This window comes from Geobacillus sp. FJAT-46040, assembly GCF_002335725.1.
GTDB lineage: Bacteria > Bacillota > Bacilli > Bacillales > Anoxybacillaceae > Geobacillus > Geobacillus thermoleovorans.
On record NZ_NISS01000001.1, the window covers coordinates 506,374 to 562,265 of the forward strand.

Genomic DNA, 55,892 nt, shown 5'->3' on the forward strand with positions numbered 1-55,892 from the left:
AACTAATTAATGCTGATGTCAATGGCGCATTAAACATCTTAAAGAAAAGTAAAGCTGTAGACCTGAGTGTCTTATGCTCTAGCGGCGAAGTGGACACGCCTCAAAGAATAAGGATTGCTTGAAGCAGTCAAACTTCTTTGGAAGCCCCCACTTCAAATTTTCGCTAGAAAATTAAGTGGGGGTAGTTCACACATGAACCATCTTTTGGCTAAATTTTTATGAAAAATGAGGGACGAACGTGAAACGTTGGATTATCATTGCGTTGCTATTCGCTGTGGGGCTATGGCTTGTGCCATACAGCGTGCCTCTTCTTTTCGCACTTGCGACCGCGCTTTTGCTCGAGCCGTCCATCCGCCGATTGCAAGAAAACTATAAGCTGAAGCGCGCGCACGCCGTCACGGTGATTTTTTCATTGTTCATCATCATTCTTGGGCTTTCCCTTTACTTTCTAGTCGTGATTTTTGTGCAACAAGTGATGGCGCTCTCGCAAAAACTGCCTTATGTGCTAAACGAAGCGACGAAAGTGCTCGACCGCCTCATTCAAACGTGGCAGTCGTATTCCAGCTCCATTCCGCAGGAAATCATCGATTCGCTTGAACGCGGCGTCAATACCGTCGAGCAAATGCTTTTGTCGTTTGCGACCAACTTGACGCAGTCGCTCGTCCATTATATTGCCGCCATTCCGGCGTTTTTGATTCATTTTTTAGTGTATTTGATCGCACTGTTTCTCATTTGCCTCGATTTGCCGCAGCTGAAGCAAGGCATGCGCCGCTATTTGTCCGAACGGACCGAACAGCGGCTTGGGATGGTCGTCGCCCAGCTGAGCAAAGCGGGGATCGGCTTTTTAAAAGCGCAGTTTTTGCTTAGTTTAATTACGTTTTTCCTCGCGCTGGCTGGCCTTTTCGTGTTGGGGGTCGACTATGCGGCGTTGATAGCGCTGGTCATCGTCGTCGTTGATATTTTGCCGATTTTAGGAACGGGTTCCGTGCTTGTTCCGTGGGGGCTCATCAGCATGGCGAACGGCAACAATACGCTTGGCATCGGGCTCATCGTGCTGTTTGTCGTCATCACCGTCGTGCGCTGGATCATTGAGCCGAAAGTGTTTTCCACCAATTTGGGCATTTCCCCGCTCGCCGCGCTCGTCAGCGTCTATCTGGGGTTTCAGCTGCTTGGCTTTATCGGGTTGTTCGTCGGGCCGGTCGTTGTCATTTTGGTTGAGGCGCTTGCCAAAGCCGGAGTCATTAAATGGACGATCAAGCTTTGATTTTTTCGAATAAAGGTCTTTGCGGACGAAGGAGGAAAAACCGGCGAACCGCCGGTTTTTCTGTTTGGACATGGAAAAGAGAGTTTTGGCAAAGCGACGGCTAAAGAAAACCGCCCGCTGAAGGCGCGGCGGTCACTGAGTGGATGTGGACGAATCATTGACGTTGGTGCGCGGCAAAATTAAAATTTCGACACGCCGGTTTTTCATCCGCCCGGCAGCGGTGGCGTTGGAGGCGATGGGCTTGTATTCGCCATACCCTTTGGCGCTGAAATAGCGCGGATCGAGTTGCTTGTTTTCAAGCAGCACTTTCATGAAATTGACGGCGCGCATGACGCTCAGCTCCCAGTTGGAAGCAAATTTCTCATTATGGATCGGCACGTTGTCCGTATGGCCGCTGATGATGATATTGCGCGGCGGGTTCATGACGAGCAAAGCGGAGATTTTCGCCGCAAGACGCCGGTCTTTCATGCGCACTTCGGCGCTGCCGGAGTCGAATAAAATATCATCCAAAATGGTAATCGCGAGCCCTTCGTCCGTCAAGGAAGTCTGCAGTTTTCCCGTCAGCTTGTTGTCGTGGATGTAGCTGTCGATTTTCGCTTTGATTTGCCCTAATTCTTCTTTTTCCTTTCCGTTTACGGCTGGGGAAGGCTGCTTTGCTTGATGCCGTCCTTCTTCGTCTTGGGCCGGTGGAGTGATCGGCTCGATCGGGCTTTGAAAGTCAAGAACACCCGTTCCGCCGGCAAAGGCGGTGCTAAAGGCGCGCGCAATTTCTTGAAACTTCTTTTGGTCGATTTGGCTGCTCGCAAACAAGACGATGAATAGGGCGAGCAATAGCGTCAATAAATCCGCGTACGGAATCAGCCATGCCTCGCTCACATGGTCGTCATGCTTGTTCTTTTTTTTCTTAGCCATTGGCCGTTTCCCCTTGCACCAGCGCTTGGCGCCGCTCGTTTTCCGGCAAGTATGAGGCGAGTTTTTGTTCGATCATGCGCGGGGCTTGCCCTTCCAAAATGGACAGCACCCCTTCAATCATGATGTAGCGCACGCGCGCCTCTTCCTTCGATTTCCGCCGCAGTTTGTTGGCAAACGGATGCCAAAGCACATAGCCGGTGAAAATGCCGAGCATCGTGGCGACAAAAGCGGCGCTGATCGCCTTGCCGAGCTCGGCGATGTTTTCCATATTGCCAAGGGCGGCAATCAGGCCGACGACGGCCCCAAGCACCCCGAGCGTCGGCGCGTACGTGCCTGCTTGGGAAAAAATCGCGGCATTCGCTTCGTGGCGCTCTTCCATGGCGACGATTTCCTCTGTCATGACATCCCGGATGAACTCTTGCGTTTGCCCATCGATTGCCATGCTGAGTCCGTTGCGCAAAAACGGGTCGTCAATGTCGTCCAATTTCGCCTCGAGCGCCAGCAGCCCTTCGCGGCGGGCGATATTCGCCCAATCGACGAACAGCGGAATCAGTTGTTCGACCGTCGGCGTCGTTGATTCCGTGAAAATGACTTTGAAAAGCTTTGGCACTTTTTTAATTTCGTGCGTCGGAAAGGCGATGACGACCGCTGCCGCCGTCCCGACGAGAATGATGAGGATGGCGGCCGGATTGATCAATACAGCAGGCGAAACGCCCTTTAAGTACATGCCCAGCCCGACGGCAATGACACCAAGGATGATGCCGATGACCGATGTTTTGTCCAAATGAATCCCCCCGCTTTTTCCATACGAACGATCTACGCCATTGGGCGTTTTTATGAAGAAACCATATTTATCATATACTGAATATAGGAGGTTGAAAAGGGAAAAAGGTGTGACATGAGACGCAAAAAGCCGCCCGCTCCATTAGGATGACGGAAAGGGCAGCTCCGATGATCATCATATTTTTTTCAGTTTAAACGTGCCGACCATTAAAAACGATAAAATGAGCGCCAAAAACATAAACGATTGCGGCGGGAAGTACGGGATGGCTAAATAGCCGAGCGTCATCAGCACCCCGGCGGCGGTGATCGGCAGCCCCGCAAAGTAGCCGTTGTTTTCTGTGATGTTGAAGCGAGCGAGGCGGAAGGCGCCGCAAGCGATGTACAAAACGGTGAATACCGCGCCGGGCGCGCCGAACTCATGGAACAAGCCTTGGTACATCAGCAAGGCGGGAGCGATGCCGAAGGAGACGATGTCGCTCATCGAATCGAGCTGCTTGCCAAGTTCGGATTCAATGTTCATCTTGCGCGCCACAGCGCCGTCAAAGCGATCGACAAACGCTGCTAAAAAAACGAGCAGCACGCTCATATGAAGCTGCCCTTTCAGCGTAGCCAGGACGGAAAAGCCGCCAAGCGACAGGTTTGTCATCGTCAAAATATTTGCCACGTTTGCTTTCAGCTTTTTTAACGTATAATCTAAATAGTCCGATAAGAACAAGTTTCTCCACTCCTTTTCCAACAGAAAACGCCAAAAGAAAATTCTACTACCATTATACTCATTTTGGCGGTAATATGGAAGGTAGTAACGAATGGCGATGTTGCGCTACTGGAGGGAACGTGCTTGCGAAAATGGCTTTATCGTTTGTTCATCGAGCTGACCAATCACTCGCTTTCTTCAAAGCTGCTCGCTTCGTTTGCCAAATCGCGACTCAGCGGGCTATTGATATCATCGTATGCAAAAATTTATCACATTAACCAAGACGAAATGGAAAAAAGCTTAAAAAATTATAAGACGTTGCAGCAACTGTTCGTCCGCCGGCTGAAGGCTGGGGTGAGGCCGGTCGACGCTGATGAGCATACGGTCGTCAGCCCGGTCGACGCCGTCATTGAAGACATGGGCACGATTCGAGAAAACTGCGAAATGATCGTCAAGGGAAAGCCGTATTCCATTGCAGAAATGCTCGGCAGCGTTGAAGCGGCACAACCGTATGTGAACGGGTTCTTTTTTATTCTGTATTTAAGCCCGAGTCATTATCACCGCATCCACAGCCCAATATCTGGAGTGATCGAAAAGCAGTGGGCGCTCGGCCGCAAGTCGTATCCGGTCAACCGTCTTGGCTTAAAATATGGGCGTCGGCCGCTCGAGAAAAATTACCGCCTCATCACCGAGGTCACAGCCGGCGGCAAGCGCTTGGCGATCGTGAAAATCGGCGCCATGTTCGTCAACAGCATTGAATTGACCCATGAGGGTGAGCAGCTTGTAAAAGGAGAGGAAATGGCGTATTTTTCGTTCGGTTCAACGGTCGTCTTGCTGTTTGAACGCGGAAGTTTCGCCCCTGACCCGCGCATTGTTGCACCCATGCCGATCAAAGTCGGCGAGCGGCTCGGCTATTGGTGCGAGGCGCATGAGCGCTAAGGCTTTCCGAAACAAAAAAAGCCCGAAGGCCTTCGCTTATGAGGACAGCTTAATTTTGTGGGTCAATGAACGGCGCTGGATTTCTTTTTCAATCAACTCGATGAATTCCGGGCTGAGGTTGAGTTCTTTCGCCTTGAAGTACGACTCGATCAACAGCTCGTCGGACAAATGTTTCATCGGGGGCGTCCTCCTTTTTTGGATGGAATATGCCAAACATGTCATACATATAATGGTAGGTTACTTACAATGTACCATGACTTGTGAAAGAGAACAACCGTTCTGTTATCCACAGGAAGCGGTGGATAACATGTGGAAAACATGTTTATAAAGAGTAGGAAGTGTGATGGCCAGCTTGTGTATAATGTGGGCAACAGTTATCCACAAGATGGAGAGATGCAAAATTTGTCGAAATTTTTTTCTGTTTATCATTGGCAAACTTTGTTTTGAAACAAACGATCAAATTCGCTATGATGGGAAAAGCAAATGGAAAGGCGGGTGTCCGGCATGCTTCACTACTTTTTGCCAAGCCAGTTTGCCAAGCGTGTGATCGACATTACTCCGGATGAGCTGAAACAAAAAGGGGTCAAAGGGATCATCACCGATCTGGACAATACGCTCGTTGAATGGGATCGGCCGAGCGCCACCCCGGAGCTGGCCGCATGGTTTGATGCGATGAAGCAGGCGGGCATTAAGGTCGTCATCGTATCGAATAATAATAAACAACGCGTGCAGTCGTTTGCTGAGCCGCTTGGCATCCCGTTCATCTTTGAAGCGCGCAAACCGCTGACACGCGCGTTTTTGCAGGCATTAAAGATGATGGAGCTTAAGAAAGAGGAAGTCGTCGTCATCGGCGATCAGTTGCTGACTGATGTGCTTGGGGGCAACCGGCTCGGACTGAACACGATTTTAGTCGTCCCGGTCGCCCAGACGGACGGATTATGGACGCGTTTCAATCGAAAAATGGAGCGGAGAATTTTAAAGGTGATGCGCAAAAAAGGGATGATTTACTGGGAGGAATGATCGTGGAGCCACAACTGCGTTGCATCGGCTGCGGAGCGGCCATTCAGTTTGACGATCCGAAAAAGGCGGGCTATGCGCCGAAAAGCGTGCTCGAAAAAGACGAGGAAGAAATCATTTGCCAGCGCTGCTTCCGCTTGAAACATTACAACGAAGTGCAAGACGTGCCGCTTGATGACAGCGATTTTTTAAACATGCTGCACCGCATCGGGGAATCGAAGGCGCTTGTCGTCAACATCGTCGACATTTTCGATTTCAACGGCAGCTGGATTCCTGGCTTGCCGCGGTTTGCGGCCGAGAATCCGATTTTGCTTGTCGGCAACAAGGCGGATTTATTGCCGAGGTCGGTCAAATACCCGAAGCTGCTGCGCTGGATGCGCCGCATGGCGGAAGAGCTCGGGCTGCGTCCGGTTGACGTCTGCCTTGTCAGCGCAGCGAAAGGAATTGGCATGGCGAAGGTGATGGAAGCGATCAACCGCTACCGTGAGGGCGGCGATGTCTACGTCGTCGGCTGCACGAATGTCGGCAAGTCGACGTTCATCAATCGGATCATTGAAGAGGCGACCGGCAAAGGGAATGTGATTACCACGTCATATTTCCCGGGGACGACACTCGATATGATCGAAATTCCGCTTGAGGGTGGAGCGACGCTGTATGATACGCCGGGGATCATCAACCATCACCAAATGGCGCACTTTGTTGATGCGCGCGATTTGAAGATCATTACGCCGAAGCGGGAAATCCATCCGCGCGTTTATCAGCTCAACGAAGGGCAGACGCTCTTTTTCGGAGGCTTGGCCCGCCTCGATTACATCAAAGGCGGGCGCCGCTCGTTCGTCTGCTACATGGCCAATGAGTTGACGGTTCATCGGACGAAGTTGGAAAAAGCCGACTCCCTTTATGCCAATCAGCTTGGCGATTTGCTGTCGCCGCCAAACAAACGCTATGCCGCTGAATTTCCGCCGCTTGTGCCGCGCTCGCTGTCTGTCAAAGAGCGGAAGACGGACATCGTTTTTTCCGGACTCGGCTGGGTGACGTGCAACGACCCGGGTGCCCAGCTCGTCGTCCATGCTCCAAAAGGGGTCGACGTATTTATCCGTCAATCGTTGATTTAATGGAAAGCGGGAGGGGAGAAACGTGGAAAAGGTATACGGGTTGATTGGGTTTCCCGTCGAGCACTCGCTGTCGCCGTTCATGCATAATGATGCATTCGCCCGTTTGGGCATTCCGGCGCGCTATCATTTGTTTTCCGTCGAGCCGGGGCAAGTCGGGGCGGCGCTTGCTGGTGTTCGTGCGCTCGGCATTGCCGGGGTGAACGTCACCATTCCGCATAAGATGGCGGTTATTCCGTTTTTGGATGACATCGACGACCATGCGCGCCGCATCGGGGCGGTAAATACAATCGTCAATGACAACGGCCGGCTCGTCGGCTATAATACGGACGGACCTGGCTACGTCAAGGCGCTCGAGGAGGAAATGGACGTCAGTCTCGACGGCAAGCGGATTTTGGTGATCGGCGCTGGCGGCGGGGCGCGCGGCATTTACTTTTCGTTGCTGTCGACGGCAGCCAAGCGCATCGATATGACCAACCGGACGGTGGAAAAGGCGGAGCAGCTCGTGCGCGAAGGGGAGGATGGCCGCTCGGCGTATTTTTCACTCGCCGAGGCGGAAACGCGGCTGGCCGAATACGATATTATCATCAATACCACTTCTGTCGGCATGCATCCGCGTGTCGAGGTGCAGCCGCTTTCTCTTGAACGGCTGCGGCCAGGGGTGATCGTTTCCGATATTATTTACAATCCACTGGAAACAAAATGGCTGAAAGAAGCGAAAGCCCGCGGCGCCCGTGTGCAAAACGGCGTCGGCATGCTCGTATACCAAGGGGCGCTAGCGTTCGAAAAGTGGACCGGCCAATGGCCGGATGTCAACCGGATGAAACAGCTTGTCATCGAAGCGTTAAGGAGGTAACATATGCTAACGGGAAAGCAAAAACGGTTTTTGCGCGCTCAAGCCCATCATTTGAAACCGATTTTCCAAGTCGGCAAAGGCGGCGTGACGGAAGCGATGACCGAACAAATTGCGGCGGCGCTCGAAGCGCGCGAGCTGTTGAAAGTGAGCGTTTTGCAAAACTGTGAAGAAGACCGCTGCACCGTCGCCGAGCAGCTCGCGGCTGGAACGGGGGCGGAAGTCGTGCAAGTGATCGGCAATACGATCGTCTTATACAAAGAATCGAAGGAGCATAAACAAATCGTTCTGCCTGATTGACAATGGGAGCAGCCACGGCAGGCGGCGGGAGGAAAGAAGATGGGAAAAATCGGGATTTTCGGCGGCACGTTTGATCCGCCTCATTACGGTCATTTGCTCATGGCGAATGAAGTGCTTGACGCCCTTCAGTTGTCAGAAATTTGGTTTCTGCCCAACCGCCTTCCTCCCCATAAGCAGCACGAACAAGTGACCAAAAGCGAAGACCGGCTGCGCATGCTCGAGTTGGCAGTGGCTGGCCATCCGCGCTTTCATATTGAGACGATCGAACTCGAGCGGGAAGGGCCTTCGTATACGTACGATACGATCCGGCAGCTTGTCGCGATGCATCCCAATGACGAGTTTTATTTCATCATCGGCGCCGATATGGTCGAATATTTGCCCCATTGGCACCGCATCGATGAGCTCATCGAGTTGGTGACGTTTGTTGGCGTCAAGCGGCCGGGGTTTTCCATGGAAACGCCGTATCCGGTCATCGAAGTTGAGGCGCCGCAGTTTGCCGTTTCTTCCTCGCTCATCCGCGAGCGGGTGCGGAACGGGCAGACGATTCGCTATCTTGTGCCGGAAGGCGTTAGACTTTATATTGAGGAGAAGGGGCTATATGGAGCGAGAACAGGCGTTACTGATCGTGAAACAACAGCTGACAGAGCAGCGCTACGAGCATACGCTTGGCGTTGTCGAGACCGCTGTTAAGCTCGCCAGGCAATACGGCGCCGACGCGAAAAAGGCGGAACTGGCGGCGATTTTCCACGACTATGCCAAATTCCGTCCGGTCGAGGAAATGAAACAAATCATTTTGGCGCAAAATATGCCCAACGATTTGCTTGCTTACAACAGTGAGCTATGGCATGCGCCCGTTGGCGCCTATTTGGTGCAGACAGAAGTCGGCATCGACGATCCGGAGGTGCTGGATGCCATTCGCTACCATACGTCCGGGAGGGCGGGAATGACGGTGCTTGAAAAAATTATTTATTTGGCCGACTATATTGAACCAGGGCGCCGCTTCCCCGGCGTCGACGACGTACGGCGCTTGGCGGAAGAAGACCTCAACCGGGCGCTTTTGCAGGCGGTGAAAAATACGATCGCGTTTTTGCTTGAGAAGCGCCAGCTCATTTATCCAGATACGATTCATGCGTACAATTCACTCATGCGTGAAGTGAAGGGGGAAGCAAAACGGTGACGGAACAAGAGGCGTTGCAGCTTGTCGTCCGCGCGGCGGATGATAAAAAGGCGGAACAAATTGTCGTCTTGAACATGAAAGGCATTTCGCTTGTCGCCGATTATTTTGTCATTTGCCATGGCAATTCGGACAAACAAGTGCAGGCCATCGCCCGCGAAATTCAAGACCAAGCGGAAGAACACGGCCTAGTGGTGAAGCGGGTTGAAGGATTCCATGAGGCGAAATGGGTGCTTGTCGACTTGGGCGACATCGTTGTGCATGTTTTTGCCAAAGAGGAGCGCGAGTATTACAACCTCGAACGGCTCTGGGGGGACGCCCCGACGGAAGACGTCGCGGCTGTGTTGCAGCCATGACGTACGGCCGCTTCGCCGACTGGTATGATGCGCTCATGGCTGAGGCGCCGTATGACGCATGGCAATCGTTTGTTGAACGGGCATTCGCCCAATACACCAAACGGCCGGGGAGACGGGTCATTGACATCGGCTGCGGGACGGGAGAGCTTGCCATCCGCCTTGCCAAGGCCGGATGGCAAGTATCCGGCGTTGATCTCTCTGAACATATGCTCGCCGTCGCCCAGGCGAAAGCTGAAGCGGCGGGAGTGGAGGTGCCGTTTTTCGAGCAAAACATGGCGGAGCTCGACGGGTTTTCTGATCTGGATGGCGCCTTCCTGTTTTGCGATGCTCTCAACTATTTAACGGATGAAGAGGATGTGAAGCGGACGTTCGCCGCCGTCTCCCGCGCCCTTGGCGGCGGCGGGCTGCTTTTGTTTGATGTCCATTCGGTCTACAAAATGGACGTCCTGTTCCGCGACGCCGTGTTTGCGGACCAGGATGACGACCTCAGCTACATATGGATGTGCCATCCGCTTGATTGGCCGCACAGCGTCGGGCATGAATTAACCTTTTTCGTCCGCCGCGGCGATCTATACGAACGTTTCGACGAATGGCACGAACAGCGTACGTTCGAGCGCGCCGTCTATGAGCGATGGCTCGAATCCGCTGGCTTCGAGGTGCTTGAAGTGACCGCCGATTTCACCGATGCGCCCCCGACCGAGACGGCGGAGCGGTTGTTTTTCGTCGCGCGAAAGCGGTGAGGGGCGTGTGGTGAGGGACCTTAGCAGCCAAAAAAGATGCTGTTGCAAGAGGTTGATGGAACATCACTGAAAGTGGGGAAAGAAAAAAGAGCCGGAGGGGCTCTTTTTTTATGCGCATGTGGAAAAGAAGGGGGGAATGTATGGCCAAACGTTGCGATCGACGCGATTGACGGCTGGGAAATTGAAAAAGATGTGTGACTGTAGATGAGCATTTTTCATTACAATAATTTCCATGGTTAGAGAGACAAACAGGGTACCCCTTACGCGATACGGAGCTGTTTTTTGATCACATCAATGGGAATATCTTGCTTTGCAGCGTCATAAATGAACTCGACGACGCTGTGGTCTTTCCGCGACCGAAGAAGCTCCAGCCCGGTGGAGAGGTTTTGTCGGGATTCGGCGATGCTGTACACGCAGGCCAACAGCACCACCGCCCAATACCGTTTCACCGCCCGAATGTGGCGAACGCGGTATCCATCCAGCTTCAGTTGATCTTTCGCCTGCCGGAAAAAGCACTCGATCGTCCAGCGCTGGGCGTAGTAACGCAAGATGTCTTCGTCCCCGAGTTCCCGGTCGGTGCTCAAGATGCAATGAAGATGTTCCGGCGCCATCGGCTGATCCGCCTTCCAAGCCAGCAGCACCACCGCGTCATCGAGGCCATGGATGGCCCCCTCATAGCGATACACGCGATAACGCTCCTGCCCCACCGTGACGAGGCGGGTGTCTTTGGACTCGATATAGCGGGCAAACTGCTTGGCTTGGATGGCGATGCCTTTCGGGTAGAGAATCCGGTTCGTCTTGAGCATCGCGATGACATGGAATCCCTGTTTCAGACAGGCTTCGATGAGCTTTTTGGACGGATACCACGAATCCATGAGCACATACACCGGCTGAGCCCGCTTCACCTTGAGCGAGGAAAGCATCTCGATCGCCAGGTCGATCTTGCTTTTTCCCGCTTTCTTGTCATACAGGCGGAACGCAAATGGGAACGCCTGCGTGAAGGTGTGCACCATCAGCCAAACGAGCGAATGCCCCCAGACCGATTGATGATCTTTATGCGAGTAGTGCCAGTCGCACCCTTGAATGGCGTGCACAGCCCGTGACGAAGGCTTTGTTTTTTGGCAAATCGTATCATCAATCGAAACAAAAAGGGGTTGATTCTTCCGTTTGGCCAGTCGTTCGACCTGGGAAAGGATCCACTCTTGAAGCTTCCCAAGCAGCCTTTCCTCGTTCCAAGGGCTTTTCGTGAAAAAGTGACTGAGCGTCGTTCGATGATTCGGATGAAAGCTCCAGTAATGAATATCAGTCAATGTTCCCGAGAATCCCTTGGTGGTCAAGGCATCGACAATATGAATGAGATGCTTGATGACCGGTTTGGAAAGCTGCAGCGTCAACCCCAGCGTGAAGAAAAACTTGTGGATTCCTTGGTGATGTGCTAATCTATTCATGAGACATGAACCTCCTTGTGTGAATGGGTTTTGAACACATCTATTTTACCCAAGGAGTCCGGTTCATGTCTCCTTTTTTGTTTAGTTGTCAATTTATGTCAGTGAATTTGCTCATCTACAGATGTGTGAGTTAGAAGGATTATGAAGATATTGGTCGAAATAAATAAATATAAGGCAAATGTCCTAAGAGAAAATGTCTGATGGGGGTCGAATTGAAAATGAATGATGTTTATGCTCATACGCCACGGGAATTTTGAAATAGAAGACATGCCAAGCCCAAAGAGGATCGTATCGAACAGCAATGGAAACAGCACGGTTCTTATTGGCTCAACGCCATCCCAATGATTTACATAATCCGAATATATTTCAGGAATATTTCCTCTATCTTGCCGCACATATCATCGGCATTTTGTATTGCACCCATCCAAAAGGGATGGGTGAGGATTGAAACATCAATATCTCCTCGCAAATGCCGGGCTAATAATCGATTGCACCCAGCCAAAAGGCTGGGTGAGGATTGCAACATTATCTCCTAGCTGAAGGTTCAAGGGATATCTTTTTTGCAAAACAAAGCAGGAATTTCCCTTTCTGCGTCGAATGAAACCTATGAAAATTGTTGCTTCACCTTCTCCACATCTTCTTTAAACTTCTCATGTGTTTTCGCCAGCACTTCTTCAAAGACGCCGTTCATTCGTTGTTCCAACACAGCGATTCCTTCCCCGGTAATGCCGCCTTTGACGCACACTTTTTCCTGCAGCGTCGGGAGCGTGTACAAGTTTTGCTTCAACAATTCCGCGAAGCCGATGATCATGTCGGTCGCCAGCATCGTCGCCTGTTCTTTCGTGATGGCGGTTTTGGCCGCTGCGGCGTCGATGAAGCGTTGCAGCAAGTAGCTGAAAAACGCCGGACCGCAGCTGGAGATGTCGGAAGCGACGCGGGTGATGGCCTCATCGATATACACCGGCGAGGCGATGCGCCGGAGAAGATCATCGATCGTTTGCCGGCAGTCGGCCGAACAGCGTGATCCGATTGTGATGAGTATGCTGCCGGAGAGCGCGCGGTTTGTGATGCTCGGAATGGCGCGCACGACTTGGCAAGGGACGGCTGCTTCAAGCTGTTCGACGCTGATCGGGCTTGTGATCGATACGAGGTAGTGTTCGTTTGTCCAGTGCGGGGCCAGTTGCTGCAATAATGGGTGGATGTCGAGCGGTTTGACGCATAAAAAGACGAGGCTGGATTGTTTGATGACTTCAGCCGCATCGGCAACCACTGCAATGCCGGGATGCGCGCGTTGTATCGCGAACGCTTTCGCAAGCGTACGGTTCGTTATGACGAGCTGATCCGCTTTCACGGCGCCGGAGTTGAGGAACGCTTCGATTAAGATGGTGCCCATATTCCCCGTGCCGATGAAGCCGATGTTCATGTGTTGTCCCCCCTCCCGGTTTTGGTTCACCGGAACTCTCTTTTTTGATATGTATGAGAAAAAGGCTCGGTTTATGACTTGAGATGGAAAGGATGGGATCGTATGTGGGAGCATGTGCAGGAGCTTGGCAAACGGTATGGAAAAGTCGGGATGTTCTTGTTGTTTGCCGCGGCGGCGGGGTTATGGGTGTTTCATCATCCAACGGATGAAAAGGGGCAAGTCGTCTTGCCGGCGGCAGCTGAAACGGATGCCGCCCGGACGGAAGAAAAAAAGAACGAGGCGTCAAAAACCGCTGTGGTGGATGTGAAAGGGGCGGTCGCGAACCCCGGAGTGTATGAGGTGGCGGCGGACGCTCGCGTTCGCGATGTCATCGTCCTAGCCGGCGGATTAGCGGATGAGGCGGATGAAACGAAAGTCAATTTGGCAGCAAAAGTGCATGATGAAATGATGATTTACGTGCCGAAAAAAGGCGAGGCTGCACCGGCGTCAAATGCCGTCGGCAAGTCTCCAAGCGATGGGGATCGAAACGGGATGCAAGTGGCCATCAATACGGCGACGGAAGAGGAGTTGATGCAGCTTCCCGGCATCGGACCGGCGAAGGCAAACGCGATCATCGCCTATCGTGAAGAACACGGGCCGTTTCGGCGGGTGGAGGATTTGTTGAATGTGACTGGAATTGGTGAAAAAACGCTGGAGAAATTGAAGCCGTATTTGCTTGTTCCGTAAGCGAGGCGGGGGAGGGCAATGCTTCTTATATTTATGGCGGATCAAGGCTGCTGTGGACGTTTTTCGGCGTTGACGGGGGCAAGAGGCAGTGGGTAGACTAAAAGCATGGACACGAGCGGAGGGATGGAAAATGGAACGCATCACATGGGATCAATACTTTATGGCGCAAAGCCATTTGCTTGCGCTGCGCAGCACGTGCACGAGGCTCGCCGTCGGAGCGACGATCGTGCGCGATAAGCGCATCATCGCCGGCGGGTACAACGGGTCGATCGCCGGGGGCGCCCATTGCATTGATGAGGGGTGTTACGTCATTGACGGTCATTGTGTGCGGACGATTCACGCCGAAATGAACGCGATTTTGCAATGCGCCAAGTTCGGCGTCCCGACCGAGGGGGCGGAGATGTATGTCACCCATTTTCCGTGCTTGCATTGCTGCAAGGCGATCATTCAAAGCGGCATCCGCGCTGTCTATTACGCCCAAGACTACAAAAACCACCCGTACGCCTTGGAGCTGTTTGCTCAAGCTGGCGTCCGGCTTGTGCAAGTGCCGCTGAAAACGGATGTGTTCGCCTTGCTTTCCGGCGGCGGAGGGGGAGCATGAAAGGACAAGCCGTCTATCCCGCCGCGGCGGCGCTCTTTGCCGTGGCGGCGGCCTCGCCGTCCAAAACCACATGTCTTCTCCTTATCATTTATCTCCTTCTTCTTTTCATCCGCCGGCCGCACTGTTTCCTTCCTGCTCTCGTTGCAGCTCTCTTCTTTTTTGTCTATTTTCTCATCGTTGACCATCATAACAAAACTTCCCTTTCCGGCGGCCGTCATTCGCTTTCCGTTCGTTTTTCCGCCGCGCCGGCGATCGACGGCGATCGATTGCAGGCGGCGGTGCAAGCTGGTAAGGAGCGGGTGCAGCTTCGTTACATCATTCGGACGGCTGCGGAAAAAGAAGCGCTGCGTGCGCGTCTTATGCCCGGGGTCGTGTGCCGGCTGAGCGGAATGCTCGAGCGCCCTATGCCAGCCAGCAATCCGTATGCATTTGATTACCGCCGTTATTTGCGCCGCCATCGTATCCATTGGCTCTTTCTCCCTGAGGCGATCGATCTTTCCGCTTGCGTGCGCGTCCGTCCCACCATCATCGAACGGCTTGAGGCGATTCGTGAGGCTGGCGTCCGCCGCATTGAAGCCCAGTTTCCGCCGGAAGCGGCCGGCATCGCCGCTGCGCTCATTTATGGCGAACGCCGCTCGTTGGACGAGGAAGTGATTAGCGGTTACCAGCAGCTCGGGATCATCCATTTGTTGGCCATTTCCGGCGGCCATGTCACCCTGCTTGTCGGCGCTGCGTTGGCCGTTGCCATTCGGTTTGTGACGCGCGAAGCGGCCGTGCTTGCTTTGCTCGTTTTCTTGCCTATGTATGCGGTGCTCGCCGGCGCTTCGCCGTCGGTGCTGCGCGCCTGTGCGACCGGGATGATTGTATTGGCCGTCCAGTGGAAAAAAGGAATGATCCATCCGCTGGATGCGTTGAGTTGGACAGCGCTTGCCCTGCTCGTCTTTGACCCATATATGGTTTGGGATGTCGGTTTTCAACTATCATTTCTTGTCACGTTTGCCCTTCTCGCCCATGTGTCGGTGCTCGCCTCTGCTCGTTCGATGCTCCAAAACTTGTTTCAGACCGCGCTCGCCGCTCAGCTTGCCGCGCTGCCGATTTTGCTTTACCATTTTTATGAAATTTCTGTTTGGAGCATAGGGCTGAATGTCTTCTTCGTCCCTTGGTATTCATTTGTCATTTTGCCCATTGCTTTTCTATCCGCAGTTTTTTCCTTTTCTCCGCTCATTTGGCTGTTTAGCCGCCTCATTGAGCTGACGGACGCGGTTGTCCGTTTTTTCTCGGTCGATTACTCGTTTATGCTTGTGCTCGGGCGTCCGGAGCCGTGGTGCTTAGCTGGCTATCTGACGGCCATCGCGGCGGCGTTTTTGGATTGGGAACGCGGCCGCCTGCTCCGCGGATTGACAGCGGTGGCGGCGGCGACGGCGCTTCAGCTGGCCGCCCCGTATGTGGATCCGAAAGGGGAAGTGACGGTATTGGATGTTGGGCAAGGGGACTGTATTTATATTGAGCTCCCTTATCGAAAAGCAGTCTATCTCATTGATACCAGCGGGACGCCGGAATGGGTGCGCGAACCGTGGCGCAAGCGGTCGCGGCCGTTTGCCGTCGGCCGCGACGTTGTCGTGCCGTTTTTAAAAGCCCAAGGGGTGAGGACGCTTGATCAACTGATTTTGACGCACGATGACGCCGACCATATCGGGGCTGCTCCCGAGGTGATGGGAGCCGTGCGCGTCAAGAAGATTGTCACAAGCCCAGGAGCGCTGCCGGCCGTCAAGGCGATGGCGCGCCCGTTTTCCGTGCCGGTGGCCGCCAGCGTGCGGGGGGATCGGTGGAAGGTGGGGGATGCCGCGTTTTCCGTATTGCACCCGGAGGCGGGAAACAATGAGGATAATAACGGCTCGCTTGTATTGCTTGCCCGCCTCGGCCGCTTGACATGGCTGTTTGCTGCGGATATCGAGGAAGAGGCGGAACAGGCGCTCATCCGCGCTTATCCAGAGCTGCGCGCCGATGTATTGAAAGTCGCCCACCACGGCAGCAAAACGTCGACAACAGAGCTGTTTTTGCGGACGGTCAAGCCGCGAGCGGCCATCATTTCCGTCGGCCGCTACAATCGCTACGGGCATCCGTCCCCCGAGGTGCTTATGCGGCTTCGGCAACAACGGGCGATCATTTGGCGGACGGATGAAAACGGGGCCATTCGCTATGTGTATGACGAAAACGGTGGAACCTTTCAGGTGATGAAACCATAAGATGTAGTGCACAAAAAAGCGGAACGTTTCAGCAGAAACAAAAAAATAAGGATTGCTTATGTAAGCAATCCTTATCGACCGAAAAATTCGATCAACGTTGCGATGATGAACATGGTAGCGAAAAAGCCGAACGACACGATGAATCCGACGGCGGAATCGACGGCGTCATTTCGTTGGCTTTGCACTTCCTTTTCAAATACGTTCATCGTTTTCCCCCTCCTCGTTCAATCATTTTTAGTATAGACGAAAACGCGTGAAAAATCTACCGCCGCTCGCTTCTTTTCCTTCCTTGACAACAGTTGACACAAATACTTTCAAACGGCCGGGAAAACATAAAAATAACCCGCTGGCCAATAAGGTCCTAGGACTTATAGGCTGGCGTTTATATAAAGGGGAACCGGTTTTTTCGGCAGCCGGTTCCCTTGTAAAATGACGAAAAACGGTGTATCTTTTCTAGCAGAGACGTTTGCTAGGGAATGGAGACGGGAACATGCTGGAACGCGTATGGGGAAACATTGAAAAACGGCGTTTTTCTCCCCTTTATTTATTATACGGCAATGAGCCGTTTTTATTAACGGAAACGTATGAGCGATTGGTGAACGCAGCGCTTGGCCCCGAGGAGCGCGAGTGGAACTTGGCTGTGTACGACTGCGAGGAAACGCCGGTCGAGGCGGCGCTTGAGGAGGCCGAGACGGTGCCGTTTTTCGGCGAGCGGCGTGTCATCCTCATCAAGCATCCATATTTTTTCACGTCTGAAAAAGAGAAGGAGATCGAACATGATTTGGCGAAGCTGGAGGCGTACTTGAAGGCGCCGTCGCCGTTTTCGATCGTCGTCTTTTTCGCGCCGTACGAGAAGCTTGATGAGCGAAAAAAAATTACGAAGCTCGCCAAAGAGCAAAGCGAAGTCGTCATCGCCGCCCCGCTCGCCGAAGCGGAGCTGCGCGCCTGGGTGCGGCGCCGCATCGAGAGCCAAGGGGCGCAAGCAAGCGACGAGGCGATTGATGTCCTGTTGCGGCGGGCCGGGACGCAGCTTTCCGCCTTGGCGAATGAAATCGATAAATTGGCCCTGTTTGCCGGATCGGGCGGAACCATCGAGGCGGCGGCGGTTGAACGGCTTGTCGCCCGCACGCCGGAAGAAAACGTATTTGTGCTTGTCGAGCAAGTGGCGAAGCGCGACATTCCAGCGGCGTTGCAGACGTTTTATGATCTGCTTGAAAACAATGAAGAGCCGATCAAAATTTTGGCGCTGCTCGCCGCCCATTTCCGCTTGCTTTCGCAAGTGAAATGGCTTGCCTCCTTAGGCTACGGGCAGGCGCAAATTGCTGCGGCGCTCAAGGTGCACCCGTTCCGCGTCAAGCTCGCTCTTGCTCAAGCGGCCCGCTTCGCTGACGGAGAGCTTGCTGAGGCGATCAACGAGATCGCTGACGCCGATTACGAGGTGAAAAGCGGAGCGGTCGATCGCCGGTTGGCCGTTGAGCTGCTTCTGATGCGGTGGGGCACCCGCCCGGCGCAAGCGGGGCGTCACGGCCGGCGGTGAAGCGATCGCCCGGCCGTTTGCCGTGAACATAAAGAAAAACAAAAAAACGACCTGGCGCCAGGTCGTTTTTGATTAGGAAGCTTGGATGCTGTTCAATTTTTTCGCTAAGCGCGATTTTTGCCGGCTGGCGGCGTTTTTATGGATAAGGCCTTTGCTTGCAGCTTTGTCTAATTTTTTCGACGCAATAATGAATGCCTCGCGCGCTTTTTCCACGTCTTTCAATTCAACAAGCGCTTCAAATTTTTTGATCGCCGTACGCATGGCCGATTTCATCGAGGCGTTGTGAGCCCGGCGCTTTTCGCTCGTTTTCGCGCGTTTGATCGCTGATTTGATGTTAGCCACGTTCGTTCACCTCCGTTACCATTCCTACTTTCTGTTGTGAACAACAGGAAGAACAAGTGTTATTCTATCAAACGTGTTTGGATTATGCAAGAGTGTTCAAGCGAAAATCCTTTACGAAACATGAATGACCGGGCCTGAATGCGGCGACAATAAAAGAAAACGGCAGAAATGGGAGGAACGACATGGAACAGCAGCTCGATTTACGCCAGTACTCGGTGCGAACGGATTTAGCGATCGAAGCGCATGAGATCGCACTCGAGGAGCGCTTGCAGCAAAAACAAGAAAGCGCCGCGCCGATTGAGGGGGTCATCATTCATGACGAGGAGATCAACGGCGTCAAGCTGTCGCATGTGCATGTCACGGAACAAGGAGCGGCCTCGATCGGCAAAAAGCCAGGCCACTACGTGACGATTGAAGCGCAAGGCATCCGCGAACAAAACACCGAGCTGCAGCAAAACGTGCAGCGCATTTTTTCCGAGCAGCTCAGCGCCTTTTTCAAGCGGCTCCGCATTCCCGATCAAGCGAGCTGCTTGATCGTCGGGCTCGGCAACCAAAACGTCACCCCGGACGCGCTCGGGCCGCTCACGGTGGAAAACGTGCTTGTCACCCGTCATTTGTTCCAGCTGCAGCCGGAAAGCGTCGAGGAAGGCTTCCGGCCGGTGAGCGCCCTTGCTCCGGGGGTGATGGGGACGACCGGGATTGAAACGAGCGACATTATCGACGGCGTCGTCCGGAAAACAAAGCCGGATTTTGTCATTGTGATTGACGCCTTGGCTGCCCGCTCGATCGAACGAGTCAACGCGACGATTCAGATTTCTGACACCGGCATCCATCCTGGCTCCGGGGTCGGCAACAAGCGGAAAGAGTTAAGCTATGAAACGCTTGGCATTCCGGTCATTTCGATCGGCGTTCCGACGGTTGTCGATGCGGTCTCCATCACGAGCGACACGATCGATTTCATTTTGAAGCACTTCGGCCGCGAAATGCGCGAAGGGAAACGGCCGTCAAGCGCGCTCGCTCCGGCGGGCTGGACGTTTGGGCGCAAACGAAAATTGACGGAACAAGACATGCCGTCGCCGCAAGAACGGTCGACGTTTCTTGGCATGGTCGGCACGCTTGGCGATGAAGAAAAGCGGCGCCTCATCTATGAAGTGCTCGCGCCGCTTGGGCATAATTTGATGGTGACCCCAAAAGAGATCGATTCGTTTATCGGCGATATGGCCAACTTATTAGCCGGCGGCTTGAATGCGGCGCTGCATCGGCAAGTCGACCAAGGCAATGTCGGCTCCTACACCCATTAGACAAAAAACAGTTCTATCTTTTCCCGCTTGGCCATACGTTAAAATGAAGAGACAAGCCGGGAAAGGGTGGGAATATGAAACGATGGCGCTCCCCAAACGTCATGATCGCGATTCCAGGAGCCAGCATAAAGAAACTGTTGATGCTCATCATCCTTGGCTGCATGATGATGTTTATGCTTGTCGGAGCGCTCACATCGCTGCGGCCGGAATACCGTCCGTCGTCATCATCGCTGAACGATATGGCGGCCCATTTTCCGGAAGAGACGTTCATTCGTCTGTTCGCCTTGGAAAATCGATATTTTGCGCAGCTGCTGCCGAAAGATCGGCGGCAGACGAATTACTCATCGCTATTGTTCCGCCTGGCGACGAGCATCAATCCCGATGACCCGCGCAGCCTGCTTGGCAGCGAGCTGCCGGGCTTTGCCCTTTATGACAGCAAAATTCTCATCGCTGGTGAAGGAACGGATTATACGAACATGCCATACGAATCAGCGCCGCCGCTTGAGGCGATGCTTGCGGAACGGCAAGCCTCGGTCGATGAACTCGAACAAGCAAACAAGAACGAAGATGAAAAACCGGTTCCCCCGCCATCGCAGACGACCGGAGGGAAAAAAGTGGTCTACATTTACAATACCCATACGCATGAGTCGTTTTTGCCGGCGCTCAAAGGGGTCACTGACCCGGATTTGGCGTTTCACCCGACGGTCAACATCACAAAAGTAGGGGAAAAGTTAGCGGAAGAACTGGAAAAGCGCGGCATCGGGGCTGAAGTGAGCAAAATCGACATTGTCAGCGAATTGTTAAAGAAAGGGATGAAATACTCCCAATCGTATGATATGTCCCGCCAAACAGTGGTCGCAGCAATGAAGCAAAATCGTGACTTGCACTACTTCATCGATATCCATCGCGATTCGCAGCGGCGGAAATATACGACGGCTACGATCAACGGCGTTGATTATGCGCGTGTCGTATTCATTATTGGCGGAGAAAGCGCGACATACGAGAAAAACTTGCAGCTGGCTACCGCGTTGCATCAGTTGCTGCAAAAGAAATATCCAGGGTTGAGCCGCGGGGTGATCGAGAAAAAAGGAGCCGGGACGAACGGCAAGTTTAATCAAGATTTATCGGAAAACGCGATTTTAATTGAAGTCGGCGGTGTTGACAATACGTTTACTGAGTTGTTTCGTTCCGTGTCGGCGTTGGCCGATGTGTTCAGCGACTATTATTGGCAGGCGGAAAAAGTCGAAGCGCCGGCTCCGGCGGAGAAAAAGTAAAGGAGCGTCACTATGGCACGATGGTTCATCCGCTTTACTCTAGCGATCTTTCTTCTTTTTTTCGGCGTGTTGTTTGGCATGCAAGAGGCGCATCGCGGCATGGAACGGATGCGCGGTTATGCCGATCCGTCGTTTCCATCCGTCATCGATATGAAAAAAAGGGAAAATGGTGAGGTGGAAGCGGCGGTGTTTGGCCGGCCGGTCGTTGCTGGAGATTTAGGAGAAAAGCAAGAAACGATTCGCGAGCTGAAAACGTTCAACTTGTTCTCTAGGCTCGGCCAACTTTTTGCCGATGCCGTCACCGCGCTCATGGAAATGCTGTTTTCGCTCGTCGGCCGGGTGTTGGACTAGCCCGTTCATGTGCGGACGAAACAGGAACGTGCCGTCAAAATGGCGGCTTTTTCTTTTGGACGCCGTCCGCCGGCTGGAGCACAAAGTGCTGCGCTTTCCATATTGTCGATTGTTTTCTTGGCGCGGCTCTGGCCGTTTCGCGTCTTTCCGGAAAGCCCGAACGGCGGCTTGGCTTTTCGTTCATCATTGAATCTTCTTCGCGCTGTTGCTATAATCAAAGCTAGTGTAGTTTTGCGAAGAAGCAGGAGTGAGAGACGATGAACCGGGAAGAACGGTTGAAACGGCAGGAACGGATCCGCAATTTTTCGATTATTGCTCACATTGACCACGGAAAATCGACGCTGGCGGACCGCATTTTGGAAAAGACGGGGGCGCTGTCGGAGCGTGAATTGCGCGAGCAGACGCTCGATACGATGGAGCTTGAGCGCGAGCGCGGCATCACGATTAAATTGAATGCGGTTCAGTTGACATATAAAGCGGAAAATGGCGAAGAGTATATTTTCCATTTGATCGACACGCCGGGCCACGTCGACTTTACGTACGAAGTGTCGCGCAGCTTGGCCGCTTGCGAAGGGGCGATTTTGGTCGTCGATGCGGCGCAAGGCATTGAAGCGCAGACGCTCGCCAACGTGTATTTGGCGATCGACAACAATTTAGAAATTTTGCCGGTCATTAACAAAATCGATTTGCCAAGCGCTGAACCGGAGCGGGTGCGTCAAGAAATTGAGGATGTCATCGGTTTGGACGCCTCTGACGCGGTGCTTGCTTCGGCCAAAGTCGGCATCGGCATCGAAGAAATTTTGGAAAAAATCGTCGAAAAAATTCCGGCTCCCTCGGGTGATCCGGATGCGCCGCTGAAGGCGCTCATTTTTGATTCCCTTTATGACCCGTACCGGGGCGTCGTCGCCTATGTCCGCGTCGTCGACGGAACGGTGAAGCCAGGGCAGCGCATTAAAATGATGTCGACCGGCAAGGAGTTTGAAGTGACGGAAGTCGGCGTGTTCACGCCGAAGCAAAAAGTCGTCGACGAATTGACGGTCGGTGATGTCGGCTATTTGACCGCCTCGATTAAAAACGTGAAAGATACGCGCGTCGGCGATACGATCACCGATGCCGAACGGCCGGCAGCTGAACCGCTCCCGGGCTATCGGAAGCTCAATCCGATGGTGTTTTGCGGGATGTATCCGATCGATACGGCGCGCTACAACGATTTGCGCGAGGCGCTCGAGAAGCTGCAATTGAACGATGCGGCGCTCCACTTTGAGCCGGAAACGTCGCAGGCGCTTGGGTTCGGCTTCCGCTGTGGATTTCTCGGCTTGCTTCATATGGAAATCATCCAAGAGCGGCTCGAGCGCGAATTTCATATCGATTTGATCACGACCGCGCCGAGCGTCGTTTACAAGGTGCATTTGACCGACGGAACGGAAGTTGACGTCGACAACCCGACGAACATGCCCGACCCGCAAAAAATCGACCGCATTGAAGAGCCGTATGTGAAGGCGACGATCATGGTGCCAAACGACTATGTCGGTCCGGTGATGGAGCTGTGTCAAGGAAAGCGCGGCACGTTTGTCGATATGCAATATTTGGATGAAAAGCGCGTCATGCTCATTTACGATATTCCGCTCTCCGAGATCGTCTACGACTTTTTCGACGCTTTAAAGTCGAACACAAAAGGGTACGCGTCATTCGACTACGAATTGATCGGCTACCGGCCGTCCAATCTCGTCAAGATGGATATTTTGCTAAACGGCGAAAAAATCGATGCCTTATCGTTTATCGTCCATCGCGACTCTGCGTACGAGCGCGGCAAAGCGATCGTTGAAAAGCTGAAAGATTTGATTCCACGCCAGCAATTTGAAGTGCCGGTGCAGGCGGCGATCGGCAACAAGGTCATCGCCCGTTCGACAATCAAAGCGTTGCGCAAAAACGTGCTCGCAAAATGTTACGGCGGCGACGTGTCGCGGAAGCGGAAGCTGCTTGAGAAGCAAAAAGAAGGAAAGAAGCGGATGAAACAAATCGGGTCGGTCGAAGTGCCGCAAGAAGCGTTTATGGCCGTCTTGAAAATCGACGACCAGAAAAAATAACGAGCAAGGCTGTCTCCGTTGGGGATAGCCTTGTTTGTTTCCTGCGGCGCCGCCGGCTGAAAGGAGGAGGACCGATGGCCGTTTCAGCGTATTTTCATATTCCATTTTGCGCCCATATTTGCCATTATTGCGATTTTAACAAAGTATTCGCCGCCGGCCAGCCGATTGACGACTATTTGCGGGCGATGGACAAAGAAATGGCGTGGACGGCGGCGGAATTTGGCAGCCAACTCAAGACGCTGTTTATCGGCGGCGGCACGCCGACGGTGCTTGAGCCGGAGCAGCTCGGCTGTTTGCTTGCGAGCATCCACCGCCATTTTCAGTTTGACCCGCAAACGGCCGAATTTACCGTCGAAGCCAACCCGGACGGCTTGACGAAAGAAAAGCTCGCTATTTTGCGCGATGCCGGAGTGAATCGGCTGAGCCTGGGGGTGCAGACATTTGACGATCAGCTTCTGCAAACGATCGGCCGCACGCACCGGCGAGGCGACGTCATACGGGCTGTAGCGTTGGCCAGAGAAGTCGGGTTTCAGAACATCAGCATTGATGTAATGTACGGTTTGCCGGGGCAGACACTTGAGCAGTTTACGGCCGATTTAGAAGCGGCGTTTTCGCTTCATGTGCCGCATCTTTCTGCTTATTCCCTCATTTTGGAGCCAAGGACGATTTTTTATAACGAATGGCGGAAAGGGCGGCTCCGTCTACCGGGCGAAGAGATGGAAGCCGAGATGTACGAAGCAGCGATGGAGCAGATGGCTGCCGCTGGCTATCGGCAATACGAAATCAGCAACTATGCTTTGCCGGGATTTGAAAGCCGGCACAACTTGACGTACTGGAACAATGAGGAGTACTACGGCATCGGCGCTGGGGCGCACAGCTATATCGACGGGGTGCGGCGGGCGAATATCGGTCCCATCCGGCATTACATCAGCGCGATCGAACGCGGCCAATGGCCGCACCGCGACGTGCGCCGCTTGACCACTCGCGAGCAGATGGAAGAGGAAATGTTTTTAGGGCTGCGCAAAACGGAAGGGGTGTCCAAAGCCTGCTTTCGGCAAAAGTTCGGCCGCGACCTCCACGACATATTTGGCGCGGCGATCCGCCGGGAAATCGAAAACGGGCGCCTCGAGGAAACGGAGACTCACATCCGCTTGACCAAACGGGGCAAGCTGCTCGGCAATGAAGTGTTTGCCGCGTTCCTCGGCGAAATGTAAACATTGACATTTGCCGGGCGATTTGCTACTCTAGTAGTAGATTTAGCACTCGAATTGTTCGAGTGCTAACAGAGGTGAGACACGTGCTAACGGACCGCCAACTGCTGATTTTGCAGGTGATTATTGACGATTTCATTCGTTCTGGGCAGCCGGTCGGTTCGCGGACGTTATCGAAAAAGCATCAAATCGCGTTCAGCTCGGCGACGATCCGCAATGAGATGGCGGATTTGGAGGAGCTCGGCTATATTGAAAAAACGCACATTTCTTCCGGCCGTGTGCCGTCGGAAAAAGGGTACCGCTACTACGTCGACCATTTGCTGCCGCCGCAGCGGCTGACAAGGGCGGACATTCAAAAAATCCGCTCCGTGTTTGCCGAGCGCATCTATGAGCTGGAAAAACTGATGCAAAAGTCGGCGCAAATTTTATCCGAGCTGACGAACTATACATCCATCGCGCTCGGGCCGACGTTTAAAGAAAGCAAACTGAAGCGGATGCAAATCGTTCCGCTCAACGAACAGACAGCCGTCGCCATCGTCGTGACGGACACCGGCCATGTTGAAAACCGGGTCGTGACGATTCCGTCATCGATGGACGCAGGCGACCTCGAAAAAATGGTCAACATTTTCAACGAGCGGTTGAACGGCATTCCGCTCATTGATTTGAAAGAAAAAATGGAGACGGAAGTGGCCGACGTATTGCGCCGGCACATCCGCAACTACGACAGCGTGCTCAATACGCTCATTGAGACGCTCGATGCCCCTGAAGAAGAAAAAGTGTTTTTCGCCGGCAAGGCGAATATGCTCAACCAGCCGGAGTTCAGCGACATCCAAAAAGTGCGCCCGCTCCTGAACATCATTGAGCAGGAAAAAGACATTTATCGCCTGCTCCGCAAGCAAACCCAAAAAGGAGTGCGGGTTTCGATCGGGCATGAAAACGAACTGCGCGGCATGGAAAACTGCAGCTTGATTACAGCGACGTATTCGGTCGGCGATGAGCCGCTCGGGGCGATCGCGATTCTTGGTCCAACGCGCATGGAATACTCGCGCGTCATCACTGTCTTAAACCGTGTCGCTTCCGATTTGTCGGCCGCGCTCGCGAAATGGTATCAAAGTCAATAAGAATGGCCATATTGGATAACGGATGGATCGCGCATCCATCCTTTCCTTGTGGCCATTGATACATAAAAGGGAAGAGCCCCGGCAGGGAGGTGAAAGCGATGGAGCAAGGAGAAAAACAAGTGATGGAACAAGCTACATACGATGAGCCGGAGCGGGAGCAACCGATCGAGGAAGAAGCCGCCCCGCAGCCCGAGGGGGAATCAGGCGGCGTTCCGCTTGAAGAGGCCGGTGGGGAGGAAGCGGCGGAGCCGGCGGAAAAAGCGCCAACGGCCGAGGAGTTGGCGGCGGCCAAGGCGCAGATCGCCGAATTGGAAGCGAAGCTTTCAGAGATGGAACACCGGTATCTCCGCCTGTACGCCGATTTTGAAAACTTCCGCCGCCGGACGCGCCAGGAGATGGAAGCGGCTGAAAAATACCGCGCCCAAAGCTTGGCGAGCGATTTGCTTCCAGTGCTTGACAACTTTGAACGCGCGTTGAAAATAGAGACGGACAACGAACAGGCGAAATCGATTTTGCAAGGGATGGAAATGGTGTACCGGTCGCTTGTTGACGCCTTGAAGAAAGAAGGCGTCGAGGCGATCGAGGCGGTCGGAAAGCCGTTTGACCCTTATTTGCACCAAGCCGTCATGCAGGCGGAAGCGGAAGGCTATGAGCCGAACACGGTTGTTGAGGAGCTGCAAAAAGGTTATAAGCTGAAAGACCGCGTGCTGCGGCCCGCCATGGTCAAAGTAAGCCAATAAACGGAAACGGAGGGTGATCAGTGATGAGCAAAATTATCGGCATCGACTTAGGAACGACGAACTCTTGCGTCGCCGTGTTAGAAGGCGGCGAAGTGAAAGTCATTCCGAATCCGGAAGGAAACCGCACGACCCCGTCGGTCGTCGCGTTTAAAAACGGCGAACGCCTAGTCGGCGAAGTCGCCAAACGGCAAGCGATCACGAACCCGAACACGATCATCTCGATCAAGCGCCATATGGGGACGGATTACAAAGTCGAAATCGAAGGGAAGCAATATACGCCGCAAGAAATTTCGGCGATCATTTTGCAATACTTGAAGTCGTACGCCGAAGACTATTTGGGCGAGCCGGTGACGCGTGCGGTCATCACGGTGCCGGCGTATTTCAACGACGCCCAGCGCCAAGCGACGAAAGATGCCGGCCGCATCGCCGGCCTCGAAGTCGAGCGCATCATCAACGAGCCGACGGCCGCGGCGCTTGCTTACGGCCTTGATAAAGAAGAAGACCAAACGATTCTCGTCTATGACTTAGGCGGCGGGACGTTTGACGTCTCGATTTTGGAGCTTGGCGACGGCGTGTTTGAAGTGAAGGCGACGGCCGGCGACAACCATTTGGGAGGCGACGACTTCGACCAAGTGATCATCGATTATTTGGTCAATCAGTTCAAGCAAGAGCACGGCATCGATTTGTCGAAAGACAAAATGGCGCTCCAACGCTTGAAAGATGCCGCGGAAAAAGCGAAAAAAGAGCTGTCCGGCGTCACGCAGACACAAATTTCGCTTCCGTTTATCAGCGCCAATGAAAACGGTCCGCTCCATTTGGAAATGACGTTGACAAGAGCGAAATTTGAAGAGTTGTCCGCCCACCTCGTCGAGCGGACGATGGGGCCGGTCCGCCAGGCGCTTCAAGACGCCGGCTTGACGCCAGCCGATATTGATAAAGTCATTTTGGTCGGCGGTTCGACGCGCATTCCAGCTGTCCAAGAAGCGATCAAGCGCGAGCTTGGCAAAGAGCCGCACAAAGGCGTCAACCCGGACGAAGTCGTTGCCATCGGTGCGGCGATCCAGGGCGGGGTGATCGCTGGCGAAGTGAAAGATGTCGTCCTGCTTGACGTGACCCCGCTTTCGCTTGGCATTGAAACGATGGGCGGCGTATTTACGAAACTGATCGAACGGAACACGACGATCCCGACAAGCAAATCGCAAGTGTTCACAACGGCGGCTGACAATCAAACGACGGTCGACATTCACGTTTTGCAAGGAGAGCGCCCGATGGCGGCGGACAACAAATCGCTCGGCCGCTTTCAGCTGACCGGCATTCCGCCGGCGCCGCGCGGCGTGCCGCAAATTGAAGTGACGTTTGATATTGACGCCAACGGCATCGTTCACGTGCGCGCCAAAGATTTAGGAACGAACAAAGAGCAGTCGATTACGATCAAATCGTCGTCCGGCCTGTCGGAAGAAGAAATTCAGCGCATGATTAAAGAAGCGGAAGAAAACGCCGAAGCCGACCGGAAGCGGAAAGAAGCCGCCGAGTTGCGCAACGAAGCCGACCAGCTCATTTTCATGACCGACAAAACGATCAAAGAAGTCGAAGGAAAAGTGAGCGCCGATGAGATCAAGAAGGCGCAGGATGCGAAAGAGGCGTTGAAAGCGGCGCTCGAGAAAAACGACATCGACGACATCCGCAAGAAAAAAGACGCGCTGCAAGAAGCGGTGCAGCAGCTGTCGATCAAGCTGTATGAACAAGCGGCGAAACAGGCGCAAAGTGCAGGATCGCAAGGCGGCGCTGCCAATCATAAAGACAACGTGGTGGACGCCGAGTTTGAAGAAGTGAACGACGATAAATAATGCAACCGAAAGTCAAAGTCAGGCCTGCCTTGGCTTTGACTTTTTTTCTAGCATTGACATATTGCCTTGCCGCAGAGGGAAATGATAAAATTAAATTTATGTGAGTGAATCGGGAGTGGATGATCAACGATGGCGAAGCGCGATTATTACGAGATTCTCGGCGTCAGCAAAAACGCGACGAAAGACGAGATTAAAAAAGCGTATCGAAAGCTTTCGAAGCAGTATCATCCAGATGTGAACAAAGCCCCGGACGCCGCGGAGAAGTTTAAGGAAATTAAAGAGGCGTACGAAGTGTTAAGCGATGATGAAAAGCGGGCCCGCTACGACCGCTTTGGCCATGCCGACCCGAACGAAACGTTTGGCGGCGGCGGATTCCAAGGCGGAGGGTTTGATTTCGGCGGCTTTAGCGGCTTTGGCGGTTTTGAAGATATTTTTGAAACGTTTTTCGGCGCCGGTCCGCGCAGGCGGGCGAGCGGTCCGCGCAAAGGCGCGGATGTCGAGTATATGATGACGCTTACGTTTGAAGAAGCGGCGTTCGGAAAAGAAACGGAAATTGAAATTCCGCGGGAAGAGACGTGCGACACGTGCCAGGGCAGCGGAGCGAAACCGGGCACAAGCCCGACGTCTTGTCCGCATTGCCACGGCAGCGGGCAAGTGACAAGCGAACAAGCGACGCCATTTGGCCGCATCGTCAACCGCCGGACATGCCCCGTCTGCGGTGGCACGGGCCGGTACATTCCGGAGAAATGCCCAACGTGCGGCGGCACGGGACGCGTCAAACGGCGGAAAAAAATTCACGTCAAAATTCCAGCCGGCGTCGACGACGGCCAGCAGCTGCGCGTCGCCGGCCAAGGGGAGCCAGGGGTCAATGGCGGGCCCCCGGGCGATTTGTACATCATCTTCCGAGTCGAACCACATGAGTTTTTCAAACGCGACGGCGACGATATTTATTGCGAAGTGCCGTTGTCGTTCGCCCAGGCCGCGCTCGGCGATGAGATCGAAGTGCCGACGCTCCATGGCCATGTGAAGCTGAAAATCCCGGCCGGCACGCAAACGGGCACGCGCTTCCGCTTGAAGGGAAAAGGGGTGCCGAACGTACGGGGCTACGGCCAAGGCGATCAGCACGTCATTGTCCGCGTTGTGACGCCGACGAAGCTGACCGAAAAGCAAAAGCAGCTGCTGCGCGAGTTTGAACGGCTCGGCGGAGACACGATGCACGACGGGCCGCACGGCCGTTTTTTTGAGAAAGTCAAAAAGGCGTTTAAAGGAGAAGCGTAAGCGCGATGAAATGGTCAGAAATCAGCATTCATACGACGCATGAGGCGGTCGAGGCGATTTCGAACATTTTGCATGAAGCGGGCGCCGGCGGCGTCGTCATCGAAGACCCATACGATTTGGTCAAAGAACGGGACGACTGGTACGGCGAGATCGTCGAGCTCAACCCGGACGACTATCCGGAAGAAGGGGTGATCATTAAGGCATATTTGCCGGTCAACAGTTTTCTTGGCGAAACGGTCGAACAAATTAAGCAGGCGATTAACAATTTATGGCTGTATGATATCGACCTTAGCAAAAATAAAATTACATTGAGCGAAGTAAACGAAGAGGAATGGGCAACGGCGTGGAAAAAGCATTATCACCCGGTGAAAGTGTCCGAAAAGTTTACGATCGTGCCGACGTGGGAAACGTACGAGCCGGCGTCTAGTGATGAGCTGATCATCGAAATGGATCCGGGCATGGCGTTTGGGACCGGCACGCACCCGACAACGGTCATGTGTCTGCAGGCGCTCGAAAAGTATGTGCGCCCCGGCGATCATGTCATTGACGTCGGCACCGGCTCCGGCATTTTAAGCATCGCCGCAGCGATGCTTGGCGCTCAGTCGGTGCGGGCGCTCGATTTGGACCCGGTGGCGGTCGACAGCGCGCGGCTGAACGTGAAGCTCAATAAGGTGCAGCATGTCGTAACGGTCTCACAAAACAATTTGCTCGACCATATCGAGGAACCGGCTGATGTGATCGTCGCCAATATTTTAGCGGAAATCATTTTGCGCTTTACTGGTGACGCCTACCGGTTGTTAAAGCCAGGCGGCCGCTTCATCACGTCTGGCATCATTCAGGCGAAAAAGCAGGACGTCAAAGACGGGTTGCTTGCCGCCGGCTTTGCCATTGAGGAAATCAACGTGATGGAAGACTGGGTGGCGGTTGTCGCCCTGAAACCGTAAGCAAAGAAGGGATGGCTGTGCAGCGCTATTTCGTTTCCGGCCAGGCGCAACAAGGCGGGATCGTCGCGATCAGCGGCGATGATGCCTATCATATCGCCCGCGTCATGCGCATGAAGCCGGGGGACGGGATCATTTGCGTCTTTCCAGACGGGCGCACGGCGGTGTGTGAAATTGAACAAATTGCCAATGAGCATGTGCAAGCCCGTATTGTACAATGGAAAGAGGAGCGAAGCGAGCTGCCGGTGCGCATCTACATCGCCCAAGGGCTGCCGAAAGGCGAAAAGTGGGAGCTCGTCATCCAAAAAGGAACAGAGCTCGGCGCCGCCGGCTTTCTTCCGTTCGAAGCCGCCCGGTCGGTCGTGAAATGGGACGCGAAAAAGGCGGAGAAAAAAGTCGAGCGATGGAAAAAAATCGCGAAAGAAGCGGCTGAGCAGGCTGAACGAACGGTGGTGCCGGACGTGCGGGCGCCGCTTTCGTTTGTCGAGCTCCTCTCCTTTGGCCAAACGGTCGATGTTCGGCTGTTTGCCTACGAAAAAGAGGCGCGAAACGCCCGGCATGCCGCGCTTCCGGCGCTTCTTTCCCGCCTCCGTCCGGGCGGCGCGTTGCTGGCTGTTTTCGGGCCAGAAGGCGGGTTCAGTCCGGAAGAAGCAGAACAGCTTCGGCAGCACGGCTTTTCGCCGTGCAGCCTTGGGCCGCGCATTTTGCGGACCGAAACAGCTCCGCTCTATTTGCTTTCCGCCGCCTCTTATGAATGGGAGCTGCGCGCGCCGAACGGCGAAGCGGAGCGCGCTTAGTGAGCAACATTGGCTGTTTCTTATAAAAGTTCGGTCCCGCTGATCCTTAAGCGGGGGGCAGAGTGAGGTGAACAAGATGCCGACAGTGGCTTTTCATACACTAGGCTGCAAAGTCAATCATTACGAAACCGAAGCGATTTGGCAGCTGTTTAAAAAAGCCGGCTACGAGCGAAAAGAGTTTGAAAGCCGTGCGGATGTGTATGTGATCAACACGTGCACGGTGACGAACACCGGCGATAAAAAGAGCCGTCAAGTCATCCGTCGTGCGGTGCGCCGCAATCCGGACGCCGTCGTCTGCGTGACCGGCTGCTATGCGCAAACATCGCCGGCTGAGGTCATGGCCATTCCGGGCGTTGATATTGTCATCGGCACGCAAGACCGGCATAAAATTTTGGATTACATCGAGCAATTCCAGCGCGAGCGCCAGCCGATCAACGCTGTTCACAACATTATGAAAACGCGCGTTTTTGAGGAGATGGATGTGCCGGAATTCACTGATCGGACGCGGGCGTCGCTTAAGATCCAAGAAGGGTGCAACAACTTCTGCACGTTTTGCATCATCCCGTGGGCGCGCGGCTTAATGCGCTCGCGCGATCCGCAGGAAATCATTCGCCAGGCGCGCCAGCTCGTCGCCGCCGGCTATAAAGAAATCGTTCTGACCGGCATTCATACAGGCGGCTATGGCACCGATCTGAAAGACTATAACTTTGCGTCCTTGTTGCGCGATTTGGACGAGCAAGTGCCGGGGCTGAAGCGGCTCCGCATTTCGTCGATTGAGGCGAGCCAAATCACCGATGAAGTGATTGATGTGCTGAAGCGGTCGGAGAAAATCGTCCGCCATTTGCACATTCCGCTCCAGTCTGGGTCGAATACGGTGCTCAAGCGGATGCGCCGCAAATATACGGTGGAATTTTACGCGGAGCGGCTCGCCCGGCTGCGCGAAGTGTTTCCAGAGCTGGCGGTGACTTCTGACGTCATCGTCGGCTTCCCAGGCGAGACGGAAGACGAATTTATGGAGACGTACAACTTTATTCGTGAACAACGGTTTTCCGAACTGCATGTCTTTCCTTATTCGAAGCGGACCGGCACGCCGGCGGCGCGCATGCCGAACCAAATCGATGAAGAAACGAAGCATGACCGCGTCCGCCGCTTGATCGCTCTGTCCGACCAATTGGCGAAAGAGTACGCCTCCCGGTTTGAAGGGCAAGTGCTCGAAGTCATTCCGGAAGAGCGCGACAAAGAGCGGCCGGATTTGTACGTCGGCTATACAGACAACTATTTGAAAGTCCGCTTCCCGGCAACCGAGGAAATGGTCGGTGAACTTGTCAAAGTGAAGATTACGAAAGCCGGCTATCCGTACAATGAAGGAGAGTTCGTCCGCGTTGTGCCGGATGAAATGGCCCGTTCGGTCAAATGGAGCTCATAACCCAGCCTAGTTGCTGGGTTTTTTCTGTCTTTTTCCGGAGACAATACGGATGGCTAGTTTTTGTCGAGGGAGCATGGTATGATGGTAGACGTCAGACTTTCCATCTTGACGGAAATGGCAGAAAGGGGTTTCTCCGAATGACGATGAATATCGCGAAAATGATCGATCATACGCTGCTCAAACCGGAAGCGACAGAACAACAAATCGTGCAACTGTGCACGGAAGCAAAGCAATACGGCTTTGCTGCCGTGTGCGTCAACCCAACGTGGGTGAAAACGGCGGCGCGCGAGCTTTCCGGCACGGATGTCCGCGTCTGCACGGTCATCGGCTTTCCACTTGGGGCAACGACGCCGGAAACAAAGGCGTTTGAAACAACGAACGCCATCGAAAACGGCGCTCGCGAAGTCGACATGGTGATCAACATCGGCGCGTTAAAAAGCGGGCAAGACGAGCTTGTCGAGCGCGACATTCGTGCGGTTGTCGAAGCGGCGGCTGGCAGGGCGCTTGTCAAAGTGATCGTTGAAACGGCGCTTTTGACCGATGAGGAAAAAGTGCGCGCCTGCCAGCTCGCAGTGAAAGCCGGCGCTGATTATGTGAAAACGTCGACCGGGTTTTCCGGCGGAGGTGCGACGGTGGAGGATGTGGCGCTGATGCGGAAAACGGTCGGCGACAGAGCAGGCGTCAAAGCATCAGGCGGCGTCCGTGACTGGAAAACCGCTGAGGCGATGATCAACGCCGGCGCGACGCGCATCGGCACAAGCTCTGGGGTGGCGATCGTCACCGGCGGGACGGGTCGCGCTGACTACTAAGCCCGGTTTCGGTCATGCAAAAACAGAATGACCTTTTCGATGGCGCCGACAAATGGAAGAGCAGCCACTGAGCAAATGACGTTGAACAAGACGCTCACATGAGCGAGCTGCACATCAGGCGCTGGGCTGAGCCTGGCGGCAAAACTGGCGAGCGGCTCGGTCCAAAAGGCGAACAAAGCGGCGCCGACGACGTTCAGCCATAGATGGGTGTAGGCGGTCAGCTGGGCCTCTTTGCTGGAGCCGATCGAAGCCAAAAGCCCGGTGATGCACGTACCGATGTTGGCGCCAAGCAACAGAGCAATCGCCGCGGACAGCGTCAACAGCTGTTCGTTTAAAAATCCCATGGCGATGCCGATCGTTGCCGCGCTCGAATGAACGAGAGCGGTGAGGACGATGCCGACAAGAAGGCCGACAGCGACGGATCGGTTCGTTTCTTTAAGCCATGCATCAACGAACGGATAGGCGGCAAGCGGTTTAGCGAGACTGCCAAAGCCGTCCATGGCAAACAGCACAGCGGCGAGGCCGACAGTGGTCATGCCGATGCCGAGAACAAGGCGATGGCAGCCGAAAAAAACAAGCAGCGCGCCGCTGACAAGAAGTGGGATGGCGCCATCGCCGATATCAAGCGTCATCAGCTCGGTCGTGACCGTCGAGCCGATGTTGCTGCCTAAAATGATGCCGATCGATTGGCGGAACGACAAGTAGCCGGCGGCGACAAGGCCGACCGTCATCACCATCACCGCTGAGCTGCTTTGCAGGAGAGCGGTCGTCGCCAAACCGGCGGCAAATCCTTGCAGCGGCGTGGCGGTAAAGCGCATGAGCCACCGTTTTAACCGATGGCCGGACAACGTGTAAAGCCCAGCTTTCATCATAAACATGCCAAGAAGAAACAAAGCGGTGTAAATGGCAAACAGCATCAGAAACGACCCCATGGGCGACTCCCCTTTCACCCTATATGTATGGGCCTTGTCCGCGGGTGATGACCGTTTTTTCAGCGCGGGGAAGAGGCGGCCAGCAGGCCGCCGCTGCTTTTTTTTTTATTGACCTTTTCTGTCAGCATGTATTATAATTGACAAGTACAATATGCAATGGTTGTTGTTCGGAGGGAGGGAAGCAGGATGTCCAAAACGATCGTTCGCAAAAATGAGTCGATCGACGACGCTCTTCGTCGCTTCAAGCGTGCCGTTTCGAAAACGGGCACTTTGCAAGAAGTGAGAAAGCGCGAATTTTATGAAAAGCCAAGCGTCAGACGGAAGAAAAAATCTGAGGCGGCTAGAAAGCGCAAGCACTAAGAGCATGCATTAAAGAGGGTGTATAATCGGTGAGTCTTCTCGATCGTTTGAATGACGATATGAAGCAGGCGATGAAAAACAAGGAGAAAGAAAAACTGTCTGTTCTCCGGATGCTGAAAGCGGCGCTGCAAAACGAAGCGATCAAGCTCGGCAAAAGCCCGCTCTCGGAAGACGAAGAGCTGACGGTTCTTTCTCGCGAACTGAAACAGCGTAAAGACTCCCTCCAAGAATTTGAAAACGCTGGCCGTTCAGATCTTGTCGAAAAAGTGAAAACCGAAATTGAAATTGTTCAATCGTATATGCCAACGCCGCTGACAGAGGACGAGCTGCGCGAATTGATCGAGCAGACGATCAAGGAAGTCGGCGCCTCTTCGAAAGCGGATATGGGAAAAGTGATGGGCGCGATCATGCCGAAAGTGAAAGGAAGAGCGGATGGTTCGCTCGTCAACAAACTTGTCCAACAACAGCTGTCATAAATGCAATGGGCCTTGCCGACAGGCAGGCCCGTTGTTTTTGAAAAGCGGTGCTAGAACCCCCTTTTGTCTCATACATATGAGATGAAAGGGGGTTCTTTTTGATGGTGAAAAAATGGCGCCAGCAGATGAAGCGGTGGATGGCGGAAAAGCTTGAACTTCCCGCCGACATTATGATGGATCTGCCCCGCATTACGATGGTTGGGCACATACATATTTACATTGAAAACCACCGCGGGCTGCTCGCGTTCAGCGATAAAGAGCTCCGCCTTTTGCTGCGGAACGGACAGCTCGTTGTCCGCGGCGAACAGTTTGTGATTAAAACGATTTTGCCGGAAGAAATTTTATTGGAAGGAAAAATCAGCCAAGTCGTTTATATAGATGAATAGCGAGGAGGAACGGAGATGAAAAACGAATGGGTCGACACACTCGCCGGCAGCGTGCGGGTCAAAGCGAGAGGGAAAGGGATCGAACGGTTGATCAACGCCTGCGTCCGCCAAGGGATTGCCGTCTGGAACGTGAAAAAGCATAGCGCGGATACCGCGACGTTTTTCATTAAGCTCAGCGACGTGAAACGGCTGCGCCATGTCGCCCGGCAAAGCGAATGCAAACTTTCGTTTGTCGGGAGAACCGGGCTGCCGTTTTTTTGGCGGCAGGCCTGGCGGAACAGCGGGTTTTGGCTCGGCTTGCTCCTTTTTATAGCGATTGTGTTTTTGCTTTCGAACATCGTTTGGAAGATCGAAATCAAAGGGGCGGCTCCAGAGACGGAGCATCAAATCGCCCGCGAGTTAAAGCGAATGGGAGTCGAGCGCGGCGCATTTCAGTTTCTGCTTGATGACCCGGAGACGCTGCAAAAAAAGCTGACGGAACGCGTTCCGGACATCACGTGGGTCGGCGTTGAGTGGAAAGGGACGTCGCTTCACTTCCGCGTCGTTGAAAAAGAGATTCCGGAGCCGAAAAAACCGATTCCGCCGCGTCATCTCGTGGCAAAAAAAGAGGCGGTCATCGCTGATTTGTTCGTTGAAGAGGGACAACCGCTCGTTTCCGTCAACGACTATGTGCAAAAAGGCCAGCTGCTTGTTTCTGGCATTATCGGCGCTGAAGGGAGGACGAAGTTTGTGCCGGCGTCAGGGAAAGTGTTTGGCGAAACATGGTACAAGTCTACGGTCGTCCTGCCGCTTGAGACGACGTTTCATGTGTTGACCGGCAAGTTCACCGAACGGCATTATGTCGGAATCGGGCGCCTTTTGATTCCTGTTTGGGGATGGAAGAAGCCGGTGTTTGCCCATACCATCGTTGAGACAGAAAAACGGCCGTTTCGTTTTTGGAAATGGGACTTGCCGCTCTATTACGAGCGCATCACGATCCGCGAGGCGGAAGAAGTGAAGCGGCGCTACACGTGGGAAGAAGCGTTCGCGGAAGCGAAAGAGATCGCCCGCCGCGAGCTGCGGGCGAAATTGCCGGAGGAGGCGGCCATTCGCAGCGAAAAAGTTTTGCATCAGGCGAAAGAGAATGGTAAAGTAAGGGTAGAATTGCATTACGAAGTCATCGAAAATATTGCTGTACCACAACCCATCGTCCAAGGAGATTGAGAATGTCAGAGCAGTTCGTTACGATCAGCCAACATGTGCGAAACCCGCAGGAAGCGGCGGCGCTCTTTGGCGTCCATGACATCCATTTAAAGCGGATCGAGGAAGAGCTCGGCGTGTCGATTGTGACGCGCGGGGAAACGGTCAACGTCTCCGGCACGCCGCAGCAAGTTCAGCTCGTTGATGAATTGCTTCGCCATTTATTGATCGTCATTCGCAAAGGGGCGGCGGTCAGCGAGCGCGACGTTCTTTACGCCATTCAGCTTGCAAAAAAAGGAGCGCTTGACGGCCTTGTTCAACTGTACGACGAGGAGATTACAAAAAACGCCAAAGGGAAGCCGATCCGCATCAAAACGTTGGGCCAGCGCTATTATGTTGCAGCAATTGAACAGTATGACTTGACGTTCGGCATCGGCCCAGCCGGCACCGGAAAAACGTATTTGGCGGTCGTCATGGCGGTCAAGGCGTTAAAAAACGGCAGCGTCAAGCGCATCATTTTGACTCGTCCGGCCGTTGAGGCCGGAGAAAGCCTCGGCTTTTTGCCAGGCGACTTAAAAGAGAAGGTTGACCCGTATTTGCGCCCGCTGTATGATGCCTTAAACGATGTGTTGGGAGCGGAGTATACGCAGCGGTTGATTGAGCGCGGCACGATTGAAATCGCCCCACTCGCCTATATGCGCGGCCGGACGCTGGAGGATGCGTTCGTCATTCTTGACGAGGCGCAAAATACGACGCCAGCGCAAATGAAAATGTTTTTGACCCGGCTCGGCTTCGGCTCGAAGATGGTCATTACCGGCGATATTTCCCAAGTCGACTTGCCGAAGGGCGTCGAATCGGGGCTTTCGGTCGCCAAGCGCATTTTGGCCTCCATTGGCGGCATCGCCTTTGTGTTTTTGGAACAGTCGGATGTCGTTCGCCATCCGCTCGTCGCGAAAATTATTGACGCCTATGATGAGGCGGGCTTATAGAACGAGAGCGACAGGATCGGTCTTTTCTTGCAAAGCGAGGGGAAAACCGGTGGGAAGGTTTCGTTTTTTTCTTGAGCGGACAAAAACAGTCCGCTTTGTCCGCTTTTGGCTGTTTTTGCTTTTGGCTGTTCTGTTGTTTGCCGTTTTGTATTGGCAAGTGAAGCCGCGCCAGTATGAGCTGCGCCTGTTTGACGTCGCGAAGGAAACGATCCGTTCGCCGGTGACGGTCGAGGACAAAGAGGCGACCGCCAAGCTGAAAGAAGAGGCGGCGGCGAAAGTAGCGGATGTCTATACGTTAAAAAAAGAATATGCCGAAAACCGGGTCGACCTTCTTTCCTCGCTGTTTGCCGCGATTGAAAGCGTGCAGCGCGAGGCGGAGCCGGACCGCCCGCTCGGCGATATGATCGCCAAACTTGAGGAACGGCTGCCGCCGGAATGGCTTGCCTATCTGTCTGCCGCTGAATGGCAACGGCTGCTTGCCGCCTCGCCGGAGGAGCTCAAGACGGCGAAGGAAGCCGCCTTGACCGCGGTGCATGCCGTCATGAGCGAGCGCATTTCCCAAGCGGAACTTGACACGGCGCGGGCGGAAGCGGCCAAAGAGCTTGAATACGCTGCGCTGTCGCCGCCGCTTCGCGAGGCGGTCGCGAAGCTTTGCCGACAGGCGGTCATTCCGAACGTCGTCTACGATCGGGCGGCGACGGAAGAAAAACGGCGGCAGGCGATGGATGAAGTGAAGCCGGTGAAAATTTTGCAAGGGCAAGTGATCGTCGAGGAAGGACAGTTTATCACGAATGATGTTTACCGCCGGCTCGAGCTGGTCGGCTTGCTTGAGAGCGGGCGTCCGTCTTGGACCGCCGCTGGGCTTTTGGTGTTCGTTTTGTTGCTGCTTGCTCCGCTCATTTATTATTTTCGGACGGAAACGACGAATGAAAAGCTGTCGCTTTATACAGCCATTTTTGCGTTGATGATGACGACAATGGCGCTCATTCGCCTTCTGCCATCTAGCGGCGCTGTTTCCATCGGTTACCTTGTGCCGGCGGCGTTCGGGCCGATGCTCGTCCGCATTTTGCTCGGAGAGCGGCTCGCGATGATGACGACCATCATCGGAGCAGTGTGCGGCAGTTTGCTGTTCAATGAGGAAATTGGAACGGCCGGCGCGGTGTCGGTGTCGTTGATTGTTTACTTTCTTGCCGGCGGCTTGGCCGGGACGTTTTGTCTGCCAAAGGAGCTGGCGAAAGCGAACATTTGGCGGGCCGGCGTGTTTGTCGCCGCGGTCAATATTGTTTCGCTTTTTTCGCTGTTGCTGTTAAAAAACGGCCGCTATTCGCCGACGGAAATCGGCTTGTTGGTGCTGATGGCGGCGGCCTCAGGGGTTTTTTCTGCCATTTTGACGATCGGTCTCTTGCCGGTGTTGGAGGCGGCGTTTGGCATTTTGTCGCCGCTTCGGCTCATTGAACTGTCCAATCCGAACCATCCGCTCTTGCGCAAGTTGCTCACTGAAGCGCCGGGGACGTACCATCATAGCATTATGGTCGCCAATTTGGCCGAAGCGGCGTGCGAGGCGATCGGCGCCGACGGCTTGCTGGCGCGCGTCGCCTGCTACTACCATGACATCGGCAAGACGAAGCGGCCGCGCTATTTCATCGAAAATCAAATAGGCGGCAATCCGCATGACCATTTGTCGCCGCAGTTGAGCAAAAATATTATTATTGCCCATGTCGCCGACGGCGTCGCTTTGCTGCGCAAGCACCGGCTGCCGAAGGAGATCATCGACATCGCCGAACAGCACCACGGCACGACGCTGCTGAAGTATTTTTATCATAAGGCGCGCGAGCAAACCGAGTTTGTCTCGGAAGCGGAGTTTCGTTATCCCGGGCCGAAGCCGCAGACGAAAGAAGCGGCGGTCATCAACATCGCCGACAGCGTCGAAGCGGCTGTTCGCTCGCTATCCAACCCGTCGCAGGAAAAAATCGAGAAGATCGTCCGGTCGATCATCGCTGATCGCTTGCAGGACAACCAGCTGAACGAGTGCGACATTACGCTGAAGGAGTTGGAACTCGTCGCCCGTTCGCTTTGCGAGACTTTAAACGGCGTCTTCCATTCGCGCATCGAATACCCAGAAGTACGAAAGGAAAAGGTGAAGCATGCATGACCATTCACATTGATTTTCTAGATGAAACGAACGAGGTGACCGCTGAGCAAATCGAGACGATCGAGCGGCTGCTCGCCGAGGCGGCGGCCCTTGAAAACGTGCCGGACGGGGCGGAGGTGAGCGTCACATTTGTGGACAACGAACGCATCCGCGCGATGAATCGCGACTATCGCGGCAAAGATGCGCCGACCGATGTGCTTTCGTTTGCTCTTGAGGAGGAAGGGGAAGAAGAGGTTCACATCGTCGGCGCTGATATGCCGCCGGTGCTCGGCGATATCGTCATTTCGATTCCGAAGGCAAAAGAGCAGGCGGCAGCCTATGGACATTCGTTCATGCGCGAGCTCGGGTTTTTGGCTGTGCACGGTTTCTTGCACCTGCTTGGTTACGATCATGGGACAGAAGAGGAAGAGCGCGTCATGTTCGCCAAGCAGGAAGACATCTTGGCGAGGTTCGGGTTGACAAGATAATGCGCGGCAAACGAGAGCGAGACCGGTTTGCTTGGGCGTGGGCGGGAATGAAGGCGGCGGTGAAAGAGGAAGCTCATTTGCGCTTCCACTTGGCGGCCGCTGTTGTCGTCTTTGCCGCCGGGTGGGTCGTTGGGCTGTCGCGCTGGGAGTGGATCGTGCTGCTCATGGCGGTCGGCACGGTCATTGCGCTTGAGCTTGTCAACACGGCTATTGAGCGCGCCGTCGATTTGGCGACGGGTGAGTTTCATCCGTTGGCGAAAGCGGCGAAAGACATCGCTGCCGCGGCGGTGCTCGCGGCGGCCGGATTTGCGGTTGTGATCGGCATTTTGCTGTTTTGGCCGCATCTTCGCTAAACGAATGAGAGAGAAAATTCGAATTTTTTTGTTACATTTTGAAATGCATTTCAAATGATGAAATGGATGGCGTTTTTTTGTAAAATAAAAGAAAACAGCGTTTGCTTGCAGGAAAGGAAGAGTCAACTCGTGGAGATTGAGCAGCTCATTGTCGAAGCGAAAAAAGCGCGTGAACTCGCCTACGTGCCGTACTCGAAGTTTCCAGTCGGCGCCGCGCTGTTGACGAAAGGCGGCAGTGTGTACCGCGGCTGCAACATTGAAAACGCCGCCTACAGCGTGTGCAATTGTGCGGAGCGGACCGCGTTGTTTAAGGCATATTCGGAAGGGGAGAAGGAGTTCACTGCTCTTGCGGTCATCGCCGACACTCCCCGCCCGGTGCCGCCGTGCGGCGCATGCCGCCAAGTGATCGCCGAACTTTGCCACGGCGATATGAAAGTCATTTTAGCCAACCTCAAAGGCGATGTGAAAGTCATGACAGTCAGCGAATTGCTGCCAGAAGCTTTTTCAGCGGAGGATCTGCATGCGTAAAGAAGGATACAAATCAGGATTTGTTGCCATTATCGGAAGACCAAACGTAGGAAAGTCGACGTTTTTAAACCGCGTCATCGGGCAAAAAATCGCGATTATGAGCGATAAACCGCAAACGACGCGCAATAAGATTCAAGGCGTGTACACGGACGATGACGCGCAAATCATCTTTATCGACACGCCTGGGGTGCACAAACCGAAGCATAAGCTCGGCGACTTTATGATGAAAGTGGCGCTCAATGCGCTTCGCGAAGTGGATTTGATTTTGTTTATGGTCAATGCCGAGGAAGGATTTGGGCGCGGTGAGGCGTTCATCATCGAACGGCTGAAAGAAGTGGACACCCCGGTGTTTTTAGTCATCAATAAGATCGACCGCGTCCATCCGGATGAATTGCTGCCGCTCATTGACCGATACAAAGATTTGTACCCGTTTGCTGAAATCGTGCCGATTTCGGCGCTTGAAGGGAACAATGTCGACCGCCTGCTTGAGCAAATTAAAGAGCGGCTGCCGGAAGGGCCGCAATATTATCCGCCGGACCAGATTACTGACCATCCGGAGCAGTTTATCATCGCCGAGCTCATTCGCGAGAAAGCGCTTCACTTAACGCGCGAGGAAGTTCCGCACTCGATTGCTGTCGTCGTCGAACGCATCGAGCGGCGAGAAGGGTCGCCAACGGTGTATATTAGCGCGGTGATCGTTGTGGAGCGCGATTCGCAAAAAGGAATCATCATCGGCAAGCAAGGCCGGATGCTGAAGGAAATCGGACAGCGGGCGCGCGCTGACATCGAAGCGCTGCTTGGGTCAAGAGTGTTTTTGGAACTGTGGGTCAAAGTGCAAAAAGACTGGCGCAACCGCCTTTCGCAGCTGCGTGATTTCGGGTTCCGTGAAGACGAGTATTGACAGTTAGAAAATTTTACGCGACATAAACCGTTTTTGCCTGAGCCAACCTATAGGTAAACCACCAATACGCAATGCCTGCAGGCGGAAAGAGGTGTCATTCCATGCTTGAGTTTACGTGGAAGTTGTTTAGCCAAACAGGCAATATCGACACGTACCTCCTATTTAAAGAGTTGGAACGAGCGCAACAGTTTGGCGGTGAAGAGCAAAACGCTGAACAGAAAGAAATCGACCAGCCGATCTCGTAGCATCGTTGTTGGTAGAAGCGGTGGTGATGGGATGTTCGAAACGTGTGAAGCGATCGTCATGCGGACGGTCGATTATGGCGAAACAAATAAAATTGTTACATTGTTTACCCGAGAATGGGGAAAGGTGGCTGCGATGGCAAGGGGAGCGAAAAAGCCAAGCAGCCGCCTTTCTGCTGTTACGCAGCCGCTCTCATACGGCCATTATGTCATCCGCCGCAGCCGCGGCGTCGGCGTTCTTCACCAGGGAGAGCTCATCGACTCGATGCGGGCGCTGCGCGAAGATTTGTTTGCCGCCGCCTATGCGGTGTATATTGTAGAGCTCACCGACAAAAGCACGGAAGAGCAAAAGCGCAATCCGTACTTGTTTGAGCTTCTTTTGCAGACACTACAATATATGAGCGAAGGCCGCGATTTAGAGATTTTGACGTTCATTTACGAAATGAAAATGCTTGCAGTGCTTGGCATTCCGCCGGTGCTGGACCGTTGTGCCCGCTGCGGGGCGACGGAGGGGCGCTTCTCGTTTTCCGTCAAGGAGGCGGGCTTCCTTTGCCATCGCTGCGAGGCGTCCGATCCCCATCGGTTCCCGCTCTCTTCGGCTTCCGTCCGGCTGTTGCGCCTCTTTTTTCATATCGATCTTGCTCGGCTTGGATCCATATCGGTGAAAGAAAGCACAAAGATGGAGCTGGGCGCCGTATTGTCCGCCTATTATGATGAATATGCCGGCCTGTCGCTGAAGACGAAGCGTTTTTTGCAGCAAATCGGTGAACTGAAAGACAAGCTCAGCCCCGACGGAGGGCAAGGAGCATCATTTTCATTGTGAATGGGGCGTGTAGTATAATATAAATGAGAGTGATAGCGTGTGGGACCTTTTTTGGCAAGGTGGTGAACGACGATCGAACTAAATAAACGCCAAGAGCAGATTTTGCAAATTGTGAAAGACTACGGGCCGATCACCGGAGAAAGCATCGCTGAGAAACTGAACTTAACGAGGGCGACGCTGCGGCCGGATTTGGCCATCTTGACGATGGCTGGCTACTTGGAAGCACGGCCGCGCGTCGGCTATTTCTATACGGGAAAAACCGGCAAGCAGCTGTTCGCCGATAAAATGAAAAAGATGAAAGTCGAGGATTACCAATCGATTCCGGTTGTCGTCAATGAGAATGTGAGCGTCTATGATGCGATCGTCACAATGTTTCTAGAGGACGTCGGCACGCTGTTTGTCGTCGATGACGAGTCGTTGCTTGCGGGCGTTTTGTCGCGCAAAGATTTGTTGCGCGCAAGCCTCGGCAAGCAGGAACTGACGGCGATCCCGGTCAATATTATTATGACGCGGATGCCGAACATCGCCGTTTGCTACAAGGACGACCCGCTCATTGACGTGGCTGAACAGCTGATTGAAAAACAGATCGATGCCATGCCGGTCGTGCGCAAAACGGAGAAAGGATATGAAGTGATCGGCCGTATTACGAAAACGAATATAACGAAAGCATTCGTGTCGCTAGCCAAAGAGGACTAAATCCAAACAAAGGAGGAGAAGAATGAACCAGCGCCTTGTTTACGTCGTATCCGATTCCGGCGGGGAAACGGCCGAGCTTGTCGTCAAAGCGGCGGCCAGCCAGTTTCACGCCTCGCCGATTCAAGTGAAACGCGTCCCGTATGTGGAAGATAAAACGACATTGGCTGAAGTCGTCGCTTTAGCGAAAATGAACCGCGCCATTATCGCGTTTACGCTCGTCGTTCCGGAGATGCGGGAATTCTTGCTCGCCGAAGCGGCGCGCGAAGGGGTCGTCGCATACGATATCATCGGTCCGCTCATTGAAAAGATGAGCCATTTGTTCCAGCTGACGCCAAGATATGAGCCGGGTCAAGTGCGCGTACTTGACGAAGATTACTTCAAAAAGATTGAAGCGATCGAATTTGCCGTCAAATACGATGACGGGCGCGACCCGCGCGGCATTTTGCGCGCCGATATCGTGCTCATCGGCGTATCGCGTACATCGAAAACACCGCTGTCGCAATATTTGGCGCATAAGCGGCTGAAAGTGGCGAATGTGCCGATCGTTCCAGAGGTCGAGCCGCCGGAGCAGCTGTTTCGAGTCGGTCCGGGGAAATGCTTCGGCTTGAAAATCAGTCCGGATAAACTGCTTTCGATCCGCCGCGAGCGGCTGAAATCGCTCGGCCTGAACGACCAGGCGATTTACGCCAATATGGATCGAATCAAAGAGGAGCTCGCTTATTTTGATGAAGTCGTGAAAAAAATCGGCTGCGACGTCATCGATGTGACGAACAAGGCGGTCGAAGAGACGGCGAGCATCATTATGAAAAAGTTGAAGCGCTAGCTTCGCCTCATCCGCACGATTTCTTGATTTGGAGTCGTGCGTTTTCTTATGGCATATTGCCGCGATTTATATTATAATGAAAAATTGCGAGAAAAATGACCTATATAGGTTTAGAGCGGCCATGAGACGAGTAAACTATTTATAGCCGCTTGTCAAGAAGAACGAAAAAAGATTTTCGACAAAGTTGTCAATCATTCGGCAAAAAAGCAGGATTTTTTTGCGATGGTGTAGAATAATAGGGGGTGTAAAGCAACCCTTGCTTTGAGAGCGCGGTCATCTGCTGCATAAGATCATCAAGAAAAAAGTGAAATTTTCTTTTTCTTGCTGAAATATAATATACCGAAGCGCATCTTCGAGATGCACCGCTCTGATGAATCTTTGTCCAGACGGCGGGCTGAGGGGCGGGAAGCGGATGATCAAGCCAGCCGACTTTACGGGCAAGGGGGCGAAACGAACGTTTTGAAAAAATTTGTCGAAATGGAAAGGAAAATCGGCTTGCTGCCGAGAATAAATACGATACGGGGTTGTTCGTATGGGACATCGCATTCCCGAGGAAACGATTGAAGCCATCCGCCGCGGCGTTGACATCGTTGACGTCATTGGCGAATACGTCCAGTTGAAAAAGCAAGGCCGCAACTATTTTGGCTTATGCCCGTTTCATGGAGAAAAGACGCCATCGTTTTCCGTTTCCCCAGAAAAGCAAATTTTCCACTGCTTCGGCTGCGGGGCAGGGGGGAATGCCTTTACGTTTTTAATGGATATCGAAGGCATTCCGTTTGTGGAAGCGGCGAAACGTCTTGCGGCCAAAGCAGGGATCGATTTGTCCGCCTATGAGCTGGACAGCCGCGGGAGTGATGGCAGCCGGGCCGACGAGGCGAAGGCGATGGTCGAAGCACACACGTTGTTGAAACGATTTTACCATCATTTGCTTGTCCATACAAAAGAAGGACAAGCCGCGCTCGATTATTTGCAGGTGCGCGGGTGGACAAAAGAAACGATCGACCGATTTGAAATCGGCTATGCGCCGGATGTTCCTGATGCCGCCGTCAGGTTGCTGGAGAGCCGTTCGTTTCCGTTGGTGTTGATGGAAAAGGCGGGCTTGTTGGTGAAAAAAGAAGACGGGCGATACGTCGACCGCTTCCGGAATCGGATTATGTTTCCGATCCATGATCATCGCGGCGAGACGGTTGGTTTTTCCGGCCGTCTGCTCGGCGACGGGCAACCAAAGTACATGAACAGCCCAGAAACGCCGATTTTCCGCAAAGGCACGCTTTTGTATTTTTTTCACGAGGCGCGCGTGTCAATCCGCAAGCGTCAAGAGGCGCTGCTCGTTGAAGGGTTTGCCGATGTCATCTCTGCCGTGCAGGCCGGCGTTGACTATGTGGTGGCAACGATGGGAACGTCGCTGACCGAGGAGCAGGCACGCATTTTGCGCCGCCATGCGGAAACGGTCACGATTTGCTATGACGGCGACAGCGCCGGAACGGAAGCCGCCTGGCGCGCCGCCGAACAATTGAGCGCGTTCGGGTGCCGCGTGAAGGTAGCGTTGCTCCCGGACGGGCTGGATCCAGATGAATATATACGCACTTGCGGCGCCGACCGTTTTGCCGAAGAGATCGCCGCCGCCCGGCCGCTCATGGCGTTTAAAATGGATCGTTTGCGGCGGGGAAAAAATTTGCAGGAAGAAGGCGACCGGCTCCGTTATATCGAGGAAGCGCTCCGAGAAATCAGCAAGCTGTCGAGCCCGGTGGAAAAAGATTATTATATGCGCCAGCTTGCGGATGAGTTTTCGTTGTCGCTCTCCGCGCTTTACGAACAGTTGTCCCGCTCCAAGCCGGAACAGCCAAAGCCGCAGGTGAATGACGGCGGAAAACCGGTCCGGCCGGCATTGACGAAAAAATTGCTTCCGGCCTTTCAAAATGCCGAGCGGTTGTTGCTTGCCCATATGATGCGGAGCCGCGATGTGGCGTTCATCGTTCAGGAGAAGGTCGGCGGCCGATTTAATATCGAAGAGCATCGGGCGTTGGCTGCTTACATTTACGCCTTTTACGAAGAGGGGCATGAAGCCGACCCCAGCGCGCTCATGTCTCGGCTTCCCGGCGAGTTGCGGACGCTGGCGAGCGAGCTGTCGCTTTTGTTGGTCGCAGACGACGTTTCCGATCGGGAGCTTGCCGATTGCATCCGGCATGTGTTGAATCACCCGAAATGGTTAATGCTAAAGGAAAAAGAGCAAGAAAAGACGGAAGCGGAGCGAAGAAAAGACTTTTTGACGGCCGCCCGCATCGCGAAAGAGATGATTGAGATAAAAAAAATGTTATCTTCTTCATAACATGGTGGTATGAGTTTTTAAAGGAGGTAATGAAATGGCTGAAAAACCAGCCCAATCAAAGCAGGCTGAAGCTGCCGGCGAATCGCTTGAACAAGTGAAAGAGCAACTCGCTGAGCTCGGCAAAAAGCGGGGGATCCTCACCTATGAGGAAATCGCTGAGCGGTTGTCTGGCTTTGATTTGGACTCCGACCAGATGGATGAGTATTATGAATACCTCGCTGAGCAGGGCATTGAAGTGATCAGCGAATCCGACCTTGAGGCCGATCCGGACATCGACGACTTGGCCAAAGAGGAAGAATTCGACTTAAATGACTTGTCCGTTCCTCCCGGCGTCAAAATCAATGACCCGGTGCGCATGTACTTGAAGGAGATCGGCCGCGTGCCGCTGTTGTCGGCGGAAGAAGAAATCGAGCTGGCGAAACGGATCGAGCAAGGCGATGAAGAAGCGAAACGCCGGCTGACGGAAGCGAACCTCCGCCTCGTCGTCAGCATCGCCAAACGGTATGTCGGCCGCGGCATGCTCTTTCTTGATTTGATTCAAGAAGGGAACATGGGGCTGATCAAGGCGGTCGAAAAGTTTGACTATCGGAAAGGCTACAAGTTCAGCACGTACGCGACCTGGTGGATCCGCCAAGCCATCACAAGGGCGATCGCCGATCAGGCGCGGACGATCCGCATCCCGGTTCATATGGTCGAAACGATCAATAAACTGATCCGCGTCCAACGGCAATTGCTCCAAGACCTCGGGCGCGAACCAACGCCGGAAGAAATCGCCGAGGAAATGGATTTGACACCGGAAAAAGTGCGGGAAATTTTGAAAATCGCCCAAGAACCGGTGTCGCTCGAGACGCCGATCGGCGAGGAAGATGACTCGCATCTTGGCGATTTCATCGAAGACCAAGACGCGACATCGCCGTCGGAACACGCCGCTTACGAGCTGTTGAAAGAGCAGCTCGAAGATGTGCTTGATACGCTGACGGACCGCGAGGAAAATGTGCTGCGTCTCCGCTTCGGGCTTGATGACGGACGGACGCGGACGCTCGAAGAAGTCGGCAAAGTGTTCGGCGTGACGCGCGAACGCATCCGTCAAATTGAAGCCAAAGCGTTGCGCAAGCTGCGTCATCCGAGCCGCAGCAAACGGCTGAAAGACTTTTTAGAGTGACCGGTTTGTTCGATAGTTTACTTCTTCGGAAGTAAACTATTTTTTCTTTCTTTATGGGAAAGGTGGTCTATCTATGAATCGGCAACGACGGGAAACGATCATCCAAGAAATCGAATATTGGAAACGTTCGCGCCTTCTGCCGGAACATTATTGCGACTATTTGCTCGCGTTGTACACGGAAGGAGACGCCCGTTCGCACGGACGACGGTGGCGCAGCTCGCTCGCCGCTGGTCTCTGTTTATTGCTTCCAGCCGCTGCTCTTGTCATTTATTTTACTGAATTGTCATTCGTTTTGCAAACGCTCCTTTTCGCCCTATTTTTGGCTGCCTGCTTGTTCTTTTGTTGGCGGTGGCGGAACAAGCGAGAGCTCCTTCACTTTCCGCTCATCGGAAGCGCCTGGATTTTGCTTATGGCATCCATTCTTGAGGTTGATCGGTATTTTCCCAGGCAAACGGGTGCGCTAGTAGCTGTCGTGCTCGGAAACTGTGTTCTCTGGTTTGTTGTCGGCCGCCTGCTTCACCTTCGCTACTTTTCGCTCGCCGCTGTCAGCGGACCGCTGCTTGTAGCCGCCGCCATCTGGTGGCGTTGAGGCGCATTGCAGCCATTTCAGCAACTTAGGGCTTTTCCTTGTCCATTATTTACAGTAAAATAAAGTTGTTTGCAGCGTTCTTCATCATACATAAAGGAGGTAAAAGAGATGAACCGCAATCCGCTCATCCCGTTTTTCATCATCATGGCATTCGGGATTGTGCTGACGTTCGTCTTGTCGTTTAAAGGACTAGGCGATGCGAAGGAAATGGCCAAAGAGAAAAAAGGCGGCGAAAAAACGGAACAAACGGCTGAATTCAATCCGGAACAGTTTTACCAACAAACGTGTCTTAGCTGTCACGGACAAAATTATGAAGGCGGCATGGGTCCGGCATTAAAAGGAGTTGGCGAACGGTTATCGGCGGACCAAATCAAAGATGTCCTGCAAAACGGACGCGGCGGCATGCCGGGCGGGCTTGTACCAGCCGAAAACCTCGACGCGATGACGAAATGGCTGGCCGGCTTAAAATAATAACGATGATTGACGTCCCTTTGCCTTTGGCGAAGGGATGTTTTATCATCTCGAACTAGGAGAGAGCGTTCCATTTATGCCATCAAAGTGCACAAAATTGGAAAAAGAAAGGAGGGAAATGCGGGCCGCCTTCGCACAGCAGCTTGGAGAAGGTTGGCTGCGCCGTTGTCGGATTATGAACGAATTTCACCTATCAAAGCGGCTCGAAACGGTCGCTTCCTTCATCCCGAAAGGGGCGGTGCTCGCTGATATCGGTTCCGATCACGCCTATTTGCCTTGCTATGCCTGCTTGCACGGCTGCGCATCAAAAGCCATTGCCGGCGAGGTGGCGGACGGACCGTTCCGCCTAGCGCAGCAGCAAGTCGAGAAGTCCGGGCTTTCTCATCTCATTTCCGTGCGCAAAGGGGATGGGCTTTCGATCCTTGCCCCGGGGGAGGCGGATTGCATCACGATCGCCGGCATGGGTGGGGCGCTTATCGCCCGCATTTTGGGCGACGGAAAGGAAAAGCTTGCCGGTGTCAAACGGCTCATTTTGCAACCGAACATCGGTGCAGAACTTGTTCGCCGTTGGCTTCTTGATCATGGGTGGGAGCTCGTGGCTGAGCGCATTTTGAAAGAAGATGGGCAAATTTATGAAGTACTCGTCGCCGAGCCTGGCGCCCCCCGACGGCCTTACCGACATCTTGAGGCGGAGCTGCTCCTTGGACCGTTTTTGCGCCGGGAAAACAGCGAGGTGTTCCGCGAAAAGTGGAAGCGCGAGATTGAAAATTGGAAACGGATCATCGCTGATTTGACGGCCAAAGGGCAAAGTGAAGCGGCTGAGCGGAAAAAGCGTGAACTGGAGAGAAAAGTTCAATTGGTGGAGGAGGCGTTGTTATGAGCCGCGTTCCGTACGGCTATGAAATCATTCAGCTTCTTGAGCAGCTTGCTCCGAAACAGTTGGCGCTGGAAGGGGATCGGATCGGTCTGCAAATCGGGACACTAAACAAGCCGGTCAAAAAAGTGATGATCGCTCTCGATGTGCTCGAAGATGTCGTTGTCGAAGCGATCGATCAGCAAGTGGATTTAATCATCGCCCACCACCCGCCACTGTACCGCCCGCTGAAGCAATTGCTGACTGATGATGGGCACGGGCGGATGATCGCCGCGTGCATCAAGCATGACATTGCGGTGTACGCCGCCCATACGAATTTGGATGTGGCCGATGGCGGTCTGAACGATTGGCTTGCCGAGGCGCTCGGCTTAAACGATACGGCTGTGCTTGTGCCGACGTATACCGAACCGTTGAAAAAGCTCGTTGTTTATGTGCCGGTGACGCATGCTGAGGTGGTGCGGAAGGCCTTAGGCGATGCCGGCGCCGGGCATATCGGCCGCTACAGCCATTGCACGTTCAACAGCCGCGGCGTCGGCACGTTTTTGCCGCACGAAGGGGCGCGGCCGTTCATCGGCGAGCAAGGGCGGCTCGAGGAAGTTGAGGAAGTGCGCATCGAAACGATCGTGCCGGCCTCTCTTGAACGGGAAGCGATTCAGGCGATGCTGGCTGTTCATCCGTATGAGGAAGTGGCCTATGATATCTATCCGCTTGACAATGAAGGCCGTCGCTTCGGGCTCGGGCGCATTGGCCGGCTGCCGCAGCCGGTGACGCTTGGCGCTTTTGCCGAGCAGGTGAAAACGGCGTTTTCCGTTCCGGCGGTGCGCGTCGTTGGCCGGCTGGATGATCTTGTGCAAACGGTCGCGGTGCTTGGCGGGGATGGGAATAAGTTTGTCGCTGCCGCCGCATCGGCCGGGGCGGACGTATACGTGACAGGGGATGTGTATTACCACACCGCCCATGACGCCCAAGCGCTCGGCCTTCACATCATTGATCCGGGACATAATGTAGAAAAAATCATGAAAGAAGGCGTAGCCCGATACTTAATCACTGAGCTCTCGAAACGTCAATGGGAGGCAGAAGTGGTTGCTTCCAGCGTCCATACTGATCCGTTTCAGTTCGTATGAACGGCCAACGAAAAAGGCTGTCCTGGATGAGCGGTTCAACCGTTTGTCCAAGACAGCCTCTCTTTATGGATGAAACAACCGTCACTCTTCTTTCTTTGTTTTCACTTTCGGCAAGATTTTTTGCAGCGGCACTTTCCGTTCCCTCTTCCATGTCGATGGGTCGTTCGGGTCAAACTGCTCCAAAAAGTCGATCACTTCTTTCGTAATCGGCGTCGGGGTGGAAGCGCCGGCGGTGACAGCGACTTTTTTCGCATCTTTAATCCAGTTGATGTCGATTTCCGTCACATCAGCGACGCGATACGCCTTCGTGCCGGCGATCTCTTCCGATACTTGGGCGAGGCGGTTCGAGTTGTTGCTGCGCGGGTCGCCGACGACGATCGTCACATCGGCTTCCTTCGCCTGCTCAGCGACCGCCTCTTGTCGAAGCTGGGTGGCCAGGCAAATTTCTTTATGCATTTCCACGTGCGGGTATTTTTCTTTCACTTTCGCCATGATGTCGGCGACGTCCCATTGGCTCATCGTCGTTTGGTTCGTCACCATGATGCGCTCATTGTGAATGGACAGCCGTTCGACATCATCAATGGTTTCCACAAGATGGATTCTTTCCGGATTGATGCCGACCGCTCCTTCCGGTTCCGGATGTCCTTTTTTGCCGATATAGATGATATCGTAGCCATCGGCGAGCTTTTGTTCGATGAGCCGATGCGTTTTTGTCACATCGGGGCATGTCGCATCAATCGTGACAAGTCCCTTTTCGAGCGCTCGTTTTTTTACTTCCGGTGAGACGCCGTGGGCGGTGAAAATGACGGTGCCCTGGTCGATTTTTTCCAAAATTTCCAAACGATTTTCTCCATCGAGCGTGATGATGCCTTCTTCGGCAAACGCGTCCGTGACGTGCTTATTATGGACGATCATGCCGAGAATGTAAATCGGACGCGGCAAAGATGGGTCCAACGCCGCGTTGCGGGCGATGACCATTGCATCGACCACCCCGTAGCAATACCCGCGCGGGGTAATTTTAATCACTTCCATCATATTCCCTCCCTGCCGCCGGTTGTGCGGCGGTTGTTCACCTTCCATTATATCGGAGCACCGGGGAGAAGACAAAGAATAACCGCCCTAAACAGCGGGTGCGCTAGGGCGGGGAAAGAAACTAGATATACAGTTTCGGCTTGGAAGGCTTCGGGGCGGCCGGTGCTTCTTTTTCTTGCGGCTCTTCGCGCTTTGCCTGCGGAACGGAGCGTTTTTTTGGCGCCTTGGCGGCCGGCTTTTGTTTCGTTTCGTTGGCCGGTGCGCTTTCCGACGTTGTTTCGCCTTCCCCTTCATCGGCCGGTTTCAACTCGCGGAAAATGCGGATCATCGCCGGAAGATTGCGGATGAGCGGTCCATACTGTTGCACCATCGGCATGACGTTTTGTGCGATGCCAAGCATTTTTTGCACGTTGTTTAACATGCCAACCAAGCCGCCGCCCGTGTTGGATGCGGCGGTGTTAGCGGCGTTGGACAGCAACGGCAGCCCCCACGGAGACGATGCAGCAGCCGGCGGCTGCCCGCGCGAAAACAAGCGGGCCAAGAAGCCGCCGGGGCCGCTGGGGCCAAAAGGCGGCGCCGGCATGCGGGCGAACGGGGATGGCGGCCTTCCGGCAAACGGAGAAGGCATCATCGGGGGCCGACTGTATCTCATAGCAGCTTCCTCCTTTCGGTCGTGCGGATGAACGAATGTCCTCCTTTCTACAATATGCGGGCAAGGCGGGAAAGGTTTGTTGCAGGATCGTCTTTAGTTGCGGCAGGGGGCAGCGATTCGCTATAATGATGAAGCGGACGAAGCGGTGCCCATATGCCATTTAAAATGTTCACGTTTACGCTTTTTTATGGAGCCAGCCAGTATTTGATCGACTGTCGGGTGATCGAACCATACCGCTTCCAGACCGATGCATGGATTTGTGAAACGGTTGGTTGTTCCGTCTTCCGTCGCGTCAAAGCTTGCCGCCGACAGTCGGAAAAATAGACGGCACGCTTTTGGGCCAACGAGATGGGAAACCTTCCAGTTGCATTTATTTCATAGAAGGGAGTGGTGCTTGATGACAGAAACGCAGTTCACTCGTTTTTCATTTCAGCCGTTTATCATCGAAGCGATCAAGACGCTTCGTTTTTATAAACCGACGGAAATTCAAGAGCGCATCATTCCGGGGGCGCTGCGCGGCGAAAGCATGGTCGGCCAATCGCAAACCGGAACAGGAAAAACACATGCGTACTTATTGCCGATCATTGAAAAAATCAAGCCGGAACGCGCCGAAGTGCAAGCCGTCATCACGGCGCCGACGCGCGAGTTAGCGACGCAAATTTATCACGAAACGCTGAAAATTACGAAGTTTTGCCCGAAAGATCGGATGATCGTCGCCCGTTGCTTGATCGGCGGGACGGATAAGCAAAAAGCGCTCGAAAAGCTCAACGTGCAGCCGCATATTGTCATCGGCACGCCGGGGCGCATCAACGATTTCATTCGCGAGCAGGCGCTTGATGTGCATACGGCCCACATCCTTGTCGTCGATGAAGCTGACTTGATGCTCGATATGGGCTTTATCACTGATGTCGACCAAATCGCCGCCCGGATGCCGAAAGACTTGCAAATGCTCGTCTTTTCAGCGACGATTCCGGAAAAGCTGAAGCCGTTTTTGAAAAAATATATGGAAAACCCGACCTTTGTCCACGTCGACCCGAAGCGGACGGCGAACGAAAACATCGAACATGTGCTCATCCCGCTGCGTGGACGCGAGAAAACAAAACTGCTCCGTGATGTGCTCCTCAGCTACAACCCGTATTTGGCCATCGTATTTGTCAACACAAGGAAAATGGCTGACGAGGTCGCCGACCGTCTCGCTGAGCAAGGGTTGAAAGTCGGCGTGCTGCACGGCGATTTGACGCCGCGCGAGCGGAGAAAGATGATGAATCTTATCCGCGATTTGGAGTTTCAATATGTCGTCGCGACCGATTTGGCGGCGCGCGGCATCGATATTGAAGGCGTCAGTCATGTCATCAACTACGAGTTGCCTGATGATCTGCAGTTTTATATTCACCGGGCCGGACGGACGGCGCGCGCTGGCTATAGCGGCATTGCGGCGACGATTTACGAGCCGTCTGACCAAGATGCGATTGCTCGGTTGGAAAAAATGGGAATTTCGTTTATCCACCGTGATCTCGTGCGCGGCGAATGGAAGGAGCTGCCGCCGTGGAACCGGCGGAGCAAGCGGGCGGGCGAAAAGGATGACGAACTGGCGCTGCTTTTCGCCAAACTGAAAAAAACGAAGCAGGTGAAGCCGGGCTACAAAAAAAAGTTGCGCGCGGAGCTGGAGAAGAAGAAAAAGCGGCTTGGCCGCTTCAAAAAATCATAATAGCCGTCCGCCTTTAACGCAAAGAAAAGGGAGAGAAGAACATGTTAAAAATCGGTTCACATGTTTCCATGAGCGGAAAGAAAATGCTGCTGGCCGCCAGCGAGGAAGCGGCCTCCTACGGAGCGAACACGTTTATGATTTACACCGGGGCGCCGCAAAACACAAAGCGCAAGTCGATTGAAGAGCTCAACATCGAAGCCGGGCGCCAGCATATGCAAGCGCACGGCATCGAAGAGATTGTCGTCCACGCCCCGTATATCATCAATATCGGCAATACGACCAATCTCGATACGTTTTCGCTAGGCGTCGACTTTTTGCGCGCGGAAATCGAGCGGACGGAAGCCATTGGAGCCAAACAGCTTGTGCTCCATCCAGGCGCTCACGTCGGCGCAGGGGTGGAAGCCGGACTTCGCCAAATTATTCGTGGACTGAATGAAGTGTTGACGCGCGAACAGAACGTGCAAATCGCCCTAGAAACGATGGCCGGCAAAGGGTCGGAATGCGGGCGGACGTTTGAGGAGCTCGCGTACATTATCGACGGCGTCGCCTATAATGATAAGCTGTCCGTTTGCTTTGATACATGCCATACGCATGACGCCGGCTATGACATCGTCAACGATTTTGACGGCGTCCTTGAGGAGTTTGACCGGATCATCGGTCTCGGGCGGCTGAAAGTACTGCACATCAACGACAGCAAAAACCCGCGCGGCAGCCGGAAAGACCGCCATGAAAACATCGGTTTCGGCCATATCGGGTTTGCTGCGCTCAACTATATCGTCCATCACCCGCAGCTTGAGGATATTCCGAAAATTTTAGAAACTCCATACGTGGGCGAGGACAAACACAACAAAAAACCACCGTACAAGCACGAAATCGCCATGCTGCGGGCGCAGTCGTTCGATGACCAGTTGCTTGAAAAAATCAACGCTGGGGCGGAATGAGAAAAGGGCTATGCGCCCTTTTATTTTTTTTGCACGAATTTCAAAAATAGCTC

Annotated in this window: 61 protein-coding genes (1 of these 61 running past the window's edge); 49 read left to right on the forward strand and 12 right to left on the reverse strand. The window is 53.8% G+C overall.

Annotated features, from left to right (window positions below; all coding sequences use genetic code 11):
• Window positions 1–238: 238 nt before the first annotated feature.
• Window positions 239–1,264 (forward strand): sporulation integral membrane protein YtvI, encoded by a 1,026-nt coding sequence (gene ytvI, locus CD000_RS02660; RefSeq protein WP_096224818.1) that lies wholly within the window; start codon window positions 239–241, stop codon window positions 1,262–1,264.
• 132 nt (window positions 1,265–1,396) lie between these two features.
• Here the strand turns inward: ytvI and motB are convergent, their stop codons facing one another.
• The 3 genes from motB to pssA all read right to left on the reverse strand — a co-directional run bounded on the left by motB (window position 1,397) and on the right by pssA (window position 3,674).
• The gene (motB, locus tag CD000_RS02665; protein ID WP_096224819.1) at window positions 1,397–2,176 is read right to left on the reverse strand and encodes a flagellar motor protein MotB; all 780 of its coding nucleotides are present in this window, start codon (window positions 2,174–2,176) and stop codon (window positions 1,397–1,399) included.
• Window positions 2,169–2,960 (reverse strand): flagellar motor stator protein MotA, encoded by a 792-nt coding sequence (motA, locus tag CD000_RS02670; protein ID WP_096224820.1) that lies wholly within the window; start codon window positions 2,958–2,960, stop codon window positions 2,169–2,171. The genes motB and motA overlap by 8 nt, the downstream gene beginning before the upstream one ends.
• Window positions 2,961–3,134: 174 nt before the next feature.
• Entirely contained in the window at window positions 3,135–3,674 is a 540-nt protein-coding gene (gene pssA / locus CD000_RS02675) for a CDP-diacylglycerol--serine O-phosphatidyltransferase (RefSeq protein ID WP_096224821.1), read from the reverse strand.
• A 123-nt stretch (window positions 3,675–3,797) separates the two neighbouring features.
• Here pssA and CD000_RS02680 point away from each other — a divergent pair, with 123 nt between their 5' ends.
• Window positions 3,798–4,592, forward strand: coding sequence for a phosphatidylserine decarboxylase (locus CD000_RS02680; RefSeq protein ID WP_011232006.1), 795 nt, complete (start codon window positions 3,798–3,800; stop codon window positions 4,590–4,592).
• Window positions 4,593–4,628: 36 nt separating this feature from the next.
• On the opposite strand, the gene sda is transcribed toward CD000_RS02680, so the two are convergent.
• The gene (sda, locus tag CD000_RS02685; protein ID WP_008879941.1) at window positions 4,629–4,769 is read right to left on the reverse strand and encodes a sporulation histidine kinase inhibitor Sda; all 141 of its coding nucleotides are present in this window, start codon (window positions 4,767–4,769) and stop codon (window positions 4,629–4,631) included.
• Window positions 4,770–5,096: 327 nt separating this feature from the next.
• Between sda and CD000_RS02690 the strand changes: the two genes are divergently transcribed.
• The 8 genes from CD000_RS02690 to CD000_RS02725 are packed head-to-tail and all read left to right on the forward strand — an operon-like array spanning window position 5,097 to window position 10,144.
• On the forward strand, window positions 5,097–5,612 hold the full coding sequence (locus CD000_RS02690; RefSeq protein ID WP_011232005.1) for a YqeG family HAD IIIA-type phosphatase: 516 nt from the start codon (window positions 5,097–5,099) through the stop codon (window positions 5,610–5,612).
• A 2-nt stretch (window positions 5,613–5,614) separates the two neighbouring features.
• Window positions 5,615–6,724, forward strand: a complete 1,110-nt coding sequence (yqeH, locus tag CD000_RS02695; RefSeq protein ID WP_011232004.1) for a ribosome biogenesis GTPase YqeH — start codon at window positions 5,615–5,617, stop codon at window positions 6,722–6,724.
• A gap of 22 nt (window positions 6,725–6,746) precedes the next feature.
• Entirely contained in the window at window positions 6,747–7,577 is an 831-nt protein-coding gene (aroE, locus tag CD000_RS02700) for a shikimate dehydrogenase (protein ID WP_096224822.1), read from the forward strand.
• Window positions 7,578–7,580: 3 nt separating this feature from the next.
• Window positions 7,581–7,874, forward strand: a complete 294-nt coding sequence (gene yhbY / locus CD000_RS02705) for a ribosome assembly RNA-binding protein YhbY (protein ID WP_014196388.1) — start codon at window positions 7,581–7,583, stop codon at window positions 7,872–7,874.
• Between the two features lie 39 nt (window positions 7,875–7,913).
• Window positions 7,914–8,564, forward strand: a complete 651-nt coding sequence (locus CD000_RS02710) for a nicotinate-nucleotide adenylyltransferase (RefSeq protein ID WP_011232001.1) — start codon at window positions 7,914–7,916, stop codon at window positions 8,562–8,564.
• Complete coding sequence (yqeK, locus tag CD000_RS02715) at window positions 8,473–9,051, forward strand: bis(5'-nucleosyl)-tetraphosphatase (symmetrical) YqeK (RefSeq protein ID WP_011232000.1); 579 nt, start codon at window positions 8,473–8,475, stop codon at window positions 9,049–9,051. Before CD000_RS02710 ends, yqeK begins: the two co-directional genes overlap by 92 nt.
• Window positions 9,048–9,404 (forward strand): ribosome silencing factor, encoded by a 357-nt coding sequence (gene rsfS, locus CD000_RS02720; protein ID WP_011231999.1) that lies wholly within the window; start codon window positions 9,048–9,050, stop codon window positions 9,402–9,404. Before yqeK ends, rsfS begins: the two co-directional genes overlap by 4 nt.
• Window positions 9,401–10,144, forward strand: a complete 744-nt coding sequence (locus CD000_RS02725) for a class I SAM-dependent DNA methyltransferase (protein WP_042381101.1) — start codon at window positions 9,401–9,403, stop codon at window positions 10,142–10,144. Before rsfS ends, CD000_RS02725 begins: the two co-directional genes overlap by 4 nt.
• A gap of 260 nt (window positions 10,145–10,404) precedes the next feature.
• Here the strand turns inward: CD000_RS02725 and CD000_RS02730 are convergent, their stop codons facing one another.
• Both CD000_RS02730 and comER read right to left on the reverse strand, forming a co-directional pair.
• Complete coding sequence (locus CD000_RS02730; RefSeq protein WP_012748853.1) at window positions 10,405–11,592, reverse strand: IS701 family transposase; 1,188 nt, start codon at window positions 11,590–11,592, stop codon at window positions 10,405–10,407.
• 604 nt (window positions 11,593–12,196) lie between these two features.
• Complete coding sequence (gene comER, locus CD000_RS02735; RefSeq protein ID WP_096224823.1) at window positions 12,197–13,015, reverse strand: late competence protein ComER; 819 nt, start codon at window positions 13,013–13,015, stop codon at window positions 12,197–12,199.
• 102 nt (window positions 13,016–13,117) lie between these two features.
• Between comER and CD000_RS02740 the strand changes: the two genes are divergently transcribed.
• The 3 genes from CD000_RS02740 to CD000_RS02750 all read left to right on the forward strand — a co-directional run bounded on the left by CD000_RS02740 (window position 13,118) and on the right by CD000_RS02750 (window position 16,588).
• The gene (locus CD000_RS02740) at window positions 13,118–13,741 is read left to right on the forward strand and encodes a helix-hairpin-helix domain-containing protein (RefSeq protein WP_033011974.1); all 624 of its coding nucleotides are present in this window, start codon (window positions 13,118–13,120) and stop codon (window positions 13,739–13,741) included.
• Window positions 13,742–13,871: 130 nt separating this feature from the next.
• Window positions 13,872–14,342, forward strand: coding sequence for a ComE operon protein 2 (locus CD000_RS02745; protein ID WP_096224824.1), 471 nt, complete (start codon window positions 13,872–13,874; stop codon window positions 14,340–14,342).
• Window positions 14,339–16,588, forward strand: coding sequence for a DNA internalization-related competence protein ComEC/Rec2 (locus CD000_RS02750; protein ID WP_096224825.1), 2,250 nt, complete (start codon window positions 14,339–14,341; stop codon window positions 16,586–16,588). Before CD000_RS02745 ends, CD000_RS02750 begins: the two co-directional genes overlap by 4 nt.
• Before the next feature lie 71 nt (window positions 16,589–16,659).
• Here CD000_RS02750 and CD000_RS02755 read toward each other — a convergent pair whose 3' ends face one another.
• A complete protein-coding gene (locus tag CD000_RS02755) occupies window positions 16,660–16,794 on the reverse strand; it encodes a YqzM family protein (RefSeq protein ID WP_011231993.1) in 135 nt (44 codons plus the stop codon).
• Between the two features lie 284 nt (window positions 16,795–17,078).
• Here CD000_RS02755 and holA point away from each other — a divergent pair, with 284 nt between their 5' ends.
• The gene (gene holA, locus CD000_RS02760; RefSeq protein ID WP_096224826.1) at window positions 17,079–18,125 is read left to right on the forward strand and encodes a DNA polymerase III subunit delta; all 1,047 of its coding nucleotides are present in this window, start codon (window positions 17,079–17,081) and stop codon (window positions 18,123–18,125) included.
• Window positions 18,126–18,197: 72 nt separating this feature from the next.
• On the opposite strand, the gene rpsT is transcribed toward holA, so the two are convergent.
• Window positions 18,198–18,467, reverse strand: coding sequence for a 30S ribosomal protein S20 (gene rpsT / locus CD000_RS02765; protein ID WP_011231991.1), 270 nt, complete (start codon window positions 18,465–18,467; stop codon window positions 18,198–18,200).
• 182 nt (window positions 18,468–18,649) lie between these two features.
• On the opposite strand from rpsT, the gene gpr reads away from it, so the two are divergent.
• From gpr to deoC, 13 genes are all read left to right on the forward strand, one after another.
• The gene (gene gpr / locus CD000_RS02770; RefSeq protein WP_096224827.1) at window positions 18,650–19,768 is read left to right on the forward strand and encodes a GPR endopeptidase; all 1,119 of its coding nucleotides are present in this window, start codon (window positions 18,650–18,652) and stop codon (window positions 19,766–19,768) included.
• Between the two features lie 74 nt (window positions 19,769–19,842).
• Window positions 19,843–21,042, forward strand: a complete 1,200-nt coding sequence (gene spoIIP / locus CD000_RS02775) for a stage II sporulation protein P (RefSeq protein ID WP_096224828.1) — start codon at window positions 19,843–19,845, stop codon at window positions 21,040–21,042.
• 12 nt (window positions 21,043–21,054) lie between these two features.
• Entirely contained in the window at window positions 21,055–21,393 is a 339-nt protein-coding gene (locus CD000_RS02780; RefSeq protein WP_011231988.1) for a YqxA family protein, read from the forward strand.
• A 257-nt stretch (window positions 21,394–21,650) separates the two neighbouring features.
• On the forward strand, window positions 21,651–23,480 hold the full coding sequence (lepA, locus tag CD000_RS02790) for a translation elongation factor 4 (protein WP_096224829.1): 1,830 nt from the start codon (window positions 21,651–21,653) through the stop codon (window positions 23,478–23,480).
• Between the two features lie 74 nt (window positions 23,481–23,554).
• On the forward strand, window positions 23,555–24,694 hold the full coding sequence (hemW, locus tag CD000_RS02795) for a radical SAM family heme chaperone HemW (protein WP_096224830.1): 1,140 nt from the start codon (window positions 23,555–23,557) through the stop codon (window positions 24,692–24,694).
• Window positions 24,695–24,777: 83 nt separating this feature from the next.
• Window positions 24,778–25,812, forward strand: a complete 1,035-nt coding sequence (gene hrcA / locus CD000_RS02800; protein WP_096224831.1) for a heat-inducible transcriptional repressor HrcA — start codon at window positions 24,778–24,780, stop codon at window positions 25,810–25,812.
• Between the two features lie 98 nt (window positions 25,813–25,910).
• Complete coding sequence (gene grpE, locus CD000_RS02805; protein ID WP_013524168.1) at window positions 25,911–26,552, forward strand: nucleotide exchange factor GrpE; 642 nt, start codon at window positions 25,911–25,913, stop codon at window positions 26,550–26,552.
• A 23-nt stretch (window positions 26,553–26,575) separates the two neighbouring features.
• Window positions 26,576–28,399 (forward strand): molecular chaperone DnaK, encoded by a 1,824-nt coding sequence (gene dnaK / locus CD000_RS02810; protein WP_013144701.1) that lies wholly within the window; start codon window positions 26,576–26,578, stop codon window positions 28,397–28,399.
• Window positions 28,400–28,528: 129 nt separating this feature from the next.
• Window positions 28,529–29,677, forward strand: a complete 1,149-nt coding sequence (gene dnaJ / locus CD000_RS02815) for a molecular chaperone DnaJ (RefSeq protein WP_011231982.1) — start codon at window positions 28,529–28,531, stop codon at window positions 29,675–29,677.
• 5 nt (window positions 29,678–29,682) lie between these two features.
• Entirely contained in the window at window positions 29,683–30,621 is a 939-nt protein-coding gene (prmA, locus tag CD000_RS02820; RefSeq protein WP_096224832.1) for a 50S ribosomal protein L11 methyltransferase, read from the forward strand.
• Between the two features lie 17 nt (window positions 30,622–30,638).
• The gene (locus CD000_RS02825; protein ID WP_011231980.1) at window positions 30,639–31,415 is read left to right on the forward strand and encodes a 16S rRNA (uracil(1498)-N(3))-methyltransferase; all 777 of its coding nucleotides are present in this window, start codon (window positions 30,639–30,641) and stop codon (window positions 31,413–31,415) included.
• Between the two features lie 76 nt (window positions 31,416–31,491).
• Window positions 31,492–32,841, forward strand: coding sequence for a tRNA (N(6)-L-threonylcarbamoyladenosine(37)-C(2))-methylthiotransferase MtaB (mtaB, locus tag CD000_RS02830; protein ID WP_011231979.1), 1,350 nt, complete (start codon window positions 31,492–31,494; stop codon window positions 32,839–32,841).
• Between the two features lie 137 nt (window positions 32,842–32,978).
• Window positions 32,979–33,650: a deoxyribose-phosphate aldolase gene (gene deoC, locus CD000_RS02835; RefSeq protein ID WP_047758083.1), complete on the forward strand. Its 672-nt coding sequence runs from the start codon at window positions 32,979–32,981 to the stop codon at window positions 33,648–33,650.
• Here deoC and CD000_RS02840 read toward each other — a convergent pair.
• Window positions 33,647–34,582, reverse strand: coding sequence for a Na/Pi symporter (locus tag CD000_RS02840; RefSeq protein WP_096224833.1), 936 nt, complete (start codon window positions 34,580–34,582; stop codon window positions 33,647–33,649). The genes deoC and CD000_RS02840 overlap by 4 nt on opposite strands.
• A 186-nt stretch (window positions 34,583–34,768) precedes the next feature.
• Between CD000_RS02840 and rpsU the strand changes: the two genes are divergently transcribed.
• From rpsU to CD000_RS02945, 20 genes are all read left to right on the forward strand, one after another.
• Window positions 34,769–34,942 carry a 30S ribosomal protein S21 gene (gene rpsU / locus CD000_RS02845; protein WP_008879912.1) on the forward strand — a complete coding sequence of 58 codons (174 nt, stop codon included), beginning with the start codon at window positions 34,769–34,771 and terminating at the stop codon, window positions 34,940–34,942.
• A 29-nt stretch (window positions 34,943–34,971) separates the two neighbouring features.
• Window positions 34,972–35,418, forward strand: a complete 447-nt coding sequence (locus tag CD000_RS02850; protein ID WP_011231976.1) for a GatB/YqeY domain-containing protein — start codon at window positions 34,972–34,974, stop codon at window positions 35,416–35,418.
• 101 nt (window positions 35,419–35,519) lie between these two features.
• On the forward strand, window positions 35,520–35,804 hold the full coding sequence (gene yqfC, locus CD000_RS02855; protein ID WP_013144709.1) for a sporulation protein YqfC: 285 nt from the start codon (window positions 35,520–35,522) through the stop codon (window positions 35,802–35,804).
• A gap of 15 nt (window positions 35,805–35,819) precedes the next feature.
• A complete protein-coding gene (gene yqfD / locus CD000_RS02860; protein ID WP_014196371.1) occupies window positions 35,820–37,007 on the forward strand; it encodes a sporulation protein YqfD in 1,188 nt (395 codons plus the stop codon).
• 2 nt (window positions 37,008–37,009) lie between these two features.
• Window positions 37,010–37,972, forward strand: a complete 963-nt coding sequence (locus CD000_RS02865) for a PhoH family protein (RefSeq protein WP_096224834.1) — start codon at window positions 37,010–37,012, stop codon at window positions 37,970–37,972.
• A 49-nt stretch (window positions 37,973–38,021) separates the two neighbouring features.
• Entirely contained in the window at window positions 38,022–40,124 is a 2,103-nt protein-coding gene (locus tag CD000_RS02870) for an HD family phosphohydrolase (RefSeq protein ID WP_011231972.1), read from the forward strand.
• A complete protein-coding gene (gene ybeY, locus CD000_RS02875; protein WP_011231971.1) occupies window positions 40,121–40,591 on the forward strand; it encodes an rRNA maturation RNase YbeY in 471 nt (156 codons plus the stop codon). The genes CD000_RS02870 and ybeY overlap by 4 nt, the downstream gene beginning before the upstream one ends.
• Window positions 40,591–40,944 carry a diacylglycerol kinase family protein gene (locus CD000_RS02880; RefSeq protein ID WP_011231970.1) on the forward strand — a complete coding sequence of 118 codons (354 nt, stop codon included), beginning with the start codon at window positions 40,591–40,593 and terminating at the stop codon, window positions 40,942–40,944. Before ybeY ends, CD000_RS02880 begins: the two co-directional genes overlap by 1 nt.
• Before the next feature lie 129 nt (window positions 40,945–41,073).
• A complete protein-coding gene (locus tag CD000_RS02885) occupies window positions 41,074–41,472 on the forward strand; it encodes a cytidine deaminase (protein ID WP_021322326.1) in 399 nt (132 codons plus the stop codon).
• Window positions 41,465–42,373, forward strand: a complete 909-nt coding sequence (gene era / locus CD000_RS02890; protein WP_011231968.1) for a GTPase Era — start codon at window positions 41,465–41,467, stop codon at window positions 42,371–42,373. Before CD000_RS02885 ends, era begins: the two co-directional genes overlap by 8 nt.
• A gap of 101 nt (window positions 42,374–42,474) precedes the next feature.
• Window positions 42,475–42,618, forward strand: coding sequence for a YqzL family protein (locus tag CD000_RS02895; protein ID WP_096224835.1), 144 nt, complete (start codon window positions 42,475–42,477; stop codon window positions 42,616–42,618).
• 31 nt (window positions 42,619–42,649) lie between these two features.
• On the forward strand, window positions 42,650–43,438 hold the full coding sequence (recO, locus tag CD000_RS02900; RefSeq protein ID WP_011231966.1) for a DNA repair protein RecO: 789 nt from the start codon (window positions 42,650–42,652) through the stop codon (window positions 43,436–43,438).
• Between the two features lie 72 nt (window positions 43,439–43,510).
• Window positions 43,511–44,134 carry a transcriptional regulator CcpN gene (gene ccpN / locus CD000_RS02905; RefSeq protein ID WP_272945229.1) on the forward strand — a complete coding sequence of 208 codons (624 nt, stop codon included), beginning with the start codon at window positions 43,511–43,513 and terminating at the stop codon, window positions 44,132–44,134.
• 22 nt (window positions 44,135–44,156) lie between these two features.
• Window positions 44,157–44,957: a pyruvate, water dikinase regulatory protein gene (locus CD000_RS02910; protein WP_011231964.1), complete on the forward strand. Its 801-nt coding sequence runs from the start codon at window positions 44,157–44,159 to the stop codon at window positions 44,955–44,957.
• Window positions 44,958–45,489: 532 nt separating this feature from the next.
• Entirely contained in the window at window positions 45,490–47,286 is a 1,797-nt protein-coding gene (gene dnaG / locus CD000_RS02920; RefSeq protein ID WP_096224836.1) for a DNA primase, read from the forward strand.
• A 34-nt stretch (window positions 47,287–47,320) separates the two neighbouring features.
• Complete coding sequence (gene rpoD, locus CD000_RS02925; protein WP_011231962.1) at window positions 47,321–48,448, forward strand: RNA polymerase sigma factor RpoD; 1,128 nt, start codon at window positions 47,321–47,323, stop codon at window positions 48,446–48,448.
• A gap of 73 nt (window positions 48,449–48,521) precedes the next feature.
• On the forward strand, window positions 48,522–49,037 hold the full coding sequence (locus CD000_RS02930; protein ID WP_096224837.1) for a hypothetical protein: 516 nt from the start codon (window positions 48,522–48,524) through the stop codon (window positions 49,035–49,037).
• A 108-nt stretch (window positions 49,038–49,145) separates the two neighbouring features.
• Window positions 49,146–49,508 carry a cytochrome c550 gene (cccA, locus tag CD000_RS02935; protein ID WP_096224838.1) on the forward strand — a complete coding sequence of 121 codons (363 nt, stop codon included), beginning with the start codon at window positions 49,146–49,148 and terminating at the stop codon, window positions 49,506–49,508.
• A gap of 175 nt (window positions 49,509–49,683) precedes the next feature.
• The gene (locus CD000_RS02940; RefSeq protein WP_096226218.1) at window positions 49,684–50,388 is read left to right on the forward strand and encodes a tRNA (adenine(22)-N(1))-methyltransferase; all 705 of its coding nucleotides are present in this window, start codon (window positions 49,684–49,686) and stop codon (window positions 50,386–50,388) included.
• The gene (locus tag CD000_RS02945) at window positions 50,385–51,506 is read left to right on the forward strand and encodes a Nif3-like dinuclear metal center hexameric protein (RefSeq protein ID WP_014196362.1); all 1,122 of its coding nucleotides are present in this window, start codon (window positions 50,385–50,387) and stop codon (window positions 51,504–51,506) included. Before CD000_RS02940 ends, CD000_RS02945 begins: the two co-directional genes overlap by 4 nt.
• A gap of 81 nt (window positions 51,507–51,587) precedes the next feature.
• Here CD000_RS02945 and CD000_RS02950 read toward each other — a convergent pair whose 3' ends face one another.
• Both CD000_RS02950 and vrrA read right to left on the reverse strand, forming a co-directional pair.
• A complete protein-coding gene (locus tag CD000_RS02950) occupies window positions 51,588–52,538 on the reverse strand; it encodes a 4-hydroxy-3-methylbut-2-enyl diphosphate reductase (RefSeq protein WP_011231957.1) in 951 nt (316 codons plus the stop codon).
• A gap of 121 nt (window positions 52,539–52,659) precedes the next feature.
• The gene (gene vrrA, locus CD000_RS02955; protein ID WP_011231956.1) at window positions 52,660–53,190 is read right to left on the reverse strand and encodes a VrrA/YqfQ family protein; all 531 of its coding nucleotides are present in this window, start codon (window positions 53,188–53,190) and stop codon (window positions 52,660–52,662) included.
• 397 nt (window positions 53,191–53,587) lie between these two features.
• Here vrrA and CD000_RS02960 point away from each other — a divergent pair, with 397 nt between their 5' ends.
• Window positions 53,588–54,898 carry a DEAD/DEAH box helicase gene (locus tag CD000_RS02960; RefSeq protein WP_096224839.1) on the forward strand — a complete coding sequence of 437 codons (1,311 nt, stop codon included), beginning with the start codon at window positions 53,588–53,590 and terminating at the stop codon, window positions 54,896–54,898.
• Between the two features lie 41 nt (window positions 54,899–54,939).
• Window positions 54,940–55,839, forward strand: coding sequence for a deoxyribonuclease IV (locus CD000_RS02965; protein ID WP_014196359.1), 900 nt, complete (start codon window positions 54,940–54,942; stop codon window positions 55,837–55,839).
• Window positions 55,840–55,859: 20 nt separating this feature from the next.
• Here the strand turns inward: CD000_RS02965 and CD000_RS02970 are convergent, their stop codons facing one another.
• Window positions 55,860–55,892: the 3' end of a DUF2624 domain-containing protein gene (locus CD000_RS02970; RefSeq protein WP_011231953.1), read on the reverse strand. 228 nt of this gene lie beyond the right edge of the window; the window shows 33 of its 261 coding nt (coding positions 229–261); its start codon lies beyond the right edge, outside the window — the gene reads right to left on this strand; the stop codon is at window positions 55,860–55,862.

Excerpts from the sequence above, each read along its gene's own strand:
- motB (WP_096224819.1), bottom strand. The coding sequence starts at position 2,176 with ATGGCTAAGAAAAAAAAGAACAAGCATGACGACCATGTGAGCGAGGCA.
- sda (WP_008879941.1), bottom strand. The coding sequence starts at position 4,769 with ATGAAACATTTGTCCGACGAGCTGTTGATCGAGTCGTACTTCAAGGCG.
- CD000_RS02690 (WP_011232005.1), top strand. The coding sequence starts at position 5,097 with ATGCTTCACTACTTTTTGCCAAGCCAGTTTGCCAAGCGTGTGATCGAC.
- yhbY (WP_014196388.1), top strand. The coding sequence starts at position 7,581 with ATGCTAACGGGAAAGCAAAAACGGTTTTTGCGCGCTCAAGCCCATCAT.
- CD000_RS02710 (WP_011232001.1), top strand. The coding sequence starts at position 7,914 with ATGGGAAAAATCGGGATTTTCGGCGGCACGTTTGATCCGCCTCATTAC.
- yqeK (WP_011232000.1), top strand. The coding sequence starts at position 8,473 with ATGGAGCGAGAACAGGCGTTACTGATCGTGAAACAACAGCTGACAGAG.
- CD000_RS02725 (WP_042381101.1), top strand. The coding sequence starts at position 9,401 with ATGACGTACGGCCGCTTCGCCGACTGGTATGATGCGCTCATGGCTGAG.
- CD000_RS02730 (WP_012748853.1), bottom strand. The coding sequence starts at position 11,592 with ATGAATAGATTAGCACATCACCAAGGAATCCACAAGTTTTTCTTCACG.
- comER (WP_096224823.1), bottom strand. The coding sequence starts at position 13,015 with ATGAACATCGGCTTCATCGGCACGGGGAATATGGGCACCATCTTAATC.
- CD000_RS02740 (WP_033011974.1), top strand. The coding sequence starts at position 13,118 with ATGTGGGAGCATGTGCAGGAGCTTGGCAAACGGTATGGAAAAGTCGGG.
- CD000_RS02745 (WP_096224824.1), top strand. The coding sequence starts at position 13,872 with ATGGAACGCATCACATGGGATCAATACTTTATGGCGCAAAGCCATTTG.
- CD000_RS02750 (WP_096224825.1), top strand. The coding sequence starts at position 14,339 with ATGAAAGGACAAGCCGTCTATCCCGCCGCGGCGGCGCTCTTTGCCGTG.
- CD000_RS02755 (WP_011231993.1), bottom strand. The coding sequence starts at position 16,794 with ATGAACGTATTTGAAAAGGAAGTGCAAAGCCAACGAAATGACGCCGTC.
- holA (WP_096224826.1), top strand. The coding sequence starts at position 17,079 with ATGCTGGAACGCGTATGGGGAAACATTGAAAAACGGCGTTTTTCTCCC.
- gpr (WP_096224827.1), top strand. The coding sequence starts at position 18,650 with ATGGAACAGCAGCTCGATTTACGCCAGTACTCGGTGCGAACGGATTTA.
- spoIIP (WP_096224828.1), top strand. The coding sequence starts at position 19,843 with ATGAAACGATGGCGCTCCCCAAACGTCATGATCGCGATTCCAGGAGCC.
- CD000_RS02780 (WP_011231988.1), top strand. The coding sequence starts at position 21,055 with ATGGCACGATGGTTCATCCGCTTTACTCTAGCGATCTTTCTTCTTTTT.
- lepA (WP_096224829.1), top strand. The coding sequence starts at position 21,651 with ATGAACCGGGAAGAACGGTTGAAACGGCAGGAACGGATCCGCAATTTT.
- hemW (WP_096224830.1), top strand. The coding sequence starts at position 23,555 with ATGGCCGTTTCAGCGTATTTTCATATTCCATTTTGCGCCCATATTTGC.
- grpE (WP_013524168.1), top strand. The coding sequence starts at position 25,911 with ATGGAGCAAGGAGAAAAACAAGTGATGGAACAAGCTACATACGATGAG.
- dnaK (WP_013144701.1), top strand. The coding sequence starts at position 26,576 with ATGAGCAAAATTATCGGCATCGACTTAGGAACGACGAACTCTTGCGTC.
- dnaJ (WP_011231982.1), top strand. The coding sequence starts at position 28,529 with ATGGCGAAGCGCGATTATTACGAGATTCTCGGCGTCAGCAAAAACGCG.
- prmA (WP_096224832.1), top strand. The coding sequence starts at position 29,683 with ATGAAATGGTCAGAAATCAGCATTCATACGACGCATGAGGCGGTCGAG.
- mtaB (WP_011231979.1), top strand. The coding sequence starts at position 31,492 with ATGCCGACAGTGGCTTTTCATACACTAGGCTGCAAAGTCAATCATTAC.
- deoC (WP_047758083.1), top strand. The coding sequence starts at position 32,979 with ATGACGATGAATATCGCGAAAATGATCGATCATACGCTGCTCAAACCG.
- CD000_RS02840 (WP_096224833.1), bottom strand. The coding sequence starts at position 34,582 with ATGGGGTCGTTTCTGATGCTGTTTGCCATTTACACCGCTTTGTTTCTT.
- rpsU (WP_008879912.1), top strand. The coding sequence starts at position 34,769 with ATGTCCAAAACGATCGTTCGCAAAAATGAGTCGATCGACGACGCTCTT.
- yqfC (WP_013144709.1), top strand. The coding sequence starts at position 35,520 with ATGGTGAAAAAATGGCGCCAGCAGATGAAGCGGTGGATGGCGGAAAAG.
- yqfD (WP_014196371.1), top strand. The coding sequence starts at position 35,820 with ATGAAAAACGAATGGGTCGACACACTCGCCGGCAGCGTGCGGGTCAAA.
- CD000_RS02865 (WP_096224834.1), top strand. The coding sequence starts at position 37,010 with ATGTCAGAGCAGTTCGTTACGATCAGCCAACATGTGCGAAACCCGCAG.
- ybeY (WP_011231971.1), top strand. The coding sequence starts at position 40,121 with ATGACCATTCACATTGATTTTCTAGATGAAACGAACGAGGTGACCGCT.
- CD000_RS02880 (WP_011231970.1), top strand. The coding sequence starts at position 40,591 with ATGCGCGGCAAACGAGAGCGAGACCGGTTTGCTTGGGCGTGGGCGGGA.
- era (WP_011231968.1), top strand. The coding sequence starts at position 41,465 with ATGCGTAAAGAAGGATACAAATCAGGATTTGTTGCCATTATCGGAAGA.
- CD000_RS02895 (WP_096224835.1), top strand. The coding sequence starts at position 42,475 with ATGCTTGAGTTTACGTGGAAGTTGTTTAGCCAAACAGGCAATATCGAC.
- recO (WP_011231966.1), top strand. The coding sequence starts at position 42,650 with ATGTTCGAAACGTGTGAAGCGATCGTCATGCGGACGGTCGATTATGGC.
- CD000_RS02910 (WP_011231964.1), top strand. The coding sequence starts at position 44,157 with ATGAACCAGCGCCTTGTTTACGTCGTATCCGATTCCGGCGGGGAAACG.
- dnaG (WP_096224836.1), top strand. The coding sequence starts at position 45,490 with ATGGGACATCGCATTCCCGAGGAAACGATTGAAGCCATCCGCCGCGGC.
- rpoD (WP_011231962.1), top strand. The coding sequence starts at position 47,321 with ATGGCTGAAAAACCAGCCCAATCAAAGCAGGCTGAAGCTGCCGGCGAA.
- CD000_RS02930 (WP_096224837.1), top strand. The coding sequence starts at position 48,522 with ATGAATCGGCAACGACGGGAAACGATCATCCAAGAAATCGAATATTGG.
- cccA (WP_096224838.1), top strand. The coding sequence starts at position 49,146 with ATGAACCGCAATCCGCTCATCCCGTTTTTCATCATCATGGCATTCGGG.
- CD000_RS02940 (WP_096226218.1), top strand. The coding sequence starts at position 49,684 with ATGAACGAATTTCACCTATCAAAGCGGCTCGAAACGGTCGCTTCCTTC.
- CD000_RS02945 (WP_014196362.1), top strand. The coding sequence starts at position 50,385 with ATGAGCCGCGTTCCGTACGGCTATGAAATCATTCAGCTTCTTGAGCAG.
- CD000_RS02950 (WP_011231957.1), bottom strand. The coding sequence starts at position 52,538 with ATGGAAGTGATTAAAATTACCCCGCGCGGGTATTGCTACGGGGTGGTC.
- vrrA (WP_011231956.1), bottom strand. The coding sequence starts at position 53,190 with ATGAGATACAGTCGGCCCCCGATGATGCCTTCTCCGTTTGCCGGAAGG.
- CD000_RS02960 (WP_096224839.1), top strand. The coding sequence starts at position 53,588 with ATGACAGAAACGCAGTTCACTCGTTTTTCATTTCAGCCGTTTATCATC.
- CD000_RS02965 (WP_014196359.1), top strand. The coding sequence starts at position 54,940 with ATGTTAAAAATCGGTTCACATGTTTCCATGAGCGGAAAGAAAATGCTG.